This is a genomic window from Aquabacterium sp. (assembly GCF_044226965.1).
Taxonomy (GTDB): Bacteria; Pseudomonadota; Gammaproteobacteria; order Burkholderiales; family Burkholderiaceae_C; genus Pseudaquabacterium.
The window spans coordinates 1-57,671 of record NZ_JBGAGA010000022.1 but is presented as its reverse complement, the minus strand read 5'-3'; the positions used below and the strand labels follow the sequence as shown (position 1 = coordinate 57,671).

The window sequence follows — 57,671 nt, the reverse complement described above, 5'->3', positions numbered from 1 at the left end:
GCCATCCACAATGTCGTCGCCTGGTGGCAGCTGACCTCGGCCAACTATGTCGAGCACTACGGGCTACTGCGCCAGCGCGAAGGCGCCGGTTACGAGTCACCGAAGCCGCACCACTCCTGGAACACCAACCACCTGGTCACCAACCTGGCCACCTTCCACCTGCAGCGGCATTCCGACCACCATGCCTACCCATCGCGCCGCTACCAGAGCCTGCGCCACTTCGAAGACCTGCCGCAGCTGCCCAGCGGCTACTTCGGCATGTTCCCGCTCTCGTACTGCCCGCCGCTGTGGTTCAAGGTGATGGACCCGCGCCTGCTGGCGCTGCCGCAGGTGCGCGGCGACCTGAGCAAGGTGAACATCGACCCGCGGTCCAGGGACGCGCTTTTTGCGCGTTACGGCCAAGCCCGGGCCGCCTGGCAGCAGGCGGCGTGAAGGCGCTGCGCGCACTGCTGCTGGCCGGCCTGGCGCTGATGGCCGCCGGCACGGTGGCGGCCTTCGACCTCGAGGGCCACCGCGGTGCGCGCGGCCTGGCGCCCGAGAACACGCTGGCCGCGTTCCGCACCGCCATCGGCATCGGCGTCAACACGCTGGAGCTGGACGTGCACCTCAGCGCCGACGGCGTGCCGATGGTCTCGCACGACCCGATGCTCAACCGCGACCTGGTGCGCGACACGCAAGGCGATTGGCTGCCCGGCCCGGGACCGCTGATCCGCAGCCTGACGCGCGACGCGCTGCAGTCGCGCTACCAGCTCGGCCGCGCGCGGCCCGGCAGCAGCGTGGCACAGAACTTCCCGCAGCAGCAGCCGGCCGATGGCGAGCGGCTGCCCACGCTGGCCGAGGTGTTCGCGCTGATGCGCGCGCCCGGCCGCGAGGCCCTGCGTGCGAACGTCGAGATCAAGCTGAACCCGACCAGGCCGGACGAAACGCCCGCGCCCGAGGCCATCGTCCAGGCCGTGCTGGCCGTGGTGCGCGAACACGGCCTCGCCCGTCGCATCACCTTGCAGGGCTTCGACTGGCGCGCGCTGCGCATCGCCCAGCAGCTGGCGCCCGAGATCCCCACCGCCTACCTCAGCGCCCAGCGGCCCACCTTCGACACCATCGGCAGCGGACAATGGACCGCAGGCTTCGACCTGAAGACGCACGGTTCGCTGCCGAAGATGGTGAAGGCCGCCGGCGGCGCGATCTGGAGCCCGGCCCACGCCGATGTCAGCGCCGCGCTGGTGGCCGAAGCGCACCAGCTCGGCCTGCAGGTGCTGCCCTGGACCGTCAACAACCCCGACGACATGGCGCGTCTGATCGACTGGGGCGTCGACGGACTGATCACCGACTACCCCGACCGTGCCCGCACGGTGATGAAAGCGAAGGGCCTGGCCCTGCCTTGATGACGACAAAAGATCCCGAAACCCACGTCCACACGCTGCCCAACGGCGTGCGCGTGCTGACCCTGGTGCAACCCTGGCTGGACATCGCCTCGTTGAGCATCTTCGTGCGCAGCGGCAGCCAGCATGAGAGCCGGCGCCTGAACGGCATCAGCCATGTCGCCGAGCACATGGCCTTCAAGGGCACCACCACGCGCGACTGCCAGCGCATCAACCTCGATGCCGAGCGCCTGGGCGCCGAGGTCAATGCGCACACCGACAAGGACCACACCGCCTTCCACATGCACGGCCTGGCGCAGCATGCGCCGGCGCTGATCGGCATGCTCGGCGACATCGTGCTCAACAGCAGCTTCCCGGCCGACGAACTGGAGCGCGAGCGCCAGGTCATCCTGCAGGAGTACGCCGAGGACGAGGACGACCCGCTGTCCAACGCCTACAAGCTGTTCGACCTGGCCTGCTGGGGCGATCACCCGATCGCGCGGCCGGTGATCGGCCAGCGCGCCAACATCCGCCGCTTCAGCCGCGACGACCTGCTGGCCCATGTGCGGCAGCAGTACACCGGCTGCAATGTCGTCGTCGCGGCCTGCGGCGCGCTCGACCCGCAACAGATCACGCGGGCCGCCGAGGCCGCCTTCGGCGCCATGCCGTCGGGCCAGCCGAACACGGTCGCCGCGCCGCAATGGATGGGCGGCTGCCGCCACAAGCGCCATGCCGGCATCGGCCAGAGCCATGCGCTGCTGGGCTACCCGATCCCCTCGCTGCAGGCCGACGATGCCGCCAGCCAGGCCGCGGCCACGGTGTTCGGCGAAGGCATGAGCTCGCCGCTGCTCGACGAGCTGCGCGAGCGGCGCGGCCTGGTCTACTACGCCAACTGCACGGCCGAGCCGATGGCGCAGAGCGGCCAGTTCGTCATCGAGGCCTCCACCGCGCCCGAGCACCTGAGCGAGTTCTTCACCGGGGTCAACCGCCTGCTGCAGGCGCAGGCCGAAGGCGTCCAGCCGGTGGACCTGGAACGTGCACGCAACCAGACCCTGGTGCGGCTGCTGCGCACCCAGGAAAAGCCCTTCCAGCAGCTGGAGACGGCGGCGCAGGAGCTCTTCGTGCACGGCCGGGTGCGCCCGCGCAGCGAGCGCATCGCGTTGACGCAGGCCCTCACCGCCGGCCAGGTGCGCGACGCGTTCCAGCGCCTGCTGGCCGCACCGCCCGCCGTCGCGGTGGTCGGCAAGTACGGCAGCGCGGCGCAGGCCGCCGTGGCCGCGGTGGTCGACAGGGCCGCCAGGGTCGGCACAATCACGGACCCGGCTATTCCGACCCCGGTGCCACAGAAGCACCTTGCATGATGACCGACGCCCACCCGCCATCCGAAGCCCCGCCCCCCAGCGACACCCCCGTGCCGCCGGGCCACGATGGTGCTGCCCCGCCCGCTGCCGTGCCCGAGGGCCCGACCGCCGAACCCCCCGCGGCCGCGGCGACGACGGCCGAGCCGGTCGCCGCCGAGCCCGCTGCAGCAGAACCCGTTGCAGCCGAACCCGCGGCAGCGGAAGCAGAGCCAGTGGCCTTGGCGGTCGCTGCGACCGAGCCCGCTGCGACCGAACCCGCAACCGAGCCTGCGGCCGAACCCGCCGCCAAGAAGCCTGCCGCACCCGAGGTCGACCTGCCCGCCGTCACCGCACAGATGCAGGCACTGTTCCCCGCGCTGTTCGGCCGGCCGCCCAAGCCGATCAAGCTGCGCATCCAGGAAGACATCCAGGCACGCGCGCCGGGCCGCTTCAGCAAGCGCGAGCTGTCGGTCTTCTTCCGCCGCCACACGCTGAGCACGCCCTACCTGCTGGCCTTGAGCAAGTCGGCCGAGCGCTTCGACCTCGACGGCCAGCCCGCCGGCCCGGTGAGCGACGAGCACCGCGACGCCGCAGCCGCCGAGATTGCGCGCCGTCGCGCACGGCGCGACGCACAGCGGCCGCCGGCCGCGCCCGCGGCTGCCCCCGGCACCGAAGGCACGGCCACCGCCGCACCCAGCGGCGACCGGCCGCCGCGGCCCGATGGCCCGCGCCGCGAGGGCCCGCGCGGCCCCGGCGGTCAACGACCCGACCCACGGCCGCGGCAGGAAGGAGCGCGCCCGCCGCGCCCCCCCCGCCCGCCCGGCGAGCAGCGGCCACCGCGTCCGCAGGGCGAGGGCCAGCAGCGCCCACCGCGTCCGCAGGGCGAGCAACGACCGCCCCGTCCGCAGGGCGATGGGCAGCAGCGCCCGCCTCGTCCACAGGGCGATGCTCAACAGCGCCCGCCTCGTCCCCAGGGCGATGCTCAACAGCGCCCGCCTCGTCCCCAGGGCGAACAGCAGCGCCCACCGCGGCCCGATCGCGGCCCACGGCCGGACGGCCGCCCGCGCCACGATCGCCCGCCGCGCCCGGAAGGCCAGCCACGCCCCGACCGCCCTTCGCACGGTGACCGCCCGCCGCGCCCCGAGCACGCGCAGCGCGAACTGCCCAACCGCGAGCAGGATCCGCAGAAGTACGAGCGCGCCCGCCTGCTGCGCGACTACGAAGGCACGCGCCTGAGCGAAGCGAACTTCTGCGCGCTGAAGGGCCTGACGCCGGCCAGGCTGTCCGAACTGCTGGCCCAGGCCCGCGCCGAGGCCGGCCTGCCGCCCGCGACGCAGCGTCCCGCCAAGTCCGGGCGTTGAAGGCTCCGTGACGAGTTCGTGAGACTTTCGTGATCCGGCGCGCTCAGCATCGGGCATCCCGATGACGGCGCCCCGGTGGGCGAAACCCCATGAGCCTTGATCACGAACTGCGCGCCCTGGCCGAGCGCGGGCGCAGCCAGGCCCCGGCGGCGGTGCAGGCCGCGATGCAGACGGCCCAGCAGGCGCTGGTCGCGAGCGGACTCGCGCAGCAGGCGCTGCGGCCGGGCCAGGCACTGCCGGCCTTCGAGCTGCCCGATGCGGACGGCCGCCTGCTCGCGCTCTCGGCGCTGCTCGAGCAGGGGCCGGTGCTGTTGAACTTCTACCGCGGCCAGTGGTGCCCGTTCTGCAACCTGGCGCTGCGTGCGCTGCAGGGCCACCTGCCGCACTTCCGGCGCCACGGCGTGCAACTCGTCGCGGTGTCGCCGGAGCGGCCGGACCACAGCCTGGCCCTGGTGCAACAGCACGGGCTGGCATTTCCGTTGCTCACCGATGCCGGCCTCGGGCTGGCCCGACGCTGCGGCATCGTCTTCACGCTCGACGAAGGCCTGCGCCCGCTGTACCAGGCCTGGGGCGTCGACCTGCCTGCACGCAACGGCAACGGCAGCTTCGAGCTGCCGCTGCCGGCGGCCTTCCTGGTCGGCCGCGATGGCCTCGTGCGCGAGGCCTTCGTCGAGCCCGACTACCGGCTGCGGCTCGAGCCGGACACTGCGCTGGGCTGGATCGACCGGCACTTCGGCGCCGGTGCAGTGCCCGGCTGAACCCGCGCCGGCCGATCAGTTGCTGGCCAGGCCCACCGCCGTGGCCGGCAGGTTGGCGGCAAAGGGCAGCGGGCTCAGGCTGCCGCCGTCACCGATCGCGAAGGCGCCGATCGTCGCGGTCCGGCCATTGCGCACGAACAGGCGCTGGCCATTCACCGACACCGCGGTGTCCGCCGGCGCCGAGCCCGCACCGGTGTCGCCTGCCTGTGCGGCCAGCAGCGCGATGCTGCCGCCCCGGTCGACCCGGTAGCTGCTGATCGAGCTGCTGCCGGTGTTGGCGACAAAGGCGTACTGGCCGTCGGGCGTCACCGCCACCCAGCAGGCCGCGCCCTGCTGGTCGGGCACCGCCCGGCTCACCACCACCGGTTGCTCCGGCGCGCGCTGCGTGAAGCGGTAGGAGGACACCGTGCTGGCGCCGGCCGCGCCGCCCACCGCCTCGGTCACCACCAGGCGATTGCGGCGGTTGAAGGCAAAGCCGAACGGCGTCTGGCCGGGCGACGGCGTGACCACCGGCGCGCCGATGCTGCCGTCCGGGCGCACCGCATAGCTCACCAGCTTGTTGGTGGCCTTCTCGGTGACGACCAGCGCATCACCGTCGTCGCTGAAGCCCACCTGCGCCGGCCCGGTGCCGCCGGCCGCCGAGAGCCCGCCGCTGGCCCCCGGTATCGGCTGCAGCACGCCGCGCGCATTGCGGAAGCCGGCCACGTTGCCGCTGCCACCGTCGTTGAGCACATACACGGTGCCGCGGTATTCGGTGACGCTGATCGGGTGCAGTCCGCCGGAGTCGACGGTGGACACCCGCACCAGCGCCCGCGGCGTCACCAGGAAGGTCGTCACCGTGTTGCTGCCGGCATTGACGACGAACAGGAAGTGGCCGTCGCCGCTGAGCGTGACGGCGCCTTGCGAGCCGAGACCGGCGCCCGAACCCAGGCCCGCGGTGGGCACATGGCTCTTCAGGGCCAGCTGGCCCGCGGCATCGGTGCCATAGACGAGCACCTCGTTGCCCTCGGCGGCATTGCTGCTGGTGAAGACCATGCCGGCGCGCAGGCCGTCGGCATCGTCGACGCCGGCGAAGGCGGCCGGCGCGGCGGCCATCGAGGCGGCGGCCAGGCCGATCGACCAGGCCAGGGTGCGAAGCAGGGTACGACGTGGGGTGTTCATGGGGGATCGCTTCCATCGAGAGAGGGAGAACAGGGGGCTCGCCGCCGCGGCGCCCGAGGGCCGCCAGCGGACAGCTGCGCAGTCTTCTCGCGTCGGGCCGGCAGATCCTCACGATTCCGTCACCGAATGGGCGCCGATTCATCGCGGCCGCCACCGGCGCAGCCGATTCGGCGGCCGGCTGTAAGGAATGGCGCGCTCGCGCGACCCATGAGGTCGAACCCTGCTCCTTTGCGCATGACCGAAGCCCTGCTGGCGACGCGTCGTTTGCTCGTTATCGAGGACGACCGCGACATCGCCGAACTGCTGTCGCTGCACCTGTCCGAGCTGCCAGCCCAGGTGACGCTGGCCAGCGACGGCCGCCAGGGCCTGGGCCTCGCGCTGACCCGCGGCCCCTGGGACGCCGTGGTGCTGGACATCGGCCTGCCCGGCCTCAACGGCCTGGACCTGTGCCGCGAGTTGCGCGCGCAGGCCGCCCGCGTGCCGGTGCTGATGCTGACCGCCCGGGCCACCGAGCTCGACCGCGTGCTGGGCCTCGAACTCGGCGCAGACGACTACCTGACCAAGCCCTTCAGCGTGGTCGAGCTGGTGGCCCGGGTGAAGGCGCTGATGCGGCGCGCCGCGATGCCGGCCGCCGATGCCGAGGCGGCCGGCGCCGCGGCGCCCACGGTGCTGGCCACCGGGCCGCTGCGCATCGACCGGCCGCAGCGGCGCGCCTGGCTCGGCCCGGGCGAACTCGCGCTGACGCCGCGCGAATTCGACCTGCTGTGGTACTTCGCCTGCCACCCGGGCCGGGTGTTCACGCGTGACGAGCTGCTCGACGCGGTGTGGGGCCATGGCCACGACGGCTACGACCACACCGTCAACACCCACATCAACCGGCTGCGCAACAAGCTCGGCACGCCACTGACGCCGGGCGGCTTCATCCACACCGTGTGGGGCGTGGGCTACCGCTTCGAGGCACCAGCATGAAGCTGCCGCTGCACCTGAAGCTCGGCGCCGCCGTGAGCCTGCTGATCCTGCTGTGCTGCGCGGCGATGCTGGCGGTGGTGCACCATGCCGCCCGCCAGGCCGACCTGGAATCGGTGCAGCGCATCAACCTCGGCCTGGCGCGCTATGTGGCCGAGCACCAGGCGCAGCCCCTGCTGGACGCGCAAGGCGCGCCGAACCGGCCGGCCATGGCCGCGCTGGCCTCACACGTGATGGCGATCAACCCGGCGGTGGAGCTGTACCTGCTGGACCGCGAAGGCCAGGTGCTCGCGCATGCGCTGCACGAGGCCCCGGCCACCGACCCGGTGGGCCGGCGTGTCGACCTGGCCGCGGTGCAGCCGCTGGTGGCCGGCGGCGACGCCCCGCGCCTGCCGGTGCTGGGTGACGACCCGCGCCAGCCGGGCCGGCACAGCGTCGTCTCGGTGGCGCCGCTGACGCCGGACGCCCATCCTGCAGGTTATCTCTACCTGGTGCTGCAGGGCCGCGCCCAGCGCGCGGTGGCGGCCGAGCTGGCCGGTTCGCTCGCGCGGCGCGAAATGCTGGGCGCCCTGCTGCTGGTGGCGGCGGCCGGTTCACTGGCGGTGTTCTTCGTGCTGGGCACGCTGACGCGGCCGCTGCGCCAGCTGGCGCGGCAGGTGCAGGCCATCCGGGCCGGCGACGCGCCGCCGGCGGTGTCGGGGCGCGACGAGATCGAGCTGCTGCGCAGCGCCGTGGCTGCGCTGCAGGCGCGCGTGGACTCGCAGTTCCGGCGACTGGAGGAAGCCGACCAGCAGCGGCGGGACCTGGTCAGCGGCATCTCGCACGACCTGCGCACGCCGCTGGCCAGCCTGCGCGGCTTCCTCGAGACCGTGCTGCTGAAAGGCGACGCCCTTCCGCCCGACACCCGCACCCAGTACCTGCGCACCAGCCTGCGCCAGGCCGAGCGGTTGCGCCAACGCATCGGCGAGCTGTTCGAGCTGTCCAAGCTCGATGCCGGCCGCGTCGAGCCGCGGCTGGACGTTTTCTGCCTGGCCGAACTGCTGCAGGACGTGATCCAGGCCTACCAGCCGGCCGCGCGCGAGCGCGGCGTGCGGCTGCGCCTGGCCGACGACAGCCACCGCGCGGCGCCGGTGCGGGCCGACATCGCGCTGATCGAGCGCGTGATGCAGAACCTGATCGACAACGCGCTGCGCTTCACGCCGCAGGGCGGCAGCGTGACGCTGGCCGTCTCGGCACGCGAAGGCGGCTTCTCGGTGAGCGTGGCCGACACCGGGCGCGGCATCGCCGCCGAACACCTGCCCTACATCTTCGACCGCTACTGGCGCAGTGGCGACGAGGACGAACTGCGCTCGGGCGCGAGCTCGGGCCTGGGGCTGGCGATCGTCAAGCGCATCCTCGAGATCCACGGCAGCGCCGTGCGCGTGAGCTCGCAACTGGCGCAGGGCACGCGCTTCGAATTCGCGCTGCCGCAGGCCGCCTGAGGGTGGGCATCACCCCAGCCGCAATGCCATCACCCCGCCCACGATGACGGCGGTGCCGAGGGCGCGCTGGATGCCGAAACCTTCCTTCAGCACCAGCGTGCCGATCACGGTGGCGAACAGCACCGAGGTCTCGCGCAGCGCGGCGACGCTGGCCACCGGCGCGCGGGTCATGGCCCACAGCGCGATGGCATAGCTTCCGATGGACGCGGCACCGCCCAGCGCGGCCAGCGGCCAGCGCCGGCGTGCGTAGGCCAGCGCCATCCGGCGCTGCTCGGGGCTGCGGCGCGACCACACCAGCGCCGAGTACGGGAAGCCGTCCAGCACGAACAGCAGCATCACGTAGGCCGCCGCGGTGTGGCCGGCGCCGACCGTGGTGCGCACGCCCTTTCCGTCGACGAAGGTGTACAGCGCGATGATCAGCGCATTGGTGAAGGCATAGGCCAGCGCCTTGCGGTGGTGCAGCGTCTCGCCGGGATGGGCCAGCCCGACCATCGCGACGCCGGCGGTGATGCCCAGGATGCCGGCCCAGGCCAGCGGCGTCGGCGATTCGCCCAGCACCAGGCCGCTGAACAACGCCACCAGCAGCGGCGCGCTGCCGCGCATGATCGGGTAGGTCAGGCCCAGCTCGCCATGGTGGTAGGCCCCGGCCAGCGCGATGTAGTAGCCGATGTGGATGACCAGCGAGGCGCCGATGAAGGGCAGCGCCTGCACCGGCGGCAGGCCGAACACCAGCAGCAGCGGCAGCGCCACCACCGAGCCGAGGAAGTGCACCAGCGCGGTGTCGAGCTCCTTGTCGCCGCTGGACTTGACCAGCGCATTCCACGAGGCATGCAGCACGGCGCCGAACAGCACGGCCGCCATCACCGGCCAGGTGAGCGTCATCGGGTACGACTCATCGGGCCGAGGGCTCCTCCGCGTCCAGCGGGGCGAGTGCCGAATGGCGGATGCGCGTCTGCGTCAACGCACCGGCCGATTCGAGGATCGGGTAGGCGATCGAGCAGATGTGCGAGTTGATGCGCTTCAGGTCGCTGATCAGGTCCAGGTGCAGCGAGCTGGTCTCGATGCTCTGCGCGGTGTTCTCCTGCAGCCGCGCGATGTGGCTGCCCGCGTACTCGTGCTCCAGGTCGCGGAAGCGCGCCTTCTCTTCCAGCAGCTTGCTCGCGTCGCGCACATGGCCGTCGAGGAACACGCTCATGCCCAGGCGCAGGTTGGCCAGCAGGCGCTCGTGCAGGTGGCAGATCTCGGCCATGCCGGCATCGGAGAAGCGGCGGCTCTTGCGGATCTTCTTGTCCTCGATGTCCTGCAGCACGCGCTCGATGATGTCGCCGATCTGCTCCATGTTGATCGTGAACGAGACGATGTCGGTCCAGCGCCGGCTCTCGCGTTCGGACAAGGCCTCGCGCGAGATCTGCGTCAGGTAGAACTTGATCGCCGAGTACAGCTCGTCGACCACGTCGTCCATGCGGCGCAGCTTCTCGGCCAGTTCCAGGTCGTTGTTGCGCATCACCGGCAGGATGCCGCGCAGCATGGTCTCCACCACGTCGGCCTGGTGCAGCGCCTCGCGCGCGGCGCAGCTGATGGCCAGCGAGGGCGTGGCCAGCGCGGACTTGTCCAGGTGCCGCGGCCTTTGCGTGTCCGCCACCGGTGGCGTGGTCAACAGCGATTCGATCAGCCGCGCCACCGGCTGCGTCAGGCCGATGAACAGGACGGCGAGCATCACGTTGAAGGCCAGGTGGAACACCACCACCTGCTGGTGCACCGTGTCCACCCACTGCTGCAGCAGCACGTGCGCCTCGGGCAGCAGCGGGATGGCGATCAGGCAGCCGACCGCCTTGAACACCAGGTTGCCCATCGGCAGCCGGCGCTCGGCCACCGGCCCGCGCGCGGTGGTGAACACCGCCAGCAGGCCGCTGCCGAAGTTGGCGCCCAGCACCAGGCCCAGTGCCACCGTGGCCGGCACGATGCCCGAGGCCGCCAAGGTGGCGGTGAGCAGCACGATGGCCAGGCTGGAGTACGACAGCACGGTGAGCAGCGCGCCGACGAAGATGTCCAGCAGCACCTCGTTGGGCAGGGCGACCAGCAGCGCGCGCACCGGCGGCGACTGCATCAGCGGCCGCGTCGATTCGCCGATCATCTGCAGCGACAACAGGATCAGCCCGAGGCCGATGGCCACGCGGCCGAGCCGGCCGGCGGTGGTCTTCTCGCGCGTCACGAACATCACGACGCCGATGAAGATCAGGAACGGCGACAGCCACGACAGGTCGAACGAGAACACCACCGCCATCAGGCTGCTGCCCATGTCGGCGCCCAGCATCACCGCCAGCGCGGCCGACAGCGGCACCAGGTTGCGGCCGAGGAAGGACGAGATGATCAGGCAGGTGGCCGTGCTGGACTGGATCAGGCTGGTCACGCCCAGGCCCGCCAGCACCGCGCGCCAGCGCGCGCTCATGCTGACCGACAGCACGTGGCGCAGGTTCTCGCCGAACACCCGCAGGATGCCGGTGCGGACGATCTGCGTGCCCCAGACGAGCAGCGAGATCGCGGCGAGAAGGTTCAATAGATGGATCATTGACGGTGCATCGTCACCAAGGCAATGAATAGGTCTTGAGGTTCGTGAAGCTCTTCATCGCTTCCTGCACCCCTTCCTTGTAGCCCAGGCCCGAGTCCTTGATGCCGCCGAAGGGCGTGAGCTCCAGGCGGTAACCCGGCACTTCGCGCACATTCACCGTGCCCACGTGCAGCTCGCGCACGAAGCGGCTGATGACGTCCAGGCGCTGCGTGCACAGCGAGGACGACAGCCCGTAGGCCGTGCCGTTGGCCATCGCGATGGCCTCGTCCACCGAGCCGAAGGCGATGATCGGCGACACCGGGCCGAAGGTTTCCTCGCGCACCACGGTCATGCGCGGGTCGACGCGGTCGAGCACGGTCGGCGCGAACAGCGCGCCTTCGCGCCGGTGGCCGCACAGCAGCCGCGCGCCCTGCGCGATGGCCTCGTCGACCCGCTGCTCGAACAGGCGCGCCGCGGCCTCGTCGATCACCGTGCCCATCTCGCTGGCCTTGTCGGCCGGGTCGCCATGGCGCCAGGCCTTGGTCTTCTCGACCACCAGCTCGGTGAAGCGCGCGGCCACCGCCTGGTGCACCAGCATGCGCTTGATCGCGGTGCAGCGCTGGCCCGAGTTCTTGTACGAGCCCTGCACCGCCAGGGTCGAGGCCTCGTCGAGGTCGGCATCGTCCATCACGATGATCGGGTCGTTGCCACCGTGACGAGGTCGACCGCGGGATGCGTCAGCAGTTCGTCGGCGATCTCGGCGGGCGAGCCGGTGACGATGCTCAGCATCTCGGGCGGCAGCCCGGCCTCGTACAGGATGTCGGCGAACAGGATGGCCGACAGCGGCACCTTCTCGCTGGGCTTCAGCACCATGCGGTTGTTGGTGGCGATGCTGGGCACCACCTTGTGCGCCACCTGGTTCATCGGGTGGTTGAACGGCGTGATGGCGCTGATGACGCCCAGCAGCGGCTCGCGCAGCGTGTGCACGCGGCGCTGCCGGCCGTGCGGTGTGATGTCGCAGCTGAAGCTCTGGCCGTCGTCCTTCAGGCATTCGTTGGCGCCGAACATCAGCACGTCGGCCACGCGGCCGGCTTCATAGGTGCTGTCCTTCAGGCACAGCCCGCTCTCGGCGGTGATCAGCGCGGCGATCTCGGCCGTGCGTTCGCGCACCGCGGCGGCGGCACGGTTCAGGATGTTCGAGCGCTCGAAGCGCGTGAGCTTCGGCTTGTAGGCGCGCGCAATCTCGAAGGCCCGCTGCACCTCGGCCAGCGTGGCCTTGGGCACGCTGCCTACCGGCTGGCCGGTGTACGGGTTGCGCACGGTAATGACGCGGTCGCCGCCGCGATCGGCGCCGACCTTCTCGCCGGCGAGTCGGAAGCCTTCGCTGCGCATGGTCACTGCGCCCGGTTGAGAGCGAGGTCGAAGGCGTCGAAGTTGCGCCAGCGGCGGCCACTCTCGGCCTCGGCCTGCGCGCTGGCGATGCGGCGGTTCAGGATCAGCGGCACGCGCTGCTCGGAGACGCCGCCGTGCGAGCGCAGCGGCACTTCCAGCGCGCTCAGGTCATGGCGCGACGCCGCCGTGCCGATCACCGTGAAGCGCTCGGACACCACCACCAGGTCGCCGATGCGGTCGGCCGGCAGTTCGTAGGCGCGGGCCGCCTCCTCGCGCGAGAGCACCCGCTCGATGCCGGGCAGCGAGGCGATGCAGGCCATCGCCCGTGACAGGTCCTCTTCGCCCAGGTAGACGGTGGCGAACGAGCCCAGCGCGCCGTGGTGCACGACGTAGGGGTCGGTGATCGGCAGGATCACGCGCGAGCGGCCGGCGCCCAGCCAGCCGTCGAGCCGGTCCTGCAGGTAGATGACGTCGGGGTTGCCGTCCATCTTCGTCTTCGCGTTCATGCCGTGGTCGGCGGTCAGCGCGATCACGCAGCCCATCTCGTCCAGCGCGGCGAGGTAGCGGTCCATCATCGCGTAGAAGGCATTCGCGCCCGGCGTGCCCGGCGCATGCTTGTGCTGGATGTAGTCGGTGGTCGACAGGTACATGACATCGGGCCGGCGCGTGCGCATCAGCGCGACGCCGGCGGCGAACACGAATTCCGACAGCTCGGCGCTGTAGACATCGGGCACCGGCCGCTGCACCAGGCCCAGCACGTCGGCGATGCCATTGGCCGCCTGCGTCACCTGGTCGGCCTTCTCGGACGAGAAGCAGATGCCGTTCATGCCCTTGCCCAGCAGCAGGCGCAGCTTGTCCTTCGCGGTGACCACCGCGCAGGACTTGCCGGCGTTCGCCAGCGCGGCCAGCAGGGTCGGCGCGCGCAGCCACTTGGGGTCGTTCATCATCACCTCGGTGCCGGTCTCGACATCGAGGAGGTAGTTGCCGCAGATGCCGTGCACTGAGGGCGGCACGCCGGTCACGATGCTCAGGTTGTTCGGGTTCGTGAAGCTGGGCACCACGCACTCGGCCACCAGCGCGGTGCCCTGGGCCAGCGTGCGCTTCATCCACGGCATCTGGCCGCCGGCCACGGCCTGGGCCAGGTAGTCGGGCTCGCAGCCGTCGACGCAGACGACGACCGTGGGTTGCTTCGGCAGCGCGTAGCGCCGCCCGTTGACTTCAAGCATTCGACATCGCCTTTCGGTTCGCGGCTGCCGCGGCGCCGGCCGGCTTCACCGTGGCGGCCTGCGGCATGTTGTTCTTCAGCGTGCGGTCCTTGCTGACCAGCACGTGCTCGCGCATCGCGCGGCCGGCGGCCGCGGGGTCGCCCGAGGCAATGGCCTTGACGATGGCGCGGTGCTCGCCGGCCGAGATCGGCAGCAGCTTGCGGTCGGCCAGGTTCATGCGGCGGAACAGCGACAGCTCGTTGATCAGCCGGCGGTAGATGGCGGTGAGCTTGCGGTTGCCTGTGAACTCGACCAGCTTGTCGTGGAAGTCGAGGTTCAGCAGGTGGTAGCTGTCGGCGTCGCCGGCCTTCACCGCCTTTTCCATCGCGTCGACCATCGCGCGCACGGCCTTCAGCTGCTCGGGCGTGATGCGCTCGGCGAGCTGGCGGCCCACGGCCTCGTCCATCATCGCGCGCAGGTCGTAGATCTCCATCGCTTCGTCGAGCGGGATGTCGCGCACGAACACGCCGCGGTTCTTCTCCTGGCGCACCAGGCCGGCCTCTTCGAGCATGCGGAAGGCCTCGCGCACCGGCCCCCGGGAAACTCCCAATCCGGTGGCGAGCTCGGCCTCGATCAGCTTGGCGCCGGGGGCCAGCTCGCCCTGCAGGATGCGGCGCTCGATCTCCTGCTGCACCACGGTGGTGAGCGAGCTGGACTGCAACAGGGCGATCGTCGGATGGGCCTCGCGCTTCATGCACCGCATTGGAAGCGGCCAACGGTAGATTGTCAACAATCAGCAAACTACCGTTGACACACTGGGAAACACGGCGATAGATTGGCCGCTCGCCCGGTGGGGGTGCCGCCTGTCATCAGGGGGTCATCACCGGCAGCGCACGCTCTCGCCCTTTCGCGTTTCCATCCGATCACAGGAGCTGTTCCATGCGAATCCCGGGTCCCTTCCAGACGATGCTTGCTGCCGGTGTGCTGCTGGCCCTTTCGCTGCCCGCGGCAGCCCAGAAGACCACGCTGCTGGTCTACACCGCGCTCGAGACCGACCAGCTCAAGGCCTACCAGGAAGGCTTCAACAAGGTCCACCCCGAGATCGAGCTGAAGTGGGTGCGCGATTCCACCGGCGTCATCACCGCCAAGCTGCTGGCCGAGAAGGCCAACCCGCAGGCCGATGCGGTGATGGGCGTGGCCGCCTCCAGCCTGGCGCTGCTGGACAAGAACGGCATGCTGGAGCCCTATCGCCCGCTGAACCTGGACGCGATCATGACGCAGTACCGGGACAAGAAGAACCCGCCGGCCTGGTTCGGCATGGACGTGTGGGGCGCGACGGTGTGCTTCAACACCGTGGAGGCGCAGAAGAAGAACATCCCGAAGCCCGAGACCTGGAAGGACCTGCTGAAGCCCGCGTACAAGGGCCAGATCGTGATGCCGAACCCGGCCTCCTCGGGCACCGGCTTCTTCGACGTCACCGCCTGGCTCGCGCTCTGGGGCGACGACAACGGCAAGGGCGGCGGCTGGAAGTACATGGACGGGCTGCACGAGAACATCGCGCAGTACACGCACTCGGGCTCCAAGCCCTGCAACATGGCCGCTTCCGGTGAATACGTGGTGGGCATCAGTTTCGAGTACCGCGCCAACGCCAACAAGGCCAAGGGCGCGCCGATCGACCTGGTGTTCCCGAAGGAAGGCCTGGGCTGGGACCTGGAGGCCTTCGGCATCCACAAGGGCACCAAGAAGCTCGACGCGGCCAAGAAGCTGGCCGACTGGGCTTCCAGCAAGGACGCGATGCTGCTGTACGGCAAGAACTTCGCGATCACCGCGCAGCCCGGCGTCGCCGCGCCGCTGGCCAATGTGCCGAAGGACTATGAAGCACGGCTGGTGAAGATGGACTTCAACGTGGCGGCGCAGAACCGCGAGCGCATCCTCGACGAGTGGAACAAGCGCTACAACGCGAAGTCCGAGCCGAAGAAGTGACGGCTGACAGCCCGTACCTGAAGCTGTCGGGCATCCGCAAGGAGTTCGGCAGCTTCGTCGCGCTCCAGGGCATCGACCTCGAGATCGCGAAGGGCGAGTTCGTCTGCTTCCTCGGCCCCTCGGGCTGCGGCAAGACCACGCTGCTGCGCATCATTGCCGGGCTCGAGGTGCAGACCTCGGGCCGCATCGAGATGGCCGGGCGCGACATCTCGCGCCTGCCGCCGGCCGAGCGCGACTACGGCATCGTGTTCCAGAGCTACGCGCTGTTCCCCAACCTCTCGATCGCCGACAACGTGGCCTACGGCCTGGTGAACCGCAAGGTGCCCAAGGCTGAAGTCAAGGCCCGCGTGGCCGAGTTGCTGGCGCTGGTCGGCCTGCCCGGCAGCGAAGCCAAGTACCCGGCGCAACTCTCGGGCGGCCAGCAGCAGCGCATCGCGCTGGCGCGGGCGCTGGCCACCTCGCCCGGGCTGCTGCTGCTGGACGAGCCGCTGTCGGCGCTGGACGCCATCGTGCGCGTGAAGCTGCGGCAGGAGATCCGCAGCCTGCAGCGCAAGCTGGGCGTCACCACCATCATGGTCACGCACGACCAGGAAGAAGCCTTCGCGGTGGCCGACCGCATCGTCGTGATGAACCAGGGCACGATCGAGCAGGTCGGCTCGGCCTTCGAGGTCTACCGCGATCCGGCCACCTTGTTCGTCGCCGATTTCGTCGGCCGCATCAATGCCCTGCCCGCGGTGCGCGAAGCCGCCGGCCTGCGCGTGGGCCAGCAGCTGTTCCAGTGCGATCCGGCGGCGCTGAACGGCCATGCCGAGGACGGCCGCGAGCTGCGCATCTACCTGCGGCCCGAAGACGTGCTGGCGCGGCCGATTCCACTCGGCGACCCGAACGTGTTCGAGGCGCAGATCGACAAGATCGAGTTCATGGGCCCGTACTGCCTGGTGCGCGTCACCAGTGAACAGCTCGGCAGCCACAAGCTCACGGTCTACCTGTCGCTGAACTACCTGGCCGAGGCGCAGCTGGAGGTCGGCAGCCGCCTGCCGCTGCGGCTGATGCCCGAACGCATGCGGGTGTTCGGATGAGCACGGCCGCCTTGCCGGCACTGGCGCCAGTCAAGCAACGAGTGCACTGGACAGAGCGGGTCGCGCATGTCGCGCTGGCGCTGGTGGCGATCGCTCTGCTCGCCTTCCTCGCGGCGCCGCTGGCCGCCATCCTGCAGAAATCGGTGCAGGACAACGATGGCCGCTTCGTCGCGCTGGCCAACTTCATCGCCTACGCGCGCACGCCGGCGCTGCTGGATTCGCTGTGGAACAGCGTGTGGGTCTCGCTGCTGGTCACGCTGATCACGCTGCCCACCGCCTTCGGCTTCGCCTATGCGCTGACCCGCAGCCGCATGCGCTACAAGCCGCTGGCGCGCACGATCACGCTGGTGCCGCTGCTGGCGCCCTCGCTGCTCTCGGCCATCTCGCTGATCTACTGGTTCGGCAACAAGGGTGTGCTGAAGAGCTGGCTGCAGGCGCTGGGGATCGAGCAGATCTACGGCGCACCGGGCATCGTGCTGGCCGAGGTGTTCTCGACCTTCCCGCATGCGCTGATGATCCTGGTCACCGCGCTCGCAGCCGCCGACGCGCGGCTGTACGAAGCGGCCGAGGCGCTGGGCACCAGCGCGCGGCGGCGCTTCTTCACGATCACGCTGCCGGGGGCGAAGTACGGCCTGATCTCCGCCGCGCTGGTGACCTTCACGCTGGTGGTCACCGACTTCGGCATTCCCAAGGTGATCGGCGGCAACTTCAACGTGCTGGCCACCGACGTGTTCAAGCTGGTCATCGGCCAGCAGGACTTCTCCAAGGGCTCGGTGGTGGCGCTGCTGCTGCTGGCGCCGGCGGTGCTGACCTTTGCGGTCGACCACTGGGTGAGCCGCAAGCAGACGGCGATGCTCACCGCCCGCGCCGTTCCCTATCGTCCAAAACGCGCGGCCCTGCGCGATGCGCTGATGTCGGCCTACTGCGCCGCCGTGTGCGCGCTGATCCTGGCGATGCTGGGCATGGCGGTGTTCGCCTCCTTCGCCAGCTTCTGGCCCTACAACCTGAAGCCCAGCCTGCGCCACTATGCGATGGGCCTGTTCGACGCCGAGGTGGGCGACGCCTTCGTCAACAGCCTGCAGATGGCCGCCGGCACCGCGCTGTTCGGCACCCTGCTGGTGTTTGCCGGCGCCTACCTGCTCGAGAAGACCCAGCGCGCGCAGCCGCTGCGCAGCCTGCTGCGCCTGCTGGCGATGCTGCCGATGGCCGTGCCCGGCCTGGTGCTGGGCCTGGGCTACATCTTCTTCTTCAACGCACCGGCCAACCCGCTGAACGCGCTGTACCACACGCTGGCGTTGATGACGATCTGCACCGTGGTCCACTTCTACACCACCGGCCACCTCACCGCGGTGACGGCGCTGAAGAGCCTGGACCCCGAGTTCGAGGCCGTCTCCGCTTCACTGAAGGTGCCGTTCTTCAAGACCTTCTGGCGCGTGACGCTGCCGATCTGCACGCCGGCCCTCGTGGACATTGCGCGTTATTTCTTCATCAACGCGATGACGACGATCTCGGCCGTGGTCTTCCTGTACGCGCCCGAGACCAAGGTGGCCGCGATCGCGATCCTGAACCTCGACGAAGCCGGCGAGGCCGGCGCGGCCGCCGCGATGGCGGTGCTGATCGCCGCGGCCAACACCGTGGCCACCTTGCTGTTCATGCTGGCCGGCTGGTGGATCGACAGAAGGACCCAGGCCTGGAAGCAGCCCTGACAACGGAGACCTTGACGATGGACCGCGACCGCATCCTGCTGACCCCGGGGCCGCTGACGACCAGCCTGCGCACCAAGCTCGCGATGCTGAAGGACTGGGGCTCGTGGGACGCCGACTTCAACGCCGTCACCGCGCAGCTGCGCGCGCGGCTGCTGGACATCGTGCACGGCCAGGGCACGCACACCGTGGTGCCCTTGCAGGGCAGCGGCACCTTCAGCGTCGAGGCGGCGGTGGCCACCATCGTCCCCCCGGGCGACAAGGGGGGCCACGTCCTGGTGCTGGACAACGGCGCCTACTGCAAGCGCGCCGCCAAGCTGACGCAGCTGATGGGACGCCGCGCCACCGTGCTGCCGTTTGCCGAGGAAGGGCCGGTGTCGCCCGCGGCGCTGGATCAGGCCCTGCGCGGCGATGCCAGCATCAGCCACGTGGTGCTGATCCATTGCGAGACCGGCACCGGCGTGCTGAACCCGCTGCCCGAGGTGGCCGCGGTGTGCCAGCGCCACGGCAAGGGCCTGATCGTCGATGCGATGTCCAGCTTCGGCGCGCTGCCGATTGATGCGCGCGAGATCCGCTTCGACGCGCTGATCGCCGCCAGCGGCAAGTGCCTGGAAGGCGTGCCCGGCATGGGCTTCGTGGTCCTGCGGCAGGAGGCGCTGGCGCGCAGTGCCGGCCACAGCCAGAGCCTGGCGATGGACCTGCACGACCAGCACCAGTACATGGAGAAGACCGGCCAGTGGCGCTTCACGCCGCCCACGCATGTGGTGGTGGCGCTGGCCGAGGCGGTGCAGCAGTTCATCGACGAAGGCGGCCAGCCGGCGCGGCTGGCGCGCTACCAGGACAACTGCCGCACGCTGGTCGAGGGCATGGCCGGCCTGGGCTTCAGGCCCTTCCTGAAGCCCGAGGTGCAGGCGCCGATCATCGTCACCTTCCATGCGCCGGCCTCGCCGGCCTACGACTTCAAGCGCTTCTACGCGGCCGCCAAGCAGCGCGGCTTCATCCTCTACCCGGGCAAGCTGACCGAGATCGAGACCTTCCGCGTCGGCTGCATCGGCGCGATCGGCCGCAACGAGATGGCCCAGGCCGTCAATGCGGTGGCCGACACGCTGCGCGAGATGGGGATCGCCTCGGGCGCCCCGGCGCTCTGATCATCCGCCGCTAACACACCAAGAACACGGAGCCACGATGCCCAGCAAGAAGCAGACTCAGCGCATGCCCACCGAGCACCCGGCCGTCGCCGCAGTGCGTGCCGCCGGCGCCACCAAGGTCAAGGTGGCCTGCAGCGACATCGACGGCATCCTGCGCGGCAAGTACCTGCATGTCGACAAGTTCATCGGCGCCACCACCGGCGGCTTCGGCTTCTGCGACGTGGTGTTCGGCTGGGATTCCGGCGACCAGTGCTACGACAACACCAGCGTCACCGGCTGGCAGCATGGCTTCCCCGATGCGCTGGCGCGGCTGGACCTGAGCACTGCGCGCCGTGTGCCCTGGGACGGCCAGGTGCCCTTCTTCCTCGGTGAATTCGTCAATGCCGACGGCACGCCCTTCCCGGTGTGCCCGCGCCAGGTGTTGAAGCGCGTGCTGAAGCGCGCCGAGAAGCTCGGCCTGCAGCCGATGGCCGGCATGGAATTCGAGTGGTTCAACTTCAGCGAGACGCCGCAGACCTGGGCCGCCAAGCAGGGCGTGGCGCCCGAGCCGATCACGCCCGGCATGTTCGGCTACTCGCTGCTGCGCATGGGCGACCAGCGCGGCTTCTTCAACGCGCTGATGGACGAGATGCTGGCCTTCGGCGTGCCGATCGAGGGCCTGCACACCGAAACCGGCCCCGGCGTCTACGAAGTGGCCATCGCCTTCAGCGAGGCGCTGGAAGCGGCCGACCGCGCGATCCTGTTCAAGACCGGTGCCAAGGAAATCGGCAAGCGCTTCGGCATCATGCCCAGCTTCATGGCCAAGTGGAATACCAAGCTGCCCGGCTGCTCGGGCCACATCCACCAGAGCCTGTCGGACGGCAAGAGCAACCTGTTCTTCGACGCGAAGAGTTCGCGCTCGATGAGCAAGCTGTTCGAGAGCTACCTCGCCGGCCAGCTGGCCTGCCTGATGGAGTTCGCGCCGATGTTCTGGCCGACGATCAACTCGTACAAGCGGCTGGTCGACGGCTACTGGGCGCCGGTCAAGCCGACCTGGGGGCTGGACAACCGTACCGCGAGTTTCCGCGTGATCGCGGGTTCGCCGAAAGCGACGCGGCTGGAGACACGCTGCCCGGGCGCCGACGTGAATCCGTACCTCGCGATGGCGGCGGTGATTGCCGCCGGCCTGCACGGCGTCGAAAAGGGCCTGAAGCTGACGACGCCGCCGATCACCGGCACCAACCAGGGCGCGGAAGACGTGCCGCGTGCACCGCGCTCGCTGATCCGCGCCACCCATAACTTCAAGCTCTCGACGATCGCACGCGACTGGTTCGGCGACGTCTTCGTCGACCACTTCGCCGCGACGCGGGAGTGGGAACACCGCCAATGGCAGGACGCGGTGACCGATTGGGAAATGAAGCGCTATTTCGAGATCATCTGAGGCCCCCAATGAGCATCAGCAAGTTCGCCTTCCCCACCCCCATCAGCTTCGGCGCCGGCGCGCGCCGGCTGGTGGGCCCCCACCTGCTCGAGCAGGGCCTGAAGCGCCCGCTGATCGTCACCGACCGCGCGCTCAGCCAGCTGCCGGTGCTGTCCGAGTTCATGAGCCACCTGGCCGGCCTGCAGGTGGCCGTGTTCAACGGCGTGTTCGGCAACCCGACCTGTGCGCAGGTGATGGCCGGCGCCGCCGCGTTCAAGGCGCACCAGGCCGACAGCGTGATCGCCTTCGGCGGCGGCGCGGCGCTGGACGTCGGCAAGGTCGTCGCGCTGATGGCCGTGCATGAAGGCGACGTGCTCGAATATGTGTGGGACCACCCGCAGGTGCGGACTATCGTGAACCCGTTGCCCTACGTGGTCGCGCTGCCCACCACCTCGGGCACCGGCTCCGAGGTTGGCCGCTCGTCGGTGGTGTCGGAGAACGACAACCACCACAAGCGCACCGTCTTCAGCCCGAAGATACTGGCCCGGGCGGTGTTCGCCGACCCCGAGTTGACGCTCGGTCTGCCGCCCGCCGTCACCGCCGCCACCGGCATGGACGCGCTGACGCACAACATCGAGAGCTACCTGTCTCCGGCCTACCACCCGCTGTGCGACGGCATTGCGCTGGAAGGCCTGCGCATCGGCGCGCGGGCGCTGGCCACCGCCGTCAACGAGCCGGGCAACCTGCAGGCGCGGGCCGACATGATGATGAGCTCGATGATGGGCGCCATCGCCTTCCAGAAGGACCTGGGCTCGGTGCATGCCTGCGCGCATGCGCTGGGTGCGGTGTGCGACATGCACCATGGCCTGGCCAATGCGCTGATGATCGACACCGTGCTGGCCTGGAACCACGAGGCGGTGCCGGCGAAGTTCGACGAGCTCGCGCATGTGGTCGGCGCCGCCGGCGGCGGCACGGCTTTCGTCGGCTGGCTCAAGGACCTGAAGGCACGCATCGGCATCACCGGCGGCCTGGCCGCCCGCGGTGTCACGCTCGATCTGCTGCCCCAGCTGGTGCCGCTGGCCGCGACCGATTTCACCGGCGGCACCAACCCGCGCCCGGCCACCGAGGCCGACTACGAGCGGCTGTTCAAGGCCGCGATGTGAGGTGAACCGAAGATGGACAAGCCCCTGCTGATCGGCATTTCCGCCCGCATCTACTACCCTGGCTCGCAGGGCCCGCTGCCCGGCGTGTTCACCAAGACCTTGCACTACCTGGAGCAGTCGGTCGCGCACTGGGTGCTCTCGGGCCACGCGATGGCGGTGATGATTCCCGCCGTCACGCGCGACAGCATCGTCACCCGCAGCGACCTGACCCTGCCGGACTATGCGAACGCGCTCGACGGCCTGGTGCTGCAGGGCGGCAACGACGTGGCGCCCGAGAGCTACGACGAGAGCCCGCTGCACCCCGACTGGGCTGGCGACCGCATCCGCGACCGCTACGAGATGGAGCTGATCGACGCCTTCGTGCAGGCCGGCAAGCCGGTGTTCGGCATCTGCCGCGGGCTGCAGCTGCTGAACGTGATGTTCGGCGGCACGCTGCTGCAGGACATCAAGACCCAGCGCCCCGACTCCCGCGTGCACCGCGAGCCCGGCCAGTACGAGCGCCACTACCACGACATCGAGCTGCAGCCCGGCACGCACCTGGCGGGCCTCTACCCCGGGCTGCAGCGCGCCACCACCAACAGCATCCACCACCAGGGCATCAAGGACCTGGCGCCGGGCTTCGTGATCGAGGCCCGCTGCCCGGACGACGGCATGGTCGAGGCCATCCGCCGCTCCGAGGGCCCAGGCTACGTCGCCGCCGTGCAATGGCACCCCGAGTTCCACGGACCCGGCGATGCCGCCACCTTCGACGACACGCCGCTGCTGAACGATTTCCTCGCCGCCTGCCGCGCCGCCCGGCGCTGAGCACGGCGCCATCATGACGCTGACTTCCAGCGCTAGCACCATCGCCCCATCATGGCCACTCTGAAGATCTTCAACCCCGCCACCGGCGCGCTGGTCACCGAGCTGCCGGCCGACGATGCCGCCTCGGTGGCCACCAAGGCCGCCGCCGCCCGCGCCGCCCAGCCCGGCTGGGCGCGCGTGCCGATCCACGACAAGCTGCAGATGATCCAGCGCTTCCGCGCGCTGGTGGTGGCCGAGCTGGAGACGCTGGCCGCCACCTTGACGCAGGAGGTCGGCAAGCCGATCGCGCAGTCGCGCAACGAGTTGAACGGCCTGCTGCCGCGCATCGACTTCTTCCTCGAGCAGGCCGAGGGCGCGATCCGCGACGAGCATGTGTTCAACGGCGGCGGCATGCACGAGCAGATCGGCCACCCGCCGCTGGGCGTGGTCGCCAACATCTCGGCCTGGAACTACCCCTGGTTCGTCGGCTGCAACGTCATCATCCCGGCGCTGCTGGCCGGCAACACGCTGCTGTACAAGCCGTCGGAGTACGCCACGCTGACCGGCCGGCATATCACGCGGCTGATGCATGCGTCCGGCGTGCCGGCCGAGGTGATGCAGTGCCTGGTGGGCGGTGGCGAAGTCGGCGCGGCGCTGCTGCAGCAGCGGCTGGACGGCGTGTTCTTCACCGGCAGCCATGCCACCGGCCTGCGCATTGCCCATGCGGTGGCCGGGCAGCTGCTGAAGCTGCAGCTGGAGCTCGGCGGCAAGGACCCGATGTACGTGCGCGCCGATGCCGATGTGAAAGCCGCCGCCGAAAGCCTGGCCGACGGCGCGATGTACAACACCGGCCAGAGCTGCTGCTCGGTCGAGCGCATCTACGTGCACGCTGCGGTGTACGAGCCCTTCGTCGAGCACTTCCTCGCCACCGTCGCCGGCTTCAGGCAGGGCGACGTGACCGATCCCGCCACCTACATCGGCGCGATCACCCGTGCGCCGCAGCTGGACGTGCTGGATGCCCAGGTGGCCGACGCGAAGGCCAAGGGCGCCACCGTGCGCTGCGGCGGCCACCGCCTGCCCGGCCCCGGCAACCACTACGCCCCCACCGTGCTCACCGAGGTGAACCACACGATGGACGTGATGCGCGAGGAGAGCTTCGGCCCGATCATCGGCATCCAGAAGGTGGCGGGCGACGACGAGGCGCTGGCGCTGATGAACGACACCCGCTACGGCCTGACCGCCGGCATCTACACCCGCGACGAAACGGCGGCGCGCCAGCTGATGGCGCAGCTGAACGCCGGCACCGTGTACTGGAACTGCTGCGACCGCGTGAGCCCCCGGCTGCCGTGGTCTGGCGTCGGCGACTCCGGTGTCGGCCTGACCTTGTCCACGCATGGCATCCAGACCTTCACCCGAGTCAAGGCATGGCACCTGCGCCAGCCCTGAAGCTGACCCTGTTCGACCTGGACCACACGCTGCTCGATGGCGACAGCGACGTGCTGTGGTGCCAGTTCCTGATGGACCAGGGCCTGCTGGAGCGATCGGCGTTCGCAGCGCGTAACGCCGATATGGAGCGTCAGTACCAGGCCGGCACCGTGAGCCCGGCCGACTTCTGCGCCTTCTATGTCTCCACGCTCGCCGGCTGCAGCCGCGAGGCCTGGCAGCCGCACCGCCGCCGCTTCCTCGACGAGGTGGTGGCCCCGCGCATCCCGCCGGCGGCGCACGCGCTGGTGCAGCGCCACAGCGACGCCGGCGACCTGGTGGTGCTGACCACGGCGACCAACCGCTTCATCACCGAACTGACCGCCGCGCACCTGGGCATCGCCCACCTGATCGCCACCGAGTGCGAAGCCGAGGGCGAAGGCTTCAGCGGCCGCCCCGCCGGCACGCTGAACATGCGCGAAGGCAAGGTGGCACGGCTGCACGAATGGCTGCAGGCGCGGCGCATCGAGCTGCGCGAGTGCGAATCCACGGCCTACAGCGACTCGATCAACGACCTGCCGCTGCTCAGCGCCGTGCGCAGGCCGGTGGCGGTGAACCCAGACCCCCGCCTCGCCGCCGTCGCCGCCGACCGCGGCTGGCCCGTGCTCAGCCTGCGCGGCTGAGGATCAGCGCAAGCCCAGGTCGCGCGGCGACAGGAAGGTCTGCTCGATGTCCAGCGTGCTGCGCTCGCCGATGTCGTCGCGGTGCTGTTTCAACCAGTCGTTCGCCACCTGCTGGCCACGCTGGAACAACTGCTGCAGCAGACGCGGGTCGGTGTTGAGCTTGGTCGAGGACGGGAAGTCGGCCAGCGCTGCGTCGTCGCCGATCATGTGCAGCCGCAGGTCCTTGTAGCGGTTGCCGTCCAGCCGCTGTTCCTTCAGCAGCCGGCTGACGAAGGCGATGGCGCGCATCTCGCCCACCAGCCCGGCGTTGAAGGTGATCTCGTTGACGCGGTCGAGGATCTCCATCGCCGTGGTCGGCGTGCCGGCGCGCTGCAGCGGGTTGATGCGCACCAGCAGCAGGTCGACCGCGGCGGTTTCGTAGATCAGCGGCCACAGCGCAGGGTTGCCGCTGTAGCCGCCGTCCCAGTACGGCACGCCGTCGATCTGCACCGCCTGGAACAGCTGCGGCAGGCAGGCCGAGGCCAGCAGCGCATCCAGGCCGAGCGAAGCGCCGCTGAAGATGCGCGGCTGCCCGGTGACCACCGAGGTGGCATTGACGAACAACTTGAGCGGCCCCTTGCGCAGCGCCGCTTCGTCGACGTGGCGCTTGAGCACCTCGCGCAGCGGGTTGATCCCCAGCGGGTTGAACTGGTAGGGGCTGACCGAGCGCATCGCGGCGCTGAACCAGCCGAACATCGGGTTGTCCTGCAGCTTCTGCGCGGTGTCGAAGGGGTCCAGGCCGAAGCAGGCGCTGCTGGCGCCCACATCGGCCCAGAACGCGGCCAGCGCGCGGCGTGCGCCGGCCGCGCCACCGGCGGCCAGGCCGGTGGCCATCACCGCGGCATTCAGCGCGCCGGCGCTGGTGCCGCAGACACCGGCAAAGCCCAGCGTCTCGTCCTGCAGCAGCGCGTCGAGCACGCCCCAGGTGAAGGCGCCGTGCGAGCCGCCGCCTTGCAGCGCGAGATCGATCTTGAACGGGCGGGGCATCAACTCTCCTTCAGCAGGGCCTGCAGGGTCTGCAAGGTATCGGCTTCGTGTAAAGGCTTGTCGTCGCGGCTGCGCAGCATGCGCGGAAAGCGCAGCGCGATGCCGCTCTTGTGGCGCGGGCTGCGCTGGATGCCTTCGAAGGCCAGCTCGAACACCAGCGTGGGCTTCACGCTGCGCACCGGGCCGAACTTCTCCAGCGTGGTCGCGCGGATGCGGGCATCCACGCGTTTGAATTCCTCGTCGCTCAGGCCCGAGTAGGCCTTGGTGAAGGCCACCAGCTGCAGCGCGCCGTCGCGCGCCGGTTCGCGCCGCGCGATGGCCTCGACCACCGCCTGCGCCTCCTCGGCATCGCGCGGGGCGCGGTTCCACACCGCGAAGGTGTAGTCGGTGTACACGCCGGCGCGGCGGCCATGGCCGGCCTGCGCGTAGATCAGCACGCCGTCGACCGTCAGCGCGTCGATCTTCCATTTCCACCAGACGCCATCGCTCTTGGTGCGGCCGCTGCCGTAGGCCGACTGGCGGTGCTTGAGCATCAGGCCCTCGACGCCACGCTTGCGGCTGCCGGCGCGCAGCACCAGCAGGCCGGGCCAGTCGGTGGCGCTCACTTCGGGCGATAGCATCAGCGCGCTGCCTTCGAGCAGGGCCGCCAGGCGCTGCCGGCGCTCGTGCTGCGGCAGGGTCCGCAGGTCGGTGCCGTCCTGCTCCAGCAGGTCATAGGCGATGAAGCGCACCGGTGCCTCGGCCAGCAGCTTCTTCGGCAGGGTCTTGCGGTTGATGCGCTGCTGCAGCCGCTGGAACGACGCCGGCCGGTCGTCGAGCCACACCACCAGTTCGCCGTCGAGCACGCAGCCTTCGGGCAGCGCCTGGGCGGCGGCCACCACCTCGGGGAAGCGCTCGGTGATCAGCTCCTCGCCGCGCGACCACAGCCACAGCCCCTGCGCGCGCCGCACCAGCTGCGCCCGGATGCCGTCGTACTTCCATTCCACCAGCCAGTCGGCCGGATCGCCCAGGGTCTCGGGCGCGGCCTGCAAGGGATGGGCCAGGAAGAACGGGTAGGGCTGGCCGGCATCCTGGCCCGGCGACGATTCGGCGGCGATCAGCCCCTGCAGCCGGGCGGCGCTGGGCAGGCTGCGCGCATCGGTGTAGCCCATCATGCGCTGGGCCACCACCTTCGCATCCAGCCCCGCATGCTGGGCCAGCGCACGCTGCACCAGCAGCTTGCTGACGCCGACGCGGAAGCCGCCGCCGATCAGCTTGACCAGCAGGAAGCGCTCCGGCGGCGCGAGCTCGTCGAACCATTGGCGCAGGGCCGCGGCCTGGGCCTCGGGCGCTGCCTGGCGCAAGGGCAGCAGCCGCTGTTCCAGCCACGCGGCCAGCGGCAGGTCGCTCGCGGCAGCCGGCGGCGGCAGCACGTGGGCGATGGTCTCGGCCAGGTCGCCCACGGCCTGGTAGCTTTCCTCGAACAGCCACTCCGGGATGCCGGCCTGCGCCACCGCCACCTGGCGCAGCAGCGCGGTGGGCACGGTCTGGCGCGGCCGGCCGCCGGCCAGGAAGTACAGGCCCCAGGCGGCATCGGCCGGCGCGGCGCGCTGCAGGTAGCGCAGCAGCGCGGCCAGCTTGGCCTCGGTGGCGGTGCTGGCGTCCAGCTCGGCATACAGCCCGGCAAAGGCCTTCATGCGGGTGCGCCCTCGCCACCATCGCCGCCGCCGTATTCGGTCTGGAAGGCGCCGGCCTCGAGCCCCTGCTCGCGCAGCCAGCGCACCATCACCGCCTCGTAGCCATGGGTGACGATCACCCGTTCGGCCCCGGTGGCGGCGATGGCGCGCTGCAGGCCGGGCCAGTCGGCATGGTCGGAGAGCACGAAGCCGCGGTCCACGCCCTGGCGCCGGCGCGCGCCGCGCAGCTGCATCCAGCCGCTGGCGAAGGCGTCGCCGAAGTCGCCGAGCTGGCGCGCCCAGGCGCTGGCATGCACCGAGGGCGGTGCCACCACCAGCGCACCGGCCAGATCGGCCCTTGTGGCGGCGTCTGGCTTGCGGTCGCCGAGCAGCCGGGTCGGCGGCAGGGCCACGCCTTTTGCACGATAGGCCTCGTTGAGCGGCTCGACCGCCCCGTGCACGAAGATCGGCCCGATCGAGGCGTCCACGCCGGCCAGCAGGCGCTGCGCCTTGCCGAAGCTGTAGGCCATCAGCAGGCTGGGCCGGCCGGCGGCGGCATTGGCGCGCCACCAGGTGTCGATCTCGGCAAAGACCTCGGCCTGCGGACGCCAGCGGTACACCGGCAGGCCGAAGGTCGATTCGGTGATGAAGCAGTGGCAGCGCACGGGCTCGAACGGCGGGCAGGTGGGGTTGCGTTCGTCGTGCGCGCTGAGGTAGTAGTCGCCCGAGGCCACCCAGACCTGGCCGCCGTGCTCGATGCGCAACTGCGCCGAGCCCAGCACATGGCCGGCCGGATGCAGGCTCAGCCGCACGCCGCGGTGCTCGACGACCTCGCCATAGGCCAGGCCCTGCAGCGGCAGGTCGGCGCCCAGCCGGCTGCGCAGCACGCCTTCGCTGACCGCGGTGGCCAGCACATGCCCGTGGCCGGGCCGGGCGTGGTCGGCATGGGCATGGGTGAACACCGCGCGCGCCACCGGCCGCCAGGGGTCGATGTAGAAGTCGCCCGGCGGGCAGTACAGGCCGGCGGGGCGCTGGACGATCAGGTCCTCGGCCATCGTCGGGTGCCCGTCAGTACTTGCCGCTCATGCCGGCGAGGCGCAGGAACCAGTAGGCACTCCAGGCCACGAAGCCGCGGCGCGCCACGCCCCACCAGCCGGTGCCCAGCGGCTCGCGCGTGACCTCGCGCGAGGCCTGGACCGCGGCCTCGAAGCGCAGCGCCAGCTCGCCGGTGAAGTGCAGGTCACGGACGATCACATTGGCTTCCAGATTCAGCAGCAGCGACAGCGGATCGATGTTGCTGGAACCGACGGTGGCCCAGTCGTCGTCGACCAGTGCCACCTTGGCATGCAGGAAGGCCGGCGTGTATTCGAAGATGCGCACGCCGGCCTGCAGCAGCTCGCCATACAGCACCTGGGCGGCCAGCGCGGCGAAGCGGTAGTCGGGCTTGCCCTGCAGCAGCAGGCGCACCGCGACGCCCCGCGCCGCGGCCCGCTCCAGCGCATGGCGGAACACGCGGCCGGGGTAGAAGTACGGGCAGATCACGTCGATGCGGCGCGTCGCGCGCTCGATCGCGTCGATGTAGGCATGCTCGATGGCCCGCCGCTGGCGCAGGTTGTCGCGCACCAGGAAGGCGGCGCGCACCGGTGGCAGCTCGGCATGGGCGATGGCCACGCGGCTGCCACGCCGCGCCGCCAGCCAGCGCCGCATGCGCCCCGGGCCGTTGTTGTCGCCGCGCGGCAGGATGCGCAGCCTGTCCACCATGCGCCGCGCGCGCGCCACCGGTTCGGCGCTGCGCGCCAGCGACTTCAGCTCGTCGCGCCAGTCCACGCCCAGCGCGGCACGGCTCCAGATGGCGCGCGCGGTCTGCTCGATCGCCGCCACCAGCGGGCCGCGCACTTCGACGGCGAAGTCCAGCCGTGGCAGCTCGGACCAGCCGTGGTTCAGGTCGTTGCGGTCGTCGATGACGTTGATGCCGCCGACGTAGCCGACCTGGCCGTCCACCACGCACAGCTTCTGGTGCAGGCGGCGCAGCTGGCCCGGCTGCAGCAGCCGCCACCAGCGGTCGACTCGGCGGAACACCACCAGCTGCACGCCGGCCGGCTCCAGCCATTGGCGCAGCGTGGGCAAGGTGGCCTTGGAGCCGAAACCGTCGACCACCACCGCCACCCACAGGCCGCGCCGCGCGGCATCGGCCAGCGCCTCGGCCACGGCGCGTGCGGCCGCATCGTCGTGGAAGATGTAGGTGGCCAGCCAGACCTGTTCGCGCGCCTGGGCAATGGCCGCGCACATCGCCGGGAATTGTTCGTCGCCGCCGGCCAGCAGGCGTACCTGGTTGCCGCCGGTCAGGCCGGGATGCGGCGCCGCGCTCGCCGGGCTGGCGGGCGTGGCGGGCGGCAACGGGACGGGTGGGCGGCGATCGGTGGTCGGCATGCGCGGCGGATGGAACCCGCCGCGTGCAGGATCAGGCCGGCTCCAGCGCCGCATTCTGGCCCGACTGGGCCGCGGCAGCGCCGGCGCCGCCCTGGCGCTCGCTGTCCATGCGCAGGAAGCGCTCTTCGATGAAGTCCTTCTCGACCAGCGTGCGCTGCATCTTGTCCTTCAGCGAGTCGAGCTCGCGCGCCTGGGCATCGCGCTCGTTGCTCACTTCGGCCAGCTTGCGGCGCGCTTCCTTCAGCGCCTCGTTGTCGGCAGCGCCGCCGGGGTTGATCATCGACAGGCGTTCGACATCGGCCTTCAGCGCCTCGGACTTGCTCTCCGCCATGCGCAGGCGTTCGCGCGCGCGGTCGATCACCTGCTGCTGCTTTTGCACTTCGCCGCGCAGCGCCTCGACCGTGTGGCCCGCGGCTTCGGCCGCCTTGTTGGCGCGCCGCAGCTCGACGATGATGGTGTGCGCCTCCAGCAGGCGCTTGCGCATGGTCTCGGTCTCGGCCGCCAGGCGGTTGCGCTGGGCCAGCGCCTGCTCGAGTTCGGCCTTGTACTTGTTCTGCCACTCGCCCATCTTGGACGGGTCGGTCGCGTTGAGGCTTTCCATCAGGCGCTTGATGTCGGCCAGCGCCTTCTCGGTGTCCACGCCACCCTGGCCCGTGGACATTTCTTCCATCATCGTGTTGAGCCTGTCCAGCAGCTCCAGGCCGGCCACCGGCGTGGGCGTGACGGTGGGCGCGTTGCCACCGCCCCCGCCGCCGCGCAGCCCGTCGCCAAGCTTGTAGGCCGCATCGCGCACGACGCGCGCCGATTCGGTGAGCTGGCGCGAGGCGCCGACCATCATCTCGCGCGTCTGCTCGGTCTGGCCGAGGATGCGGATGAGCATGTAGACCAGCAGGATCAGGATGATCGCGTTGCTGATGAAGACGACCGCGACGGCGAGGTTGACGAGATCCATGAGCCCTGCCCTGGGGACGATTTACAGCGCGATGAAGGAGAGCCGGCCTTCGCCCAGGCCGGGCAGCGTGAGCTGGTAGTCCACGCGCTCGCTGGTGCGGGCCAGCACCTCTTCGAGCTTCGGGAAGCTGGCGGCCACCTGCATCGTGCGCGTCAGGGTGCAGCCATCGGGCGAGCCGCCGGCCTGCAGCATCATGCCGGCCGCGCGCATGAAGGTGGTGGCCTGCTGCACCATCACCTCGGTCGGCTCGGCGGCGAGCTGGGCCGCAGTGAGGTCGCCGGTGGGCAGGCGCGCCGCGGCACCGCCCACCAGGCACACCGCATGCACGTCGAACACCGCGACCGCCGCCGCCGGCTTGCCCGGCGCCGAGTACAGGCCGAGCAGGTTGTTGGGACCCAGCCGTTCCACGGCCATGGCGGCGTGGCGCTCCAGCGTGAAGGGCTGCTTGCCCAGCGTGTGCTCGATCAGGCCGTGGGCATGCGCCAGGCTGAGCGGATAGTCCTCCGGCGCCGGGGCTTCGGGCTCGTCGGCGGGCGCGGGCGCCGCATCGGCCTGGGCCGCCGGCGCCTGGCGCGGCGCGGCATCGGCACAGGGCACGGCACTGCGGATCTGCTCGATCAGTTCGCCGTCGCGGAACGGCTTGTTGACGATGAACACCGCGCCATTGGTGCGCGCCTGCTCCAGCATGGCCGGCGTGCTTTCGGTGGTGACGAAGCCGACCTTCACCTGCGTCTGGCCGAGCTGACGCAGCGTCTGCAGCAGTTCCAGGCCCGAGACGCGCGGCATGTGCCAGTCGGTGATCAGCAGCTGCGGCGTGAAGCCGGGCAGCAGGCTCAGCGCTTCCTCGCCGTCGCAGGCACGGCGCACGTCGATCGCGGGATAACCGCAATCCTCGATCACCCGCGAGATGATCGCCTGGATCGCCCGGCTGTCGTCGACGACCATGAATCGGTACGGTGCGCTGGCGCTGCTCATCAATGTTCCCCACGCGGGCCCGGACGGACGCCGCTCTGCAGCCGTTATCGACGCGCTGTAGGGAAACTTCAATCCGGCTGCAGCTCGACCACCAGCGGCAGGTGATCGGACATGCGCGCCCAGGCCGCACCGCGCGGCACGTGGGTGGACAGGCAGCGGAAGCCGCGCATGTAGATGCGGTCGAGCGTGAACAACGGCACACGCGACGGGAAGGTGCGCGCCGGCACGCCGCTGTGCGCGCGCTGCAGGCCGATGGACTGCATCGGGCCGTCGAGCCGCTCGCCCCAGTCGTTGAAGTCGCCGGCCACCATCACGTGGGCGTCGGGCGGCACCTCTTCGGCCAGGTACTCGGCCAGGCGCTCGACCTGGCGCACGCGGCTCGAATGGATCAGGCCGAAGTGCGCCACCACCACGTGCACCTCGGTGCCCTGCCACAGCACCGGCACATGCAGCAGCCCGCGCTGCTCGAACGGATGGTCGCTGACATCGTGGTGGCCGACGTCGCCGATCGGCCAGCGCGCCAGCAGCGCATTGCCGTGCTCGCCGTGCCTGGTGACGGCATTCGTGCGATAGGCCACGTCGTAGCCGTCGGGCGCCAGGAAATCGGCCTGGCCGACCTCGGGCCAGCCGAGGACCGTGCGCTTGAACTTCTGCGCGTCGCGGTGGTGGTGCAGGCGCACCTCCTGCAGGCACACCAGGTCGGCGTCCAGCGCCTCGATGCCCAGGCCCAGGTTGTGGATCTCCAGCCGCTTGCCCGGCCCCAGGCCCCGCACGCCCTTGTGGATGTTGTAGGTGGCCACGCGCAGCACGTTGGTGGTGTGCAGCGTGCTCGACGCGAAGCGTGAAGGCGCGAAGTGGCGGGTTCTCATGCAGGCGGTGTCGGCGGACTCGTGAAGCGCGGCAGGTGCAGCACGGCCTCGGCATTCGAGGGCGAGAAGCAGCGGTCGGCGGCGGCCTGCCAGGGCAGCCATTCGTAGCGCAGATGTTCGCGCGGATTCAGCCGCACGGGAATGCCCGCAGGCACGGTGAGGCCGAACACATGCTCGGTGTTGTGGGTGACGCCCGGCGCGTAGCGATGGCGCCAGACCGGGTAGATCTCGTACAGGTTGGCCAGCTGCCAGTCGCGCAGCGCGGCCCGCGGCACCGCGGCCGAGCCGATCGCGATGCCGGTTTCCTCGGCCACCTCGCGGATGCAGGTCTCGACCAGCGGCTCGTCGAGGCGGTCCTTCGAGCCGGTGACGCTTTGCCAGAAGCCGGGCTTGTCGGCACGCTCGATCAGCAGCACGTCCAGCGCCGGCGTGTGGATCACGACCAGCACGCTCTCGGGAATCTTGTACGGGCGGGCCGGCGGGTCCATCGCGCTCACTGCCCGCGGGCGCGGCGCTGCTTCACCGCATCGGCCAGCTGGCGCAGCACCGGCACCGTGTCGTCCCAGCCGATGCAGGCATCGGTGATCGAGACACCGGGCTGCAGCGCGACGCCGGGCTTCAGGTCCTGCCGGCCTTCATGCAGATGGCTCTCGACCATCACGCCGATGATGCGGCGCTCGCCGGCCGCGAGCTGCGCGGCGACGTCGGCCGCCACTTCGATCTGCCGGCGGTGCTGCTTGGCCGAGTTGGCATGCGAGCAGTCGACCATCACCTGCTCGCGCAGGCCCGCCTTGCGCAGTGCGGCGCAGGCGGCCTCGACCGAGGCCGCGTCGTAGTTGGGCTGCTTGCCGCCACGCAGGATCACGTGGCCGTCGGGGTTGCCGCGGGTCTCGAAGATCGCGGCGACGCCCATCTTGGTCATGCCCATGAACGAGTGCGGCGCGGCCGAGGCGAGCAGCGCGTCGGTGGCCACCTGCACGCCGCCATCGGTGCCGTTCTTGAAGCCGACCGGGCAGGACAGGCCCGAGGCCAGCTGGCGGTGGCTCTGGCTCTCGGTGGTGCGCGCGCCGATCGCACCCCAGGCGATCAGGTCGCTCTGGTACTGCGGGCTCAGCAGGTCGAGGAACTCGGTGCCGGCCGGCAGCCCGAGCGCCGAGATCTCCAGCAGGATCTCGCGCGCCAGCCGCAGGCCTTCGTTGATGCGGAAGCTGCCATCGAGCCGCGGGTCGTTGATCAGGCCCTTCCAGCCCACCGTCGTGCGCGGCTTTTCGAAGTAGACCCGCATCACGACGATCAGCTCGCCGGCCAGTTCGTGAGCCTGGCGCTTGAGCAGCCGCGCGTAGTGCAACGCCTGGTCGCGGTCATGGATCGAGCAGGGCCCGACCACCACCACCAGCCGGTCGTCCTGGCCATGCAGCACGCGGCTGATCGCGGCGCGCGTGTTCTCGACCAGCGCCTCGATCGCCGGCGTGACCGGCAGCTCTTCCAGCAGCACCGCCGGCGACACCAGCGCACGCACCGCGGCGATGCGGGTGTCGTCGATGCGCGTGGTGTCCAGCGTGGCGTCACCCGGCCTTGCGGTGACACCGGCTTCGTGGTCGTGGCGGAAATCGTCGAGGGTGGGCATTGCAGTCTCCGAAGCAAGGGACTCTAGAGGCGACTCTAGACCAGGTACTCGAGGTTCCGCCGGCGTGGGATTGCGCAGGCTCTCGATGTGCATCCAGCGCCAGTCGCGCACGCTGCAAGCCCACCAGGAAGGCCCGCCAGGCGTATCGCCGGCGCCAGGAGGCTTGCGCCAGCCTGATGTGCAGCTCGCGGGTGAGCAGGCCGCTCCAGCTTCTCGTCGACCAGGCTCGGCGCGCCGGTCAGCAGGCATTGCGCGCGCTGGGTCTTCGGGAAGGCGATCACGTCGCGGATCGATTCGGCCTTGGCCATCAGCGTCGCGATGCGGTCCAGGCCGAAGGCCAGGCCGCCATGCGGCGGGGCGCCGTACTGCAGCGCATCGAGCAGGAAGCCGAACTTCAGCTTCTGCTCGTCGGCACCGATGTTCAGCGCCTCGAACACCTTGGCCTGCACGTCGGCGCGGTGGATACGCACCGAGCCACCGCCGATCTCCCAGCCGTTGAGCACCATGTCGTAGGCCTTGGCCAGGCACCGGCCCGGGTCGGTGGTCATCCAGTCCTCGTGGCCGTCCTTCGGCGCGGTGAACGGGTGGTGCACTGCGCTCCAGCGGCCGGCTTCCTCGTCGTATTCGAACATCGGGAAGTCGACCACCCACAGCGGCGCCCACTTGTCCTCGAACAGGTCGTGGCTGCGGCCGAACTCGCTGTGGCCGACCTTCACGCGCAAGGCGCCCAGCGCGTCGTTGACGACCTTGGCCTTGGCATCGGCACCGAAGAAGATCAGGTCGCCGTTGCGCGCGCCGGTGCGGGCGATGACCTCGGCCACCGCGCCGTCGTGCAGGTTCTTGACGATCGGCGACTGCAGGCCCTCGCGCCCCTTGCCGGCGTCATTGACCTTGATCCACGCCAGGCCCTTGGCACCGTAGATCTTGACGAACTCGGTGTAGGCGTCGATCTCGCCGCGGCTCATTTCGCCACCGCCGGGCACGCGCAGCGCCGCCACGCGGCCGCCCGGCGTGGTGGCCGGGCCCGAGAAGACCTTGAAGTCGACGTCCTTCATCACGTCGGTCAGCTCGGTGAACTCGAGCTTCACGCGCAGGTCAGGCTTGTCCGAGCCGTACTTGTGCATCGCCTCGGCGTAGGTCATCTCGGCGTACACCGGCAGCTCCACGCCCATGGTCTTGCGGAACACGGTGCGGATCATCGCCTCGGTGATGGCGCGGATCTCCTGCTCGGTGAGGAAGCTGGTCTCGATATCGATCTGCGTGAACTCGGGCTGGCGGTCAGCGCGCAGGTCCTCGTCGCGGAAGCACTTGGTGATCTGGTAGTAGCGGTCGAAGCCCGCCACCATCAGCAGCTGCTTGAACAGCTGGGGCGACTGCGGCAGCGCGAAGAACATGCCGTCGTGCACGCGGCTGGGCACCAGGTAGTCGCGCGCGCCCTCGGGCGTGCTCTTGGTCAGCATCGGCGTCTCGATGTCGATGAAGCCCTGCTCGTCGAGGAACTTGCGCACCTCGATCGCGACGCGGTAGCGCAGCATCAGGTTCTTCTGCATCTGCGGGCGGCGCAGGTCCAGCACGCGGTGCGTCAGGCGCGTGGTTTCCGAGAGGTTCTCGTCGTCGAGCTGGAACGGCGGCGTGACGCTCGGGTTCAGCACCTCGAGCTCCTGGCACAGCACCTCGATCTTGCCGCTCACCAGGTTGGCGTTGTGCGTGCCCTCGGGCCGCGCACGCACCTTGCCCACCACCTTCAGGCAGAACTCGTTGCGCACGCCCTCGGCGGTCTTGAACATCTCGGGGCGGTCGGGGTCGCAGACGATCTGCACCAGGCCTTCGCGGTCGCGCAGGTCGATGAAGATCACGCCGCCGTGGTCGCGTCGGCGGTGCGCCCAGCCCATCAGCGTGACGGTCTGGCCCATCAGCGCTTCGCTGACCAGGCCGCAGTAGGTGGTTCTCATGGTGTTGGACTCCTGTGGGTCTCTCGGTGTCGGGAGGGCGGCGCCGCGGCGTCTTCAGCGCTCGCGCGTCCGCCTGAATGCAAGGGATGCGGTGCTTGGCGGGTGGGGCCGGTGGCCCTCCGGGTTGAACGCCGGCCGAAAGCGTTCAACCCACCCGATTGGGGTCGGCCTCCCCCGGCCGAACAGCCGGGGGCGCGGGTGGCGGCGGCGCCACCACACCCATCGAGATGATGTACTTCAGGGCCTCGTCGACGCTCATGTGCAGCGTGCGGATCGCGCTGCGCGGCATCATCAGGAAGAAGCCGGAGGTCGGGTTCGGCGTGGTCGGCACGTACAGGCTGACGTGTTCATCCGGCAGGTGCGCCGCCACCTCGGTGGCCGGCCGGCCGGTGACGAAGGCAATGGTCCACGAGCCCTGGTGCGGGTACTGCACCAGCACCGCTTCGCGGAAGGCATTGCCGTCACTCGAGAACAGCGTGTCCGAGACCTGCTTGACCGAGCTGTAGATCGACTTGACCAGCGGGATGCGCGACAGCAGCCGGTCCCACTGGCGCAGCCACCACTGGCCGAAGATGTTGGTCGCGAAGACCCCGTGCCCAGCAGGATCGCCAGCATCACGATCACGCCCAGCAGCGGGATGTGCCGCAGGCGCTCCAGCGCGCCGTCCACGCCTTCGGGCAGCACCTTCTGCAGCAGCGAGAGCAGCGCGAGGAACATGCCGTCCATCGCGCCGTAAAGCCAGGCCAGCACCCACAGCGTGATCGCCAGGGGCAGCCACACCAGCAGGCCGGCGATCAGGAATTTTTTCAAGGCGGGTCTTTCGCGGGCGGCTCAGGCCGTGCTCAATGGCAGGCGCAGCTGCCGCCGCAGGCGGTGCCGGTCGAAGCGGCAGCCGGCGCCGGTGCGGGCGCAGCCGCTTCGCCACCGGCCGCCGGCTTGGCGGCCTCGGCGCCCGCCGGGGCCGGCGCTGCGGTGCTGCCGCCCTTGAAGTCGGTGGCGTACCAGCCGGAGCCCTTGAGCTGGAAGCCGGCCGCGGTGAGCTGCTTGGCGAACGACTCGGCACCGCATGCCGGGCACACGGTGAGCACCGGGTCGCTGAGTTTTTGCAGCACATCCTTCGCGTGGCCACACGCAGCGCAGCGGTAAGCGTAGATTGGCATGACTAAACCCTTGACGCAAAACAGAAAATTATAAGTGCGGCAGCGCGTGCCGCCGCCCGGACCTGGGGAACGGCAGATGGAGCCGGCGCGAACTAGTTCAAGCCCGCGATGTGGTGGCGCGCGTCGTGGCGGTTTTCCAGCCACTGCGGCATCAGCGAGCCCAGCACCATGCCGACGAAGGCGGCGATCAGCCCGGCGAGCTGACCCGGGAAGGCATCGCCCAGGTGGCTGACCTGCGGGAAGAACATGATCCACACCGCCACGCCCGCTGCGACCGAGGCGATCGCGCCCTGCGTGGTGGCCCGCTTCCAGTACAGGCCCATCACCAGCGGCACGAAGGCGCCGACCAGCGTCACCTGGTAGGCCGCCGACACCAGGTCGTAGATCGGCGTGCCCTTCATCGCGATCGCGTAGGCCAGCACCAGGCCGGCAAAGGCCACGATGGTCCAGCGCATCGCCAGCAGTTGCTGGCGGTCGTTCATGTGCGGCCGCAGGTTCTTGACGATGTTCTCGACGAAGCTGGTCGAAGGCGCCAGCAGCGTCGCCGACGAGGTGCTCTTGATCGCCGACAGCAGCGCGCCGAAGAACAGGATCTGCATCAGCAGCGGCATCTTCGTCAGCACGAAGGTCGGCAGCAGGCGCTGGTAGTCGTCCTTCGCGATGTCCAGCGCCTGCTGGCCCATCACCACGACCGCGCTGGCGACGATGAACATCGGCACGAAGGCGAACAGGATGTAGCTCAGGCCGCCGATCGCCGCGCCGTTGCGCGCCGTCTTCGCGTCCTTGGCCGACATCACGCGCTGGAAAACGTCCTGCTGCGGGATGCTGCCCAGCATCATCGTCAGGCCCGCGCCGATGAAGAACGCCACTTCCTTGAAGCTCGGCTCGGGCAGGAACTTGAACAGGTCCTTCGATTCGACCATCGCCATCACCTTGCCGGCGCCGCCGGCCAGGTCGGCGGAGAACACCGCGATGACGCTCAGGCCGATGACCAGCACGATCATCTGGATGAAGTCAGTCCAGGCCACCGCCAGGAAACCGCCGATCACGACGTAGATCAGAACCGCGAGCGTGCCGACGATCATGCCGGCGGTCTCGCTCATCGCGCCTTGCGTCAGCACCGAGAACACCAGGCCCAGCGCGGTGATCTGCGCCGCCACCCAGCCGAGGTAGCTGAGGATGATGGCCGCGCTGCAGAACACCTCGATGCCCTTGCCGAAGCGCCGGCGATAGAAGTCGCCGATGGTCAGCAGGTTCTGCTTGTACAGCTTGGTCGCGAAGAACAGGCCGACCAGGATCAGGCAGGTGCCGGCGCCGAACGGGTCTTCGATGATCGAGTTCAGGCCGCCCTGCACGAACTTGGCCGGGATGCCCATCACCGTCTCGGCCCCGAACCAGGTGGCGAAGGTGGTGGTCACCACCATGATCAGCGGCAGGCTGCGGCCGGCGATCGCGAAGTCGGCCGTGTTCTTGATGCGCGTGCCGGCCCAGACGCCCAGGGCCAGGGTGCCCAGCAGGTACAACACGACGAAGACGACCAGGGTGATGTTCATGCGCGCTCGGGAAGGGTGGACTGCCGTCGGACGCGGCGCATTATCCCTATGCGCCGCTCCGGCGCCAGCGGGCTCGCCACTACGGGTTCACACGCCGCCGTGCAGCAGCATCCATGCCAGCGCCAGGCCCAGCAGCACACCGGCCGCGCCGACCAGCAGCAGGCTCAGCAGGCGGTTGGTGCGCCGCTGCTCCGCCAGCAGCGCCACCAGGGCGGCATCCGGCTCGCGGCGCCGCAGCAGCGCCTGGTGCACCAGGCGCGGCAGTTCGGGCAGCAGCTGGGCGTAGCGCGGCGCCTCGTTCTGGAAGCGCTCGACCAGGCCGGTCCAACCGATCTGCTTGTTCATCCACTGCTCGAGAAACGGCTTTGCGGTACTCCACAGGTCGAGGTCGGGATCGAGCTGCCGGCCCAGCCCCTCGATGTTGAGCAGCGTCTTCTGCAGCAGCACCAGCTGCGGCTGGATCTCGACGTTGAAGCGGCGCGAGGTCTGGAACAGCCGCATCAGCACCTGGCCCAGCGAAATGTCCTTCAGCGGCCGGTCGAAATGCGGCTCGCACACGGCACGGATCGCGCTTTCCAGCGCATCGACCCGCGTGTTCGGCGGCACCCAGCCGCTTTCCACGTGCAGCTCGGCCACGCGCTTGTAGTCGCGCCGGAAGAAGGCCAGGAAGTTCTGTGCCAGGTATTCCTTGTCCCACTCGGTCAGCGTGCCGATGATGCCGAAGTCGAGCGCGATGTAGCGGCCGAAGCTCTTCGGGTCGAGGCTGACCTGGATGTTGCCGGGGTGCATGTCGGCATGGAAGAAGCCGTCGCGGAACACCTGGGTGAAGAAGATCGTGACACCGTCGCGGGCGAGCTTCTTGATGTCGACGCCGGCCTCGCGCAGGCGCGGCACCTGGCCGATCGGCACGCCGTACATGCGCTCCATCACGATCACGCCGCTGGTGCACAGGTCCCACACCATTTCGGGCACCAGCACCAGGCCCAGGCCTTGCATGTTGCGGCGCAGCTGGGCGGCATTGGCCGCCTCGCGCACCAGGTCCAGCTCATCGTGCAGATAGACATCGAACTCGGCCACCACCTCGCGCGGCTTCAGCCGCTTGGCGTCCGTCCACACCCGCTCGACCAGGCGCGCCAGCGTGTGCAGCAGCGCCAGGTCCTGCTCGATGACGTCCAGCATGCCCGGGCGCAGGACCTTCACCGCGACCTCGCGGCCGCTCTTGAGCACCGCGAAGTGCACCTGCGCGATCGACGCACTGGCCACGGGCTCGGCTTCGAAGCTCTGGAACACCTCGTCGATGGGCCGGCCGAAGGCGCGCTCGACCAGCGCGATGGCCTGCGCACTGGGAAACGGCGGCACGCGGTCCTGCAGCTTCGTCAGCTCGTCGGCCACGTCCAGCGGCAGCAGGTCGCGCCGCGTGCTCAGCACCTGGCCGAACTTGACGAAGATCGGCCCCAGCCGCTCGAGCGCCATGCGCAGCCATTCGCCGCGCGGCGCCTGCAGTCGACGTCCCACGGTGGCCACGCGCACCATCACGCGCACCCAGCGCTGCCGGAAGCCCGACAGCGCCAGCTCGTCCAGCCCGAAACGCAGGACCGTGAAGCCGATGTAGACGAGCCGGAAGAAATGCCGCATCAGCGTGAGCGCATGCGGCCGGCGATCGCGGTGGCGCCGGCGATCGCCGCGCGCAGGCCCTGCGCGAACCAGGCGCCCAGGCGATGCAGCTCGTGCGCCACCGCAGGGCCGAACAGCCGGTCGAGATCGGCCTCGACGTCCCAGCGCAGGTTCTTCAGCAGCCAGTCGACATCGCCGGCCAGCTGCGCATCGCCCTCGATCGCCACCGGCGGCTGCGCGCCCGACAGGATGCCGAGCACCAACCCGGCCGGATTGGCCGCGTCCACGCGCACCAGCAGGTCGGGCGCCTCGGCAGGCGCGGCGTCGGCCGCCCATTCGAACAGGCCCGCGGGTGTGATGCGGAAGGCCATGCGCGGCGCCGGCGGCAGCAGGCGCGGCCAGTTCTGCAAGTCCAGCAGCAGCAGCCGGCCGCTGTGCGGCAGCAGGCGCGCCGAGGCTTGCGGCTCGCTCGCCAGCACGTGGTTCACCACCAGGGTCAGGCGCTCCATCAGCGCTGGCGCCAGCAGCGCATTGAGCTTGTCGATCATCGCGCGATTGTAGGCAGGCGAGTCATGACCACCGGGTCGGCCCGTACCCTGTAACCCTCGGTGTCGGCGGTCGTCGCGCCATCGAAATGACTCACAATCCCGGCCTTGCACCGACCGGCGGCGCGCACGAGGGCGCGGTGGCCGGCGCCGGCCACCGCGGCTGACCGCTCCGATGCTCGAGAACCGACACACCCGCAACTTCTACAGCGCGCCGCAGTCGGTCACCTCGCTGATCGCGGCCTTCATGGAACCGACGATCACGGTCGCGGTGTACCTGTTGGCGCTGATGTGGTCGGACGAACCGGTGTTGCGCCCGGACCTCACGCTGTGCCTGCTGGTCTTCGCGCTCACCTTCCCGGGGCGCAACCGCTTCCGCGACCGCTATCTCACCGCCGCCGTCGACATCACCAGCTCCTGGCTGATGCTGCTGCTGATCCTGGCGCTGTGCGGCTATGCCACGCGCAGCCTGAGCTTCTTCGAAACCGACGTGCTGTTGTTCTGGGCCCTGTTGACACCGGTGCTGCAGATGCTGGGCATGATGGTCGGGCGTCAGCTGCTGCAATGGCAGGCGGTGCAGCCCCAGAACCGCCGACCGGCGGTGGTGATCGGCGCCGGGGTCTTGGGCGTGAAGGTGGCCCACGCGCTGCGCGAAGGCCGAGCGCAGGGCGCTGACTTCGTCGGTTATTTCGATGATCGCAACGACGGCCGCGTGCACACCGATGCCGGCCCGCTGCGGCTGGGCGGACTCAAGGATGCCGCGCCCTACGTGCGCAGCCACGGCATCCGCGATGTCTACATCACGCTGCCGCTGGGCTCGCAGCCACGGATCATCGAGCTGCTCGAAGACATCCAAGGCACCACCGCCTCGATCTATTTCGTGCCCGACGTGTTCGGCATCAGCATCATCCAGGGCCGGCTGCAGGACATGAACGGCGTACCGGTCGTGGGCATCTGCGAGACGCCGTTCACCGGCACCAACCGCCTCGTCAAGCGGGCCAGCGACATCGTGCTCGCCTCGGCCATCCTGCTGGTGACCTCGCCACTGCTGCTGTTGCTGGCCATCGGCGTCAAGCTGAGCTCGCCCGGGCCGGTGATCTTCCGGCAGCGCCGCAACGGACTCGACGGCGAGGAGATCATCGTCTACAAGCTGCGCTCGATGCGGGCGATGGACGACGGCGCCGTCGTCCACCAGGCCACCAAGGGCGATGCACGCATCACGCGCTTCGGCGCCTTCCTGCGCCGCACCTCGCTGGACGAATTGCCGCAGTTCGTCAACGTGCTGCAGGGGCGCATGAGCATCGTCGGACCCCGGCCGCATGCCGTGGCGCACAACGAGCTCTATCGCCAGTTGATCAAGGCCTACATGGTGCGCCACAAGGTCAAGCCGGGCATCACCGGCTGGGCCCAGGTGAACGGCTACCGAGGCGAGACCGACACGCTGGACAAGATGCAGGCCCGCGTCGAATACGACCTGGAGTACCTGCGCAACTGGTCGCTGGGATTCGACCTGCAGATCATCGCGCGCACCGTCAAGGTGGCCTTCTTCGATCGCAATGCGTACTGACCACAGCCGCGGCCCAGGCCGCCAAGAAAAGCCCCGCCCATGAAGCTCCACCGCCCTGCCCTTGCCCTGGCCTTGACCGTGGTGGCCGGCCTGGCTGCCGCCGAAACCAGCCCGTACTACTTCGGCGTCTCGCAAGGCTTCAGCCACGACGCCAATGTGTACCGTCTCGGCGACCGCGCCGTGCTGCCGGCCGGCCTGCAACGCAGCGACACGGTGTCCACCAGCTCGCTGCTGGCCGGGCTCGATCAGCCGCTGGGCCGCGGACGCCTGTTCGGCAGCGCCGCGTTGCGCGCCAGCCGCTTCAGCGACAACGACGGGCTGAACAACCAGTCCTACAACGCGAACCTCGGGCTGGACTGGGCCTCGGTGGACCATCTCTCGGGCACGCTGAGCGCGGCCGCGACGCAGAGCCTGGCGCGCTTCAATCCGGACAACGACGTGCCGACCGTCTTTCGCAAGAACGTCGAGCGCACCCAGCAGGTCGACGCCCGCATCCGCCTGGGCGTGGTCACCCGGTGGACGGCCGAGGCCAATGTCGGTTGGCGCCAGGTGGACTACAGCGCCGATGAATTCCGCTCCCGCGCGTACGAGCAGGGCATGGCCTCGGCAGGCCTGCGCTACAGGCCCAGCGCGGCGCTCACGCTGGGCGCGTTCGCGCGCTACACCGATGGCCGGTTCGCGCAGTACCGGGCGCTGGGTGGGGGCGGCTTCCAGGCCGACGAGTTCCAGCGCCAGGACCTCGACCTCACCGGGGCCTGGGTGCCCAGCGCTGCCAGCACCCTGAACGCCCGGCTGACGCTGAGCCGTGTCGACCACAGCCAGGCAGTGCGGCGCGACTTCTCCGGCGCCACGGGCCTGCTGCGCTGGCAATGGAAGCCCAGCGGCAAGCTCGGCTTCAACACCGTGCTCTCGCGTGACACCGGCGAGGAGACCGCCTTCCTCGACTACGGCACCTCGCAGATCCTGGCCAGCGATGCCTTCAGCAGGACCATCACACAGCTGCGGATCAATGCCGACTACGAACTCAGCGCCAAGGTGCAGCTGGGCTTCGGCACTGCCTGGACGCGCCGCTCGCTGGCCGACACCTTCACCTTCGGCAGTGGCGTCGCCCTGCCGCGCGAGGGTCGGGACACCGGCAGCATGCTGAGCCTGAACGCCCGCTGGGCACCGCTGCGCAGCCTGCTGCTGAGCTGCGATGTCTCGCGCGACCGCCGGACGTCGGCCGGCGCGCTGTCGGATGCGTACAGTGTCACGGTCTACGGCTGCACCGGGCAGTTCATGCTGCAGTAAGCTCGCCGCCGCATGACGACCACCCGCCCCGCCTCCATCCTGCTCACCGGCGCCACCGGCTACATCGCCTCCCACACCTGGCTTGCCCTGCAGGCCGCCGGCTTCGACGTGGTGGGCGTCGACGACTTCTCGAACAGCTCGCCCGAGGTGCTGAACCGGCTGCAGTCCCTGGCCGGCAAGGTGCCGGTGTTCGAGCGCGCGAGCGTCTGCGATGCCGCCGCGATGCAGGCCATCTTCGCGCGCCACCGCATCGACGCGGTGGTCCACTTCGCGGCCTTCAAGGCGGTCGGTGAATCGACGCAGAAGCCCCTGGCCTACTACGCCAACAACATCGGCGGCCTGCTCACCACGGCGCAGACCATGCTGGCGAACGGCTGCCGCCGCTTCGTCTTCAGCTCCAGCGCCACCGTGTACGGCGACCCGCAGCGCCTGCCGATCACCGAAGACGCGCCGCTCTCGGCCACCAACCCCTACGGCCAGACCAAGCTGATCGGCGAGACCATCCTGCGCGACCTCGGGGCGGCGGACCCCCAGTGGCAGAGCGCCTGCCTGCGCTACTTCAACCCGGTGGGCGCGCACGAGAGCGGGCGCATCGGCGAAGACCCGCGCGGCATTCCGAACAACCTGATGCCCTACGTCGCCCAGGTGGCCGTGGGCCGCCGACCGCAGCTGCAGGTCTTCGGCAACGACTATGACACGCCCGACGGCACCGGCGTGCGCGACTACATCCACGTCTGCGACCTCGCCGAAGGGCATGTCGCGGCGCTGCGCCGGCTGTTCGACGTGCCGGGCTCGCTCACCGTCAACCTCGGCACCGGCCGCGGCTACAGCGTGCTCGAGCTGGTGCGGGCCTACGCTGCCGCCAGCGGCCGCGAGATCCCGTACCAGGTGGTCGCGCGCCGCCCCGGCGATATCGCCGCCTGCTATGCCGACCCGACGCAGGCGCAGGCGCTGCTCGGCTGGCGTGCGCAGCACGACCTGGCGCGCATGTGCATCGACAGCTGGCGCTGGCAATCGCTCAACCCCCAGGGCTTCGCATCATGAGCAACCCGATCGCGGTGCAACCGGTGATCATGGCCGGTGGCTCCGGCACGCGGCTGTGGCCGCTGTCGCGGGCCGGCTATCCCAAGCAGTTCCTCGTGCTGTCGGGCAACACCAGCCTGTTCCAGCAGGCGGTCGCCCGGCTGCAGGGCCTGGGCAGCACCGCGGTGCGCCTGGCCCCGCCGCTGATCGTCGGCAATGAAGAGCACCGCTTCCTGGTGCTGGACCAGTTGCGCGAGCTGAAGATCGAGCCGGCCGCGGTGCTGCTGGAGCCGATCGGCCGCAACACGGCACCGGCGCTGACGCTGGCCGCGCTGCAGGCCCAGGCCGCTGGCGCCGACCCGGTGCTGGTGGTGACGCCGGCCGACCAGACCGTCACCGACGAAGCCGCCTTCACCGCCGCGCTGCAGCGGGCCGTGGCGCTGGCCGCCGACGGCGCGATCGCGATCCTCGGCATCACGCCCGATCGGCCGGAAACCGGCTACGGCTACATCCGCACCGAGGACACCGATGCCGGTGCACCCCGCGTGGCGCAGTTCGTCGAGAAGCCGGACCTGGTCACCGCCGAAGGCTACCTGGCTCGCGGCGGCTACTTCTGGAACGCCGGCATGTTCGTACTGCGGGCCTCGGTGTGGCTGGCCGCGCTGGAACGCTTCCGGCCCGACATCGCGCAGGCGACCCGGGCCGCGCATGCCGCCGGCAGCACCGACGCCAAGTTCGTGCGGCCCGACAGGGCGCTGTTCGGCGCCGTGCCCAGCGAGTCGGTGGACTACGCGGTGATGGAGCAATGCCCGGGCAGCAGCATCGACATCCGCATGGTGGAGTTGAAGGCGGGCTGGAACGACCTCGGCGCGTGGGAAGCCGTGTGGCAGGTGGCCGCGAAGGACCCGCGCGGCAACGCCAGCGTCGGCGACGCGATCATCAAGGACTCGACCAACACGCTGGTGCATGCCACCAGCCGCCTCGTCAGTGCGGTAGGCCTGAAGGACGTGGTGGTCGTCGAGACCCCCGACGCGGTGCTGGTGGCCGACCGCGAGCGCAGCCAGGAGGTCAAGCAGATCGTCAACCAGCTCGGTGCCGAGCAGCGCGGCGAGCATGCGCTGCATCGCAAGGTGCACCGGCCCTGGGGCTGGTACGACTCCATCGATTCCGGCCCGCGCTTCCAGGTCAAGCGCATCATGGTCAAGCCCGGCGCGTCATTGAGCCTGCAGAAGCATCACCACCGCGCCGAACACTGGATCGTCGTCTCCGGCACCGCCGAGGTCACCAACGGCGACAAGGTGGTCCTGCTGACCGAGAACCAGAGCACCTACATCCCGCTCGGCGAAGTGCACCGCCTGGCCAACCCCGGCAAGGTGCCACTCGAGATCATCGAGGTCCAGTCCGGCAGCTACCTCGGCGAAGACGACATCGTGCGCTTCGAGGACACCTACGGCCGGGTGCCCGACACGCCCTGAGCGGAAGGTGCCCCGCCGGAGCGAGAATCCCGGCTCCCCTTCGAGGCCTTCTTCCATGACCCTCCTCGTCACCGGCGGCGCCGGCTTCATTGGCAGCAACTTCGTGCTCGACTGGCTGGCGCAGAGTGACGAGCCCCTCGTCAACCTCGACGCGCTGACCTATGCCGGCAACCTGAAGAACCTGGCGGCGCTGCAGGGCGATGCACGCCATGTGTTCGTGCAGGGCGACATCGGCGACCGCGCGCTGGTCGACAGCCTGCTGGCCCGGCACCGGCCGCGCGCCATCGTCCATTTCGCCGCCGAGAGCCACGTCGACCGCAGCATCCACGGCCCGGGCGAATTCATGCGCACCAACGTGCTCGGCACCTTCAGCCTGCTGGAGGCCGCCCGCGCCCACTACAGCGGGCTGCAGGGCGACGACAGGGCCGCGTTCCGCTTCCACCACGTCAGCACCGACGAGGTCTACGGCAGCCTCAGTCCCGAGGCGCCGGCCTTCACCGAGACCCATGGCTACGAGCCCAACAGCCCGTACTCGGCCAGCAAGGCCGCCAGCGACCACCTGGTGCGCGCCTGGCACCACACCTACGGCCTGCCGGTGCTCACCACCAACTGCAGCAACAACTACGGTCCCTACCACTTCCCCGAGAAGCTGATCCCGCTGATGATCGTCAACGCGCTGGCCGGCAAGCCGCTGCCGATCTACGGCGACGGGCTGCAGGTGCGCGACTGGCTCTACGTCGGCGACCACTGCAGCGCCATCCGCACCGTGCTGGCCAGGGGCCGGGTCGGCGAGACCTACAACATCGGCGGCTGGAACGAGAAGCCCAACCGCGAGATCGTGCACACCATCTGCACGCTGCTCGACGAACTGCGGCCCGACCCGCAGGGCCCCTACGCGCGGCTGATCACCCACGTCACCGACCGGCCCGGTCACGACCGGCGCTATGCCATCGACGCCCGCAAGATCGAGCGCGAGCTCGGCTGGCGCCCGGCCGAGACCTTCGACAGCGGCATTCGCAAGACCGTGCAGTGGTACCTCGACCATGCCGACTGGGTGGCCGACGTGCAGAGCGGTGGTTACCGCGACTGGGTGAGCAAGCAGTACGGCGGGCAGGCCGCCTGAACCGGCAGGGAGCGCACGCATGAAGGCACGCAAGGGCATCATCCTCGCCGGCGGTTCCGGCACGCGGTTGCATCCGGCCACTTTGGCCGTCAGCAAGCAGTTGCTGCCGGTGTACGACAAGCCGATGGTCTACTACCCGCTGTCGACGCTGATGCTGGCCGGCATCCGCGACATCCTGGTCATCAGCACGCCGCAGGACACGCCGCGCTTCGAGGCGCTGCTGGGTGACGGCAGCCGCTTCGGCCTGAACCTGCGCTACTGCGTGCAGCCCAGCCCCGACGGCCTGGCCCAGGCCTTCATCCTGGGCCGCGAATTCGTCGGTGGCCACCCCAGTGCGCTGGTGCTGGGTGACAACATCTTCTACGGCCACGACTTCCAGACCCTGCTGCACAACGCCACCGCGCGGCCCGAAGGCGCCACCGTGTTCGCCTATCACGTCACCGACCCGGAGCGCTATGGCGTCGTCGAGTTCGATGCCCAGCGCCGCGCCCTGAGCATCGAAGAGAAACCGAAGACACCGAAGAGCAACTATGCGGTGACCGGCCTGTACTTCTACGATGCACAGGTCTGCGACATCGCCGCGTCGATCAAGCCTTCGGCGCGCGGAGAACTCGAGATCACCACCGTGAACGCCCAATACCTGCAGCAAGGCCAGCTCGATGTCGAAATCATGGGCCGTGGCTATGCCTGGCTCGACACCGGCACCCACGACAGCCTGATGGAAGCCGGCCAGTTCATCGCCACGCTCGAAAAGCGCCAGGGCCTGAAGGTGGCCTGCCCCGAGGAGATCGCCTTCCGCGCCGGCTGGATCAGCGCTGCCGAACTGGAAGCGCAGGCGCAGCCGATGCTCAAGAACGGCTATGGGCAGTACCTGATGCAGGTGCTGCGCGAGCGGGCGTTCTGACGCCGGCGCCGCGATCGCCTCGATGCACCGCGAAGCGAAGATCTACGTCGCCGGCCACCGCGGCCTGGTCGGCTCGGCCATCGTGCGCCGGCTCGCATCGGCAGGCTACCGCCGCCTGCTGCTGCGCACCCATGCCGAGCTCGACCTGACCGACGAGCGCGCCACCCGTGCCTTCTTCGATGCCGAACGACCGGACTTCGTCTTCCTGGCCGCGGCCAAGGTCGGTGGCATCGTCGCGAACAACCGCTATCCGGCCGAGTTCATCCGTGACAACCTGGCGATCCAGACCAACGTGATCCATGCCGCCCACCTGGCCGGCGTGCAGCGGCTGCTGTTCCTGGGCTCGAGTTGCATCTACCCGAAGTTCGCGCCGCAGCCGATGCGCGAGGATGCCCTGCTCAGCGGTCCGCTCGAGCCGACCAACCGGCCTTACGCGCTGGCCAAGATCGCCGGCATCGAGATGTGCTGGAGCTACAACCGCCAGTACGGCACGCGCTACCTGGCCGCGATGCCGACCAACCTGTACGGCCCCGGCGACAACTACCACCCCGAGAACAGCCACGTCATTCCCGCACTGCTGCGCCGCCTGCACGAAGCCAAGGTGAGCGGCCAGCCTTCGGTGACGGTATGGGGCACCGGCACGCCGCGACGCGAGTTCCTGTACAGCGACGACATGGCCGATGCCTGCGTCTGGCTGATGCAGCTGGACGACGCGGCCTACGGCGCGCTGCTGGGCAGCGATGAAAGCGTCAGCGGCCGCTTCGAGCCGCCGCTGGTGAACATCGGTGTCGGCCACGATGTGACGATCCGCGAGCTGGCCGAGCTGATCGCCCGCACGGTCGGCTACACCGGCGCGCTGGTGTTCGACGCCAGCAAGCCCGATGGCACGCCGCGCAAGCTGATGGACGTGAGCCGGCTGGCGCGCAGCGGCTGGCACGCCCGTACGCCACTGGCCGAGGGACTGCAGACGGCCTATCGCGACTACCTGGGCACGATCGGCGCCACCGCGGCCTGAGCACCGGCGTAAGCAAACGTGCGCGCACCACTTCACGGGCGCGAGCCGGTGATCCACTCGAACCTGTAAATCTTTGCCCTAGGACGAGTGCGATCACTTACATTGCATTCCGTGAATCGCTGGAACTGAGCGTCCGCTGCACCGGCAAGGCCGGTTGCCGCCGACCGTGCCATCCCGGCGGCGCGCGATAGCGCGGCATCGCCGCGCGATCCTGGCAACCCCCGTGTTCTTTCGCTGTCGGCCTGCTGCACGGGCCGGGGCGAAGACATGTCACCTGTTTGGACAAGGGCCCCGCATGTTTTCGTCTCGATCCGTTCTTCGTTGGCTGGCGGCCCTGGGGGCCCTGCTCCCGGCCGTCGGCGCCAGCGCGGCCACCTACTACGTCGACGCCGCGGCCGGCAATGACGGCTGGGCCGGCACGGCCGCCACCGCGGCCAACGGCAACGGCCCGTGGCGCACGCTGGCCCGGGTCGCCAGCGCGACCTTGCTGCCCGGCGACAGCGTGCTGCTGGCCTGCGGCCAGAGCTGGAACGAGACGCTGCGCTTCAATGGCTCGGGCACGGCCAGCGCCCGCATCGTCGTTGGCAGCCAGCCGACCAGCTGCAGCACGCCACCGGCCATCGATGGCCGCGTCGCGATTCCCGCTGCGGCCTGGCAGCTGCACGGTGGCAGCATCTACAAGGTGCAGCTGGGCGGCAACATCATCCCGAACGGGACCTTGAGCCAGGGGGCGACGAACTGGCGCCAGTGGTCGCCCGGCGGCGATTCGCAGCTGAGCTACGACGCCACCTGCGCCGGCGCAGGCTTCGCCTGCCTGCGCTACACCAGCGGCAATACCAGCGGCACCAGCACGCTGATCACGCCGCCCTTTGCGGTGACCAGTGGCGTGCGCTACACGCTGACGCTGCGGCTGCTGGCGCCTGCCGGCGTCAAGTACACCGTGGACCTGCGGCGCATGAGCTCGCCCTACGTGCTGGGCGGCATGGGCACCGCCTACGGCCTGGGCACCGGCGGCTGGCAGACGCTGACGCTGAGCTTCACGCCCACCGCGACCGTGTCCGATGCCCGCTTCGACATTGGCGTGGTCGGTGCCCTCCAGCCGGTGCAGCTGCGCGATGCGGTGGCCACCACCGGCATGGCCGATGCAGCGCCGGTGACGCAGGTCTTCGAGAACAACGTCGGCGCCACCGTCGCGCACCATCCGAACCGGGGCTTCAACAGCGCCGCGCCGGACTCGCTGTTCCTCGTCACCCCGCAGGCCTCGGCGGTGTACACCAATGCCGAGGGGCGCAGTGTCAGCCAATACCTGGTGACCGGCAGCGACCTGAAGCTGCCCGCGGGCGCCACCATCACCCCGGGCCTGAAGGTCGTGCTGCGCAGCAGCGACTGGTCGATCAACGAATACACGGTCAGCGCGTACGCCGGCGGCAAGCTGTACTTCACGCCGGAGTCCATGTACCCCCTCGGCCTGGCCGGCTGGGGCTACTACTTCACCGGTGCGCTGTGGATGCTGGACAGCCCCGGCGAATGGTTCTACGACAGCAGCAGCAAGCTGCTGTACCTGCAGCCCGCCGCCGGCGGCGCGCCCGGCGACTCGGTGTCGTACAGCAGCCTCGCCCTGGGGGCGGACCTCAAGGGCAAGCGCTACATCACGCTGCAGAACCTGGCCCTGCGCCGCGTGCAGGCCGGTGTCGACCTGAGCGGCTCCACCGGCGTGATGCTGCAGAACCTGCAGATCAGCCAGTCCGGCAGCTACGGCATCAACGCCGGGGCCGCCACCAGCCCCGGTGTCAGCAACAGCAGCTTCAGCGACACGCTGGGCGATGCGATCCAGGCTTTCGGCGCGACCGGCATGCAGGTGATCGGCAACACCATCGACAGCTCGGGCCTGCGGCTGGACGGCAACGGCAAGGTGGCCAGCCTGCCGGCCAGCTCCTGGGGCGCGATCAACGTCGGCGCCAACGCACTGGTCAACGACAACCGCCTGCGCAAGGTCTCGTACGACGGCATCGTCACCGGCAGCGACAGCACCATCACGAACAACGCGGTGGAGTCCTTCTGCCTGGTGTTCAACGATTGCGGCGCAATCCATCCGTTCCAGGTGGCTCGCTTGACGATCCGCAACAACCTGCTGGTCGACGGCCGCAGCTCGACCCTGGGCGCTCCCAGCGCCTACATACCGCATGCCGTGGGCGTCTACATGGACGTGCACAGCTCGGCCAGCACCATCAGCGGCAACACCATGGCCTTCGCGGACTGGGGTGTGCACCTGCTCGACGCCTACGACAACGTCGTCAGCGGCAATGTCTTCTACGGCAACCGCCAGCACCAGATCTGGGTCCAGCAACGCTCGAACAGCATCAATGCCACCCAGGGCGACGTCTTCGGCAACAGCATCAGCGCCAACCAGTTCTTCCCGATAGGCGGCAATGTGAGCGTCAACCAGACCACGCTGCTGTCCTCGCCGGCCGGCATGGCCAGCTACGACTTCAACCAGTACTCGACCCTGCTCGCTTCAGCGGTCGCATCCGAAGGCATCCCCAGCGGCGCCAGGACCTACAGCTTCCCCGACTGGCAGGCCGCCACCGGCCCCAACGGCGCACGCGGGCTCGAAGCCAACGGCCGGGTCGCAGCGCCGCTGGCCGGCCGTGCGATCGGCACCATGGGCGCGAACATGATGGGCAACGGCGGCCCGGGCGCCACCCTCGACGGCTGGGGCCGCGGCGGCAGCCCCTATGCGCCGACGCTGTCGCTGGGCCCCTGCCCGCCCGGCATCGCCAGCTGCGCACGCGCCACGGCTTCCACGCTGAGCCAGGGCCTGCTGTCCAGCCCGAAGTTCGCCACCGTCAAGGGCACCTGGTACCGCGTCAGCTTCGACGCAGCGGTCAGCAACGCCTCGACGCAGACCATCAGCGCCGTGATCCGCAATGCCTCGACCTACGCGACGATCAGCCCGACCTACCAGGCGCCGGGCAGCACCGCGTGGAAGCGCCATGCGTTCGTGTTCCAGGTCTTTGCCGATGCGCCGATCAACGCCGCGTCGCTCGGCGCGCGCATCGACTTCCAGTACATCCAGCCCGGCCAGTGGATCACCATCGCCAACGTGCAGATTGCACCGATGACCGCGGCCGCCGGCGACGTGCCCTACACGATGATCTACAACAGCGGCCGCGCGACGACCTACCCGGCCTGCCCGGTCAGCGACCCCACCACCTGCGCCAACTTCGTGTCCTTCGCCGACGGCACTTCGGTCAGCTGGCCGACCCGGCTGGACCCGCTGCAGGCGCGCATCATCTTCGCGCCCGACCGCCAGCTGATCGACAGCGACGGCGACGGCATAGCCGACGTCCAGGACAGCTGCCCGGCCACACCGGCCGGCGCCATCGTCGACAACCGCGGCTGCGCGCTGGGGTCCTGAGCCGTGGCGGCAGCGACCGGCCGCGTGACACGCCGCACGCCCGAGCGACTAACCACCGAACAAGCCGTGTCGGGCACGGCTGTTTACGGTCAAGCCGGGTCGCCGCGCGGCCGAAAACCCTTGGAGAGTGTTTCTCCGAGCTACCATGCGCGCGCGCCCTGCCGTCCGATCCACCGTGTCCCTCGTTGCCCTGGCCGCCTGCGCTTGGCTCACCGCTTGCGGCGGTGGCGAACCCGAGGTCGACGACACCCCTCCACCCACGGTGATGGCCCAGGCCGCGCCTGTCGACACCGCAGCCCCCGAAGCGCCGCTGGCGCCGTCGTTCGCCGCCCCCGCCACGGTCGTGGCTGCCGACGCGCCAAAGGCCAAGGTCCCGAAGGTGCCGGCCTCGGCGCCCGTCACCGAGTCCGGCCATGACGGCGCCACCGACGTCACGCCGCTCACATCGCCCGTCGGCAACACGCCGATGGCGCCCATCACGCTGCTGCGCCTGAACAGCCTGAGCACGCCGACCGCCGCCACCAGCGGCATGATCGGGGCGCCAGCCGGCTGCCGCGAGGGCTTCGTGCCGGGCGCGTCGCTCGTGTCCTCCCGCGCCGCCGCGCTGCCCGCCAGCGGCGGCGCCACCTTCAGCACCGTCGAGCAAACGCGCTGGAGCAGCCGCATCGCCGCCAGTGCACTGGGTGCGGCCACGCTGTCGCCGATGAGCACGGCCAATCCGGGCGACGCCGCACGCATCAGCAGCAACGCGCGCGCCTTCCTCGCCACCGGCGAGGCGGCCGCCACCAGCAGCACGCGCGGCACGCATGGCATGAAGGCCCGCGACGCCGCCTTCTACCAGCGCAGCACCGGCCAGCCGGACTATGCCGCGCCCCTCAGGCGTTACCTGCTGGCGACCGCCGCCGACCCGGTCAACGACTTCACCGGGCTGTGCTTCCGCCAGGCCGATGGCAGCGCTCCCTACGACGCCTACTTCGAGCAGGCCGCCTGGATGCTGCGCTACATCGTCACCTACGACTACGCGCGCGGCAGCCTCGCCAGCAGCGACCGCGTGACGATCGAGAACTACATCCGGCGCCAGGCCTACTTCTTCGCCACGCACCTGGACTGGAACCTGCGCATGGTGTTCCCGAACCGGCTGGAAGGCGACTACAGCGTGCGCGCGCGCGACGCCAGGCCCGCCAGCGCGGCCGACACCTGGGCCACCAAGCAGTACGACACCAATGGCGACTGCAAGGCCGCCAGCAGCGGCGACGACACCGCCGCCTACCCCGTCTACGCCTGGGTCGACGGGTCCGGCAACAAGGGACCGCGCCTGTCCAGGCTTTCGTTGTGGTTCAACAACCGCAAGTCCGCGGCCATGGCCGCCTTCGGCGCCGCGGGCCTGGTGCTGGGCGACGAGGTGCTGGTCAACCGCGCCAAGCGCTACGTGATGGAGTGGCTCACCTACAGCGTCTGGCCCGACGGCAGCGAGGGCGAGTACTACCGCAACGGCGAATACTGCGTGCCGCGCCAGGGCCTGATCTACGCCGAGTACAACCTGCAGGCCGCCGCGCTGCTGGCGCATTGGCTTGACCTGGGCGGAGACGGCTCGCTCGCGCGCTTCAGCACCGCCGACGGGCTGTTCGGCAGCGCATCGACCGACGGCACGAAGAAGAGCATCGCCACGGTCATCGGCACCGAGCTCGCCCTGGTCGGCGGCCAGCTCAACCGCTACTACTACGAGGGCTGGCGCAGCAGCCAGCAGCCGCGCGCGGCCACGCACCTGGGCCGCATCGACTCGAACTACATGGGCCAGGCCAGGGCCTTCGACAACTACCACGAGCTCGGCCTGCTGGCGGTGGCGGACAGCTTCGCCAACGTGCCGATCCGCGCGATCGTGCTGCGCGACCCGGCCGCGACCGCGGCCCGCAAGCCCGGCAGCACCGGCAACACCGTGGCCACTGGCTACGGCCAGTGGCTGGATGTGTTCGGCGCGCTGCCGGCGGTGCTGATGCTGAACTGAATCAGGCCTTCACCGTCAGCCCGTCACCGTCAGCTCGTCGATCAGCGCCTTGGTCTGCCGGATGTTCGCGCGGCTGGACGCGCCGAACACGATGGATTCGATGCGCGGCTGGCCGCAGACATAGGCAATCGCCTCGCGCGGCGAGATGGCGCCCGAGGCCAGCACCGACATCGCCACCGGCCGGAATCGGCGCTGCGCGATGGCCTGCTCGTACTGCGCGATGCCGCCGCACATGCGAAAACCTATTCTGTTGATGTTGGCACAGACGATCGGGTTCTCGATGCCCAGCTCGTCCAGCACATCCAGCAGCAGCGGCAGGTTCATCGTGATGAAGCCCGGCTCGGCGTTGTAGCGCCGGCGCACATGGTCGGCGAAGTAGCGCAGGGCCTGCTTCATGCCGATGCCCAGCAGCAGGTCGGTGATGACGTTCTGGATGAAGACCACCGGCGTCGCCAGGCCGTGGAACATCTTCATCTCGGCATCGATCAGCAACTGCAGGATGGTCTCGATGTCCTTGTTGGCCAGCGCGACGCCGCCCTTGAACATCGCGCCCACCGCTCCGTCGTCGGGCAGGAACCTGCGCAGCGCATCGACCATGCCGTGCTCGGTGACGGCGTTGGCGTACTTGTGCGCGTAGGGCATGCAGGGGTAGAAGCGGTAGTCGGGGTACCTGGCTGCATTCGCGCGGAAGTGATCGCAGATCTCGGCCACGCGGTCGTGCGTGGTGCACATGAAGGTGCGGATGCCTTCCTGGTAGGCCGCGTCGAGCACCTCGATGATGGCGCCGAGGTCCTGGAAGCGCATCTGCTGCGCACGGGCTTTCTCCTCGGACATGTGGTTGACGCCGAAGAACTGGTTGTCACCGAAGAGCACTCGGTCCATGGGGACGCTGTCCATACGCGTTAGGAGTCCTGGAGAGATTCAGCCGAACAGGCGCGACCACAGGCCGCGCGCGGCTTCGGCCGCCGGTGGGCGCGGCACCGCGGCCAGCGGCTCGGCCGAACCGTGCTGCGCCAGGATCATCGACACCACGCGGTCGGCCTGCAGCGCAGAGCGGAAGCTGTTGGTGCCGTCCAGCCGCCGCTGCTCGATGCTCTCGACGAAGTAGTCGATCTGCGCCGAATACTCCTCGCCGCGCAGGTAGAACCACACCGTCTGCGTCAGGTCGGTGGTGTAGCGCACGCTCCAGCCTTTGGCAAAGCCCGGCAGCGCGGCGCTGGGCTCGCGCAGGAAGACCTGGCACTCCTGCCGATCGGCCGTGACACGGCCGTTGCTGCCCCAGACCGTCACCTTGGTGGACATCTTGCGAAAGCTCTCGTCGCTCCAGTTCACCGACAGCTGGCCGGTGGCGCCGTTGGGGTAGTACATCGAGCAATAGACCTCGTCCTCGACGTCGCGCGAGAACACCTTGTTCAGCACCACGCCGGCCACCGAGGCCGGCGCGCCGGCAATGAAGTTCACCAGGTCGATGGCATGGCAGGCGTAGTCGTACAACGCACCGCCGCCCTCGTTCCTGGCCGAGCGCCAGGTGCCGCCCTTGGGCCGCAGCACCACCGGGCCGTAGGCCTCGGCGCGCACATGGTGCACCTGCCCCAGCGCACCGCTGGCCACCACGCGCGCGGCCTCCTGGAAGGCACCGACGAAGCGGTAGTGGTAGCCCACCTGCGTGACCAGGCCCTGCCGGTCGGCCAGCGCCACCAGGCGCTCGCCGTCGGCCACGTCCAGCACGAAGGGCTTCTCGCAGAACACGTGCAGCCCCTTGGCCAGGCATTTCTCGACCATCGCCGCATGCAGCTTCGACGGCGTGGAGACCAGCACCGCATCGAGCGGCTCCTCGCCCAGCAGGCGGTCCAGGTCGGCATGGCACTTCAGGCCCGTGTGCCGGGCCAGCACGTCGGTCAGGTAGGCGCTGGTGTCGCAGGCCGCGACCAGCTGCACCCGCGGGTGGGCCCGCACGATGGCCAGGTGCGACAGGCCCATCTTGCCCAGCCCGATCATGCCGACTCTCAACACCACGCTTGCACTCCCGTTGTCTTCATGCGTTATTCGCCGTCGCCCCGCGGCGCAGAAATTTCAGGCCCAGCAGGCCCTTGGCGGCGGCCTGCAGCACGAACACCAGCGACCACCAGTAGCGCTTGGCGCGCAGCCGCGGCTGGATGATCAGCCGGAACAGCCACTCCAGCCCCAGCGCACGCAGCGGCGCCGGGGCCCACGGCACGGCGCCCGAGTGGTAGTCGAAGGCCGCGCCGACACCCACCATCCACGGCGCGTCGATGCGGCCCAGGTGCTCGGCGATCCATTGCTCCTGCTTCAACAGCCCGAGCCCGACCCAGACGAAGTCGGGCTTCGCGTCGTTGATCATCTTCACCAGCGCCTCGTCTTCCTCGGCCGTCATCGGCCGGAACGGCGGGCAGAAGGTACCCACGCACTGCAGGCCCGGGAAGCGCTGCTGCAGCTTCTGCGCCATCCGGTCCGCCACGCCTTCCTTGCCACCGAGGTAGAAGTGGCGCCAGCCGGCGGCCACACCCTGCTCGCTGCAATCGAGCTGCAGGATCGGCCC

General features: G+C 69.8%; 47 protein-coding genes and 2 pseudogenes (1 of these 49 running past the window's edge). 25 read left to right on the top strand and 24 right to left on the bottom strand.

Annotated features, from left to right (window positions below):
- The 5 genes from ACILR4_RS12325 to ACILR4_RS12305 all read left to right on the top strand — a co-directional run.
- Positions 1–432, top strand: partial view of an alkane 1-monooxygenase gene (locus ACILR4_RS12325; RefSeq protein WP_395701152.1) — the 3' end only. The gene continues 774 nt to the left of window position 1, outside the view; 432 of the gene's 1,206 nt are visible here — the last part of the coding sequence; its start codon lies off the left edge, out of view; the stop codon is at positions 430–432.
- Positions 429–1,382: a glycerophosphodiester phosphodiesterase gene (locus tag ACILR4_RS12320; RefSeq protein ID WP_395701151.1), complete on the top strand. Its 954-nt coding sequence runs from the start codon at positions 429–431 to the stop codon at positions 1,380–1,382. Before ACILR4_RS12325 ends, ACILR4_RS12320 begins: the two co-directional genes overlap by 4 nt.
- Positions 1,382–2,719 (top strand): M16 family metallopeptidase, encoded by a 1,338-nt coding sequence (locus ACILR4_RS12315; protein WP_395701150.1) that lies wholly within the window; start codon positions 1,382–1,384, stop codon positions 2,717–2,719. Before ACILR4_RS12320 ends, ACILR4_RS12315 begins: the two co-directional genes overlap by 1 nt.
- 218 nt (positions 2,720–2,937) lie before the next feature.
- Positions 2,938–4,059: a ProQ/FINO family protein gene (locus tag ACILR4_RS12310; RefSeq protein ID WP_395701149.1), complete on the top strand. Its 1,122-nt coding sequence runs from the start codon at positions 2,938–2,940 to the stop codon at positions 4,057–4,059.
- An 89-nt stretch (positions 4,060–4,148) separates the two neighbouring features.
- A complete protein-coding gene (locus ACILR4_RS12305; RefSeq protein ID WP_395701148.1) occupies positions 4,149–4,817 on the top strand; it encodes a peroxiredoxin-like family protein in 669 nt (222 codons plus the stop codon).
- Positions 4,818–4,832: 15 nt separating this feature from the next.
- Here ACILR4_RS12305 and ACILR4_RS12300 read toward each other — a convergent pair whose 3' ends face one another.
- The gene (locus ACILR4_RS12300) at positions 4,833–5,978 is read right to left on the bottom strand and encodes a lactonase family protein (protein ID WP_395701147.1); all 1,146 of its coding nucleotides are present in this window, start codon (positions 5,976–5,978) and stop codon (positions 4,833–4,835) included.
- Positions 5,979–6,212: 234 nt separating this feature from the next.
- Between ACILR4_RS12300 and ACILR4_RS12295 the strand changes: the two genes are divergently transcribed.
- Together ACILR4_RS12295 and ACILR4_RS12290 are read left to right on the top strand one after the other, a co-directional pair.
- Complete coding sequence (locus ACILR4_RS12295; RefSeq protein ID WP_395701146.1) at positions 6,213–6,947, top strand: response regulator transcription factor; 735 nt, start codon at positions 6,213–6,215, stop codon at positions 6,945–6,947.
- The gene (locus ACILR4_RS12290) at positions 6,944–8,425 is read left to right on the top strand and encodes a sensor histidine kinase (RefSeq protein WP_395701145.1); all 1,482 of its coding nucleotides are present in this window, start codon (positions 6,944–6,946) and stop codon (positions 8,423–8,425) included. Before ACILR4_RS12295 ends, ACILR4_RS12290 begins: the two co-directional genes overlap by 4 nt.
- Positions 8,426–8,434: 9 nt before the next feature.
- On the opposite strand, the gene ACILR4_RS12285 is transcribed toward ACILR4_RS12290, so the two are convergent.
- From ACILR4_RS12285 to ACILR4_RS12265, 5 genes and pseudogenes are all read right to left on the bottom strand, one after another.
- The gene (locus tag ACILR4_RS12285) at positions 8,435–9,307 is read right to left on the bottom strand and encodes an EamA family transporter (RefSeq protein WP_395701144.1); all 873 of its coding nucleotides are present in this window, start codon (positions 9,305–9,307) and stop codon (positions 8,435–8,437) included.
- A 10-nt stretch (positions 9,308–9,317) separates the two neighbouring features.
- Positions 9,318–10,994, bottom strand: a complete 1,677-nt coding sequence (locus tag ACILR4_RS12280) for a Na/Pi cotransporter family protein (protein WP_395701143.1) — start codon at positions 10,992–10,994, stop codon at positions 9,318–9,320.
- 13 nt (positions 10,995–11,007) lie between these two features.
- Positions 11,008–12,365, bottom strand: a pseudogene (locus ACILR4_RS12275) (aldehyde dehydrogenase family protein).
- A gap of 2 nt (positions 12,366–12,367) precedes the next feature.
- Entirely contained in the window at positions 12,368–13,591 is a 1,224-nt protein-coding gene (gene phnA, locus ACILR4_RS12270; protein ID WP_395701142.1) for a phosphonoacetate hydrolase, read from the bottom strand.
- On the bottom strand, positions 13,584–14,324 hold the full coding sequence (locus ACILR4_RS12265; RefSeq protein WP_395701141.1) for a phosphonate utilization associated transcriptional regulator: 741 nt from the start codon (positions 14,322–14,324) through the stop codon (positions 13,584–13,586). The genes phnA and ACILR4_RS12265 overlap by 8 nt, the downstream gene beginning before the upstream one ends.
- Before the next feature lie 185 nt (positions 14,325–14,509).
- Between ACILR4_RS12265 and ACILR4_RS12260 the strand changes: the two genes are divergently transcribed.
- The 9 genes from ACILR4_RS12260 to ACILR4_RS12220 are packed head-to-tail and all read left to right on the top strand — an operon-like array spanning position 14,510 to position 24,933.
- Positions 14,510–15,553, top strand: coding sequence for a putative 2-aminoethylphosphonate ABC transporter substrate-binding protein (locus ACILR4_RS12260; protein WP_395701140.1), 1,044 nt, complete (start codon positions 14,510–14,512; stop codon positions 15,551–15,553).
- Positions 15,550–16,632 carry a putative 2-aminoethylphosphonate ABC transporter ATP-binding protein gene (locus ACILR4_RS12255; protein ID WP_395701139.1) on the top strand — a complete coding sequence of 361 codons (1,083 nt, stop codon included), beginning with the start codon at positions 15,550–15,552 and terminating at the stop codon, positions 16,630–16,632. Before ACILR4_RS12260 ends, ACILR4_RS12255 begins: the two co-directional genes overlap by 4 nt.
- Positions 16,629–18,338 carry a putative 2-aminoethylphosphonate ABC transporter permease subunit gene (locus ACILR4_RS12250; protein ID WP_395701138.1) on the top strand — a complete coding sequence of 570 codons (1,710 nt, stop codon included), beginning with the start codon at positions 16,629–16,631 and terminating at the stop codon, positions 18,336–18,338. The genes ACILR4_RS12255 and ACILR4_RS12250 overlap by 4 nt, the downstream gene beginning before the upstream one ends.
- Positions 18,339–18,349: 11 nt before the next feature.
- Positions 18,350–19,483: a 2-aminoethylphosphonate--pyruvate transaminase gene (locus ACILR4_RS12245; RefSeq protein ID WP_395701137.1), complete on the top strand. Its 1,134-nt coding sequence runs from the start codon at positions 18,350–18,352 to the stop codon at positions 19,481–19,483.
- 37 nt (positions 19,484–19,520) lie between these two features.
- Positions 19,521–20,903 (top strand): glutamine synthetase family protein, encoded by a 1,383-nt coding sequence (locus tag ACILR4_RS12240; protein ID WP_395701136.1) that lies wholly within the window; start codon positions 19,521–19,523, stop codon positions 20,901–20,903.
- A gap of 8 nt (positions 20,904–20,911) precedes the next feature.
- Entirely contained in the window at positions 20,912–22,045 is a 1,134-nt protein-coding gene (locus ACILR4_RS12235) for an iron-containing alcohol dehydrogenase (protein WP_395701135.1), read from the top strand.
- A 12-nt stretch (positions 22,046–22,057) separates the two neighbouring features.
- A complete protein-coding gene (locus ACILR4_RS12230; protein ID WP_395701134.1) occupies positions 22,058–22,849 on the top strand; it encodes a gamma-glutamyl-gamma-aminobutyrate hydrolase family protein in 792 nt (263 codons plus the stop codon).
- Between the two features lie 51 nt (positions 22,850–22,900).
- Positions 22,901–24,274 carry an aldehyde dehydrogenase family protein gene (locus tag ACILR4_RS12225; RefSeq protein ID WP_395701133.1) on the top strand — a complete coding sequence of 458 codons (1,374 nt, stop codon included), beginning with the start codon at positions 22,901–22,903 and terminating at the stop codon, positions 24,272–24,274.
- Positions 24,253–24,933: an HAD family hydrolase gene (locus ACILR4_RS12220; protein WP_395701132.1), complete on the top strand. Its 681-nt coding sequence runs from the start codon at positions 24,253–24,255 to the stop codon at positions 24,931–24,933. Before ACILR4_RS12225 ends, ACILR4_RS12220 begins: the two co-directional genes overlap by 22 nt.
- Positions 24,934–24,936: 3 nt before the next feature.
- Here ACILR4_RS12220 and ACILR4_RS12215 read toward each other — a convergent pair whose 3' ends face one another.
- The 15 genes and pseudogenes from ACILR4_RS12215 to ACILR4_RS12145 form a co-directional block, all read right to left on the bottom strand.
- Complete coding sequence (locus tag ACILR4_RS12215) at positions 24,937–25,959, bottom strand: patatin-like phospholipase family protein (protein ID WP_395701131.1); 1,023 nt, start codon at positions 25,957–25,959, stop codon at positions 24,937–24,939.
- Positions 25,959–27,635 (bottom strand): ATP-dependent DNA ligase, encoded by a 1,677-nt coding sequence (locus ACILR4_RS12210; RefSeq protein ID WP_395701130.1) that lies wholly within the window; start codon positions 27,633–27,635, stop codon positions 25,959–25,961. The genes ACILR4_RS12215 and ACILR4_RS12210 overlap by 1 nt, the downstream gene beginning before the upstream one ends.
- The gene (locus ACILR4_RS12205) at positions 27,632–28,669 is read right to left on the bottom strand and encodes a ligase-associated DNA damage response exonuclease (protein ID WP_395701129.1); all 1,038 of its coding nucleotides are present in this window, start codon (positions 28,667–28,669) and stop codon (positions 27,632–27,634) included. Before ACILR4_RS12205 ends, ACILR4_RS12210 begins: the two co-directional genes overlap by 4 nt.
- 13 nt (positions 28,670–28,682) lie before the next feature.
- A complete protein-coding gene (clsB, locus tag ACILR4_RS12200) occupies positions 28,683–30,044 on the bottom strand; it encodes a cardiolipin synthase ClsB (RefSeq protein ID WP_395701128.1) in 1,362 nt (453 codons plus the stop codon).
- 31 nt (positions 30,045–30,075) lie between these two features.
- Positions 30,076–30,996 (bottom strand): hypothetical protein, encoded by a 921-nt coding sequence (locus ACILR4_RS12195; protein ID WP_395701127.1) that lies wholly within the window; start codon positions 30,994–30,996, stop codon positions 30,076–30,078.
- A 21-nt stretch (positions 30,997–31,017) separates the two neighbouring features.
- The gene (locus ACILR4_RS12190) at positions 31,018–31,971 is read right to left on the bottom strand and encodes a response regulator (RefSeq protein WP_395701126.1); all 954 of its coding nucleotides are present in this window, start codon (positions 31,969–31,971) and stop codon (positions 31,018–31,020) included.
- A 68-nt stretch (positions 31,972–32,039) separates the two neighbouring features.
- The gene (locus tag ACILR4_RS12185) at positions 32,040–32,840 is read right to left on the bottom strand and encodes an endonuclease/exonuclease/phosphatase family protein (RefSeq protein ID WP_395701125.1); all 801 of its coding nucleotides are present in this window, start codon (positions 32,838–32,840) and stop codon (positions 32,040–32,042) included.
- On the bottom strand, positions 32,837–33,328 hold the full coding sequence (gene nudB / locus ACILR4_RS12180) for a dihydroneopterin triphosphate diphosphatase (RefSeq protein ID WP_395701124.1): 492 nt from the start codon (positions 33,326–33,328) through the stop codon (positions 32,837–32,839). The genes ACILR4_RS12185 and nudB overlap by 4 nt, the downstream gene beginning before the upstream one ends.
- A 5-nt stretch (positions 33,329–33,333) precedes the next feature.
- The gene (locus ACILR4_RS12175; protein WP_395701123.1) at positions 33,334–34,467 is read right to left on the bottom strand and encodes a 3-deoxy-7-phosphoheptulonate synthase; all 1,134 of its coding nucleotides are present in this window, start codon (positions 34,465–34,467) and stop codon (positions 33,334–33,336) included.
- A 35-nt stretch (positions 34,468–34,502) separates the two neighbouring features.
- Positions 34,503–36,419: an aspartate--tRNA ligase gene (gene aspS, locus ACILR4_RS12170; protein WP_395701122.1), complete on the bottom strand. Its 1,917-nt coding sequence runs from the start codon at positions 36,417–36,419 to the stop codon at positions 34,503–34,505.
- Positions 36,420–36,564: 145 nt separating this feature from the next.
- Positions 36,565–37,229, bottom strand: a pseudogene (locus tag ACILR4_RS12165) (DUF502 domain-containing protein).
- 32 nt (positions 37,230–37,261) lie between these two features.
- Complete coding sequence (locus tag ACILR4_RS12160) at positions 37,262–37,579, bottom strand: FmdB family zinc ribbon protein (protein ID WP_395701121.1); 318 nt, start codon at positions 37,577–37,579, stop codon at positions 37,262–37,264.
- 92 nt (positions 37,580–37,671) lie between these two features.
- Entirely contained in the window at positions 37,672–39,132 is a 1,461-nt protein-coding gene (locus tag ACILR4_RS12155) for a sodium:solute symporter family protein (RefSeq protein WP_395701120.1), read from the bottom strand.
- 87 nt (positions 39,133–39,219) lie between these two features.
- The gene (ubiB, locus tag ACILR4_RS12150) at positions 39,220–40,767 is read right to left on the bottom strand and encodes a ubiquinone biosynthesis regulatory protein kinase UbiB (protein WP_395701119.1); all 1,548 of its coding nucleotides are present in this window, start codon (positions 40,765–40,767) and stop codon (positions 39,220–39,222) included.
- Positions 40,767–41,294 (bottom strand): hypothetical protein, encoded by a 528-nt coding sequence (locus tag ACILR4_RS12145; protein ID WP_395701118.1) that lies wholly within the window; start codon positions 41,292–41,294, stop codon positions 40,767–40,769. Before ACILR4_RS12145 ends, ubiB begins: the two co-directional genes overlap by 1 nt.
- 172 nt (positions 41,295–41,466) lie before the next feature.
- Between ACILR4_RS12145 and ACILR4_RS12140 the strand changes: the two genes are divergently transcribed.
- The 9 genes from ACILR4_RS12140 (at position 41,467) to ACILR4_RS12100 (ending at position 55,111) form a co-directional block, all read left to right on the top strand.
- Positions 41,467–42,858, top strand: a complete 1,392-nt coding sequence (locus ACILR4_RS12140; protein ID WP_395701117.1) for an undecaprenyl-phosphate glucose phosphotransferase — start codon at positions 41,467–41,469, stop codon at positions 42,856–42,858.
- A gap of 39 nt (positions 42,859–42,897) precedes the next feature.
- The gene (locus ACILR4_RS12135; protein WP_395701116.1) at positions 42,898–44,148 is read left to right on the top strand and encodes a hypothetical protein; all 1,251 of its coding nucleotides are present in this window, start codon (positions 42,898–42,900) and stop codon (positions 44,146–44,148) included.
- A 12-nt stretch (positions 44,149–44,160) separates the two neighbouring features.
- Positions 44,161–45,192, top strand: a complete 1,032-nt coding sequence (galE, locus tag ACILR4_RS12130; RefSeq protein ID WP_395701115.1) for a UDP-glucose 4-epimerase GalE — start codon at positions 44,161–44,163, stop codon at positions 45,190–45,192.
- A complete protein-coding gene (locus ACILR4_RS12125; protein WP_395701114.1) occupies positions 45,189–46,646 on the top strand; it encodes a mannose-1-phosphate guanylyltransferase/mannose-6-phosphate isomerase in 1,458 nt (485 codons plus the stop codon). Before galE ends, ACILR4_RS12125 begins: the two co-directional genes overlap by 4 nt.
- A gap of 55 nt (positions 46,647–46,701) precedes the next feature.
- The gene (gene rfbB / locus ACILR4_RS12120) at positions 46,702–47,769 is read left to right on the top strand and encodes a dTDP-glucose 4,6-dehydratase (RefSeq protein ID WP_395701113.1); all 1,068 of its coding nucleotides are present in this window, start codon (positions 46,702–46,704) and stop codon (positions 47,767–47,769) included.
- 19 nt (positions 47,770–47,788) lie between these two features.
- Positions 47,789–48,673: a glucose-1-phosphate thymidylyltransferase RfbA gene (gene rfbA, locus ACILR4_RS12115; RefSeq protein ID WP_395701112.1), complete on the top strand. Its 885-nt coding sequence runs from the start codon at positions 47,789–47,791 to the stop codon at positions 48,671–48,673.
- A 22-nt stretch (positions 48,674–48,695) separates the two neighbouring features.
- Positions 48,696–49,688, top strand: coding sequence for a GDP-L-fucose synthase family protein (locus ACILR4_RS12110; protein WP_395701111.1), 993 nt, complete (start codon positions 48,696–48,698; stop codon positions 49,686–49,688).
- Between the two features lie 295 nt (positions 49,689–49,983).
- Complete coding sequence (locus ACILR4_RS12105) at positions 49,984–53,106, top strand: right-handed parallel beta-helix repeat-containing protein (protein WP_395701110.1); 3,123 nt, start codon at positions 49,984–49,986, stop codon at positions 53,104–53,106.
- Positions 53,107–53,281: 175 nt separating this feature from the next.
- Entirely contained in the window at positions 53,282–55,111 is a 1,830-nt protein-coding gene (locus ACILR4_RS12100) for a hypothetical protein (protein WP_395701109.1), read from the top strand.
- A gap of 15 nt (positions 55,112–55,126) precedes the next feature.
- Here ACILR4_RS12100 and ACILR4_RS12095 read toward each other — a convergent pair whose 3' ends face one another.
- From ACILR4_RS12095 to ACILR4_RS12085, 3 genes are all read right to left on the bottom strand, one after another.
- The gene (locus ACILR4_RS12095) at positions 55,127–55,993 is read right to left on the bottom strand and encodes a hypothetical protein (RefSeq protein ID WP_395701108.1); all 867 of its coding nucleotides are present in this window, start codon (positions 55,991–55,993) and stop codon (positions 55,127–55,129) included.
- A 39-nt stretch (positions 55,994–56,032) separates the two neighbouring features.
- Positions 56,033–57,127 (bottom strand): Gfo/Idh/MocA family protein, encoded by a 1,095-nt coding sequence (locus ACILR4_RS12090; RefSeq protein WP_395701107.1) that lies wholly within the window; start codon positions 57,125–57,127, stop codon positions 56,033–56,035.
- Between the two features lie 19 nt (positions 57,128–57,146).
- On the bottom strand, positions 57,147–57,671 hold a 525-nt coding region (locus ACILR4_RS12085; protein WP_395701106.1), incomplete at its 5' end, for a WecB/TagA/CpsF family glycosyltransferase.

Bases quoted from the DNA above. Each gene is read 5' to 3' on its own strand.
- ACILR4_RS12315 (WP_395701150.1), top strand. From the start codon at position 1,382: ATGACGACAAAAGATCCCGAAACCCACGTCCACACGCTGCCCAACGGC.
- ACILR4_RS12305 (WP_395701148.1), top strand. From the start codon at position 4,149: ATGAGCCTTGATCACGAACTGCGCGCCCTGGCCGAGCGCGGGCGCAGC.
- ACILR4_RS12300 (WP_395701147.1), bottom strand. From the start codon at position 5,978: ATGAACACCCCACGTCGTACCCTGCTTCGCACCCTGGCCTGGTCGATC.
- ACILR4_RS12295 (WP_395701146.1), top strand. From the start codon at position 6,213: ATGACCGAAGCCCTGCTGGCGACGCGTCGTTTGCTCGTTATCGAGGAC.
- ACILR4_RS12290 (WP_395701145.1), top strand. From the start codon at position 6,944: ATGAAGCTGCCGCTGCACCTGAAGCTCGGCGCCGCCGTGAGCCTGCTG.
- ACILR4_RS12285 (WP_395701144.1), bottom strand. From the start codon at position 9,307: ATGACGCTCACCTGGCCGGTGATGGCGGCCGTGCTGTTCGGCGCCGTG.
- ACILR4_RS12280 (WP_395701143.1), bottom strand. From the start codon at position 10,994: ATGATCCATCTATTGAACCTTCTCGCCGCGATCTCGCTGCTCGTCTGG.
- phnA (WP_395701142.1), bottom strand. From the start codon at position 13,591: ATGCTTGAAGTCAACGGGCGGCGCTACGCGCTGCCGAAGCAACCCACG.
- ACILR4_RS12265 (WP_395701141.1), bottom strand. From the start codon at position 14,324: ATGAAGCGCGAGGCCCATCCGACGATCGCCCTGTTGCAGTCCAGCTCG.
- ACILR4_RS12260 (WP_395701140.1), top strand. From the start codon at position 14,510: ATGCGAATCCCGGGTCCCTTCCAGACGATGCTTGCTGCCGGTGTGCTG.
- ACILR4_RS12250 (WP_395701138.1), top strand. From the start codon at position 16,629: ATGAGCACGGCCGCCTTGCCGGCACTGGCGCCAGTCAAGCAACGAGTG.
- ACILR4_RS12240 (WP_395701136.1), top strand. From the start codon at position 19,521: ATGCCCAGCAAGAAGCAGACTCAGCGCATGCCCACCGAGCACCCGGCC.
- ACILR4_RS12235 (WP_395701135.1), top strand. From the start codon at position 20,912: ATGAGCATCAGCAAGTTCGCCTTCCCCACCCCCATCAGCTTCGGCGCC.
- ACILR4_RS12230 (WP_395701134.1), top strand. From the start codon at position 22,058: ATGGACAAGCCCCTGCTGATCGGCATTTCCGCCCGCATCTACTACCCT.
- ACILR4_RS12225 (WP_395701133.1), top strand. From the start codon at position 22,901: ATGGCCACTCTGAAGATCTTCAACCCCGCCACCGGCGCGCTGGTCACC.
- ACILR4_RS12220 (WP_395701132.1), top strand. From the start codon at position 24,253: ATGGCACCTGCGCCAGCCCTGAAGCTGACCCTGTTCGACCTGGACCAC.
- ACILR4_RS12215 (WP_395701131.1), bottom strand. From the start codon at position 25,959: ATGCCCCGCCCGTTCAAGATCGATCTCGCGCTGCAAGGCGGCGGCTCG.
- ACILR4_RS12210 (WP_395701130.1), bottom strand. From the start codon at position 27,635: ATGAAGGCCTTTGCCGGGCTGTATGCCGAGCTGGACGCCAGCACCGCC.
- ACILR4_RS12205 (WP_395701129.1), bottom strand. From the start codon at position 28,669: ATGGCCGAGGACCTGATCGTCCAGCGCCCCGCCGGCCTGTACTGCCCG.
- clsB (WP_395701128.1), bottom strand. From the start codon at position 30,044: ATGCCGACCACCGATCGCCGCCCACCCGTCCCGTTGCCGCCCGCCACG.
- ACILR4_RS12195 (WP_395701127.1), bottom strand. From the start codon at position 30,996: ATGGATCTCGTCAACCTCGCCGTCGCGGTCGTCTTCATCAGCAACGCG.
- ACILR4_RS12190 (WP_395701126.1), bottom strand. From the start codon at position 31,971: ATGAGCAGCGCCAGCGCACCGTACCGATTCATGGTCGTCGACGACAGC.
- ACILR4_RS12185 (WP_395701125.1), bottom strand. From the start codon at position 32,840: ATGAGAACCCGCCACTTCGCGCCTTCACGCTTCGCGTCGAGCACGCTG.
- nudB (WP_395701124.1), bottom strand. From the start codon at position 33,328: ATGGACCCGCCGGCCCGCCCGTACAAGATTCCCGAGAGCGTGCTGGTC.
- ACILR4_RS12175 (WP_395701123.1), bottom strand. From the start codon at position 34,467: ATGCCCACCCTCGACGATTTCCGCCACGACCACGAAGCCGGTGTCACC.
- aspS (WP_395701122.1), bottom strand. From the start codon at position 36,419: ATGAGAACCACCTACTGCGGCCTGGTCAGCGAAGCGCTGATGGGCCAG.
- ACILR4_RS12160 (WP_395701121.1), bottom strand. From the start codon at position 37,579: ATGCCAATCTACGCTTACCGCTGCGCTGCGTGTGGCCACGCGAAGGAT.
- ACILR4_RS12155 (WP_395701120.1), bottom strand. From the start codon at position 39,132: ATGAACATCACCCTGGTCGTCTTCGTCGTGTTGTACCTGCTGGGCACC.
- ubiB (WP_395701119.1), bottom strand. From the start codon at position 40,767: ATGCGGCATTTCTTCCGGCTCGTCTACATCGGCTTCACGGTCCTGCGT.
- ACILR4_RS12145 (WP_395701118.1), bottom strand. From the start codon at position 41,294: ATGATCGACAAGCTCAATGCGCTGCTGGCGCCAGCGCTGATGGAGCGC.
- ACILR4_RS12140 (WP_395701117.1), top strand. From the start codon at position 41,467: ATGCTCGAGAACCGACACACCCGCAACTTCTACAGCGCGCCGCAGTCG.
- ACILR4_RS12135 (WP_395701116.1), top strand. From the start codon at position 42,898: ATGAAGCTCCACCGCCCTGCCCTTGCCCTGGCCTTGACCGTGGTGGCC.
- galE (WP_395701115.1), top strand. From the start codon at position 44,161: ATGACGACCACCCGCCCCGCCTCCATCCTGCTCACCGGCGCCACCGGC.
- ACILR4_RS12125 (WP_395701114.1), top strand. From the start codon at position 45,189: ATGAGCAACCCGATCGCGGTGCAACCGGTGATCATGGCCGGTGGCTCC.
- rfbB (WP_395701113.1), top strand. From the start codon at position 46,702: ATGACCCTCCTCGTCACCGGCGGCGCCGGCTTCATTGGCAGCAACTTC.
- rfbA (WP_395701112.1), top strand. From the start codon at position 47,789: ATGAAGGCACGCAAGGGCATCATCCTCGCCGGCGGTTCCGGCACGCGG.
- ACILR4_RS12110 (WP_395701111.1), top strand. From the start codon at position 48,696: ATGCACCGCGAAGCGAAGATCTACGTCGCCGGCCACCGCGGCCTGGTC.
- ACILR4_RS12105 (WP_395701110.1), top strand. From the start codon at position 49,984: ATGTTTTCGTCTCGATCCGTTCTTCGTTGGCTGGCGGCCCTGGGGGCC.
- ACILR4_RS12095 (WP_395701108.1), bottom strand. From the start codon at position 55,993: ATGGACCGAGTGCTCTTCGGTGACAACCAGTTCTTCGGCGTCAACCAC.